This window comes from Shimia sp. (assembly GCF_022448905.1).
Lineage (GTDB): Bacteria > Pseudomonadota > Alphaproteobacteria > Rhodobacterales > Rhodobacteraceae > Shimia.
Map to the genome: position 1 here is coordinate 1 of NZ_JAKVCW010000003.1, position 56,085 is coordinate 56,085.

General features: G+C 59.2%; 54 protein-coding genes and 1 tRNA gene (1 of these 55 only partly in view). 39 read left to right on the top strand and 16 right to left on the bottom strand.

Going from position 1 to position 56,085, the window contains the following annotated elements; translation table 11 throughout:
* Window positions 1–97 precede the first annotated feature (97 nt).
* The 4 genes from MK208_RS03930 to MK208_RS03945 form a co-directional block, all read right to left on the bottom strand.
* Complete coding sequence (locus tag MK208_RS03930; protein WP_294114128.1) at window positions 98–253, bottom strand: hypothetical protein; 156 nt, start codon at window positions 251–253, stop codon at window positions 98–100.
* Between the two features lie 160 nt (window positions 254–413).
* Complete coding sequence (gene metG / locus MK208_RS03935) at window positions 414–2,129, bottom strand: methionine--tRNA ligase (RefSeq protein WP_294114131.1); 1,716 nt, start codon at window positions 2,127–2,129, stop codon at window positions 414–416.
* Between the two features lie 123 nt (window positions 2,130–2,252).
* Window positions 2,253–3,512 (bottom strand): MFS transporter, encoded by a 1,260-nt coding sequence (locus MK208_RS03940; RefSeq protein ID WP_294114132.1) that lies wholly within the window; start codon window positions 3,510–3,512, stop codon window positions 2,253–2,255.
* Window positions 3,513–3,584: 72 nt separating this feature from the next.
* On the bottom strand, window positions 3,585–4,322 hold the full coding sequence (locus MK208_RS03945; RefSeq protein WP_294114134.1) for an SDR family NAD(P)-dependent oxidoreductase: 738 nt from the start codon (window positions 4,320–4,322) through the stop codon (window positions 3,585–3,587).
* A 72-nt stretch (window positions 4,323–4,394) separates the two neighbouring features.
* Here MK208_RS03945 and MK208_RS03950 point away from each other — a divergent pair, with 72 nt between their 5' ends.
* A complete protein-coding gene (locus tag MK208_RS03950) occupies window positions 4,395–5,015 on the top strand; it encodes a TetR/AcrR family transcriptional regulator (RefSeq protein WP_294114137.1) in 621 nt (206 codons plus the stop codon).
* On the opposite strand, the gene MK208_RS03955 is transcribed toward MK208_RS03950, so the two are convergent.
* Window positions 4,986–5,603, bottom strand: coding sequence for a hypothetical protein (locus tag MK208_RS03955; RefSeq protein WP_294114139.1), 618 nt, complete (start codon window positions 5,601–5,603; stop codon window positions 4,986–4,988). The two genes, MK208_RS03950 and MK208_RS03955, sit on opposite strands and share 30 nt — an antisense overlap.
* A gap of 98 nt (window positions 5,604–5,701) precedes the next feature.
* Here MK208_RS03955 and speB point away from each other — a divergent pair, with 98 nt between their 5' ends.
* The 3 genes from speB to MK208_RS03970 all read left to right on the top strand — a co-directional run bounded on the left by speB (window position 5,702) and on the right by MK208_RS03970 (window position 8,361).
* Window positions 5,702–6,661 (top strand): agmatinase, encoded by a 960-nt coding sequence (gene speB / locus MK208_RS03960; RefSeq protein WP_294114141.1) that lies wholly within the window; start codon window positions 5,702–5,704, stop codon window positions 6,659–6,661.
* A 136-nt stretch (window positions 6,662–6,797) separates the two neighbouring features.
* Window positions 6,798–7,841: an aldo/keto reductase gene (locus MK208_RS03965; RefSeq protein WP_294114143.1), complete on the top strand. Its 1,044-nt coding sequence runs from the start codon at window positions 6,798–6,800 to the stop codon at window positions 7,839–7,841.
* 16 nt (window positions 7,842–7,857) lie between these two features.
* Complete coding sequence (locus MK208_RS03970) at window positions 7,858–8,361, top strand: hypothetical protein (protein WP_294114144.1); 504 nt, start codon at window positions 7,858–7,860, stop codon at window positions 8,359–8,361.
* 29 nt (window positions 8,362–8,390) lie between these two features.
* Here the strand turns inward: MK208_RS03970 and MK208_RS03975 are convergent, their stop codons facing one another.
* The 3 genes from MK208_RS03975 to MK208_RS03985 are packed head-to-tail and all read right to left on the bottom strand — an operon-like array spanning window position 8,391 to window position 11,509.
* Window positions 8,391–9,062: a TadE/TadG family type IV pilus assembly protein gene (locus tag MK208_RS03975; RefSeq protein ID WP_294114145.1), complete on the bottom strand. Its 672-nt coding sequence runs from the start codon at window positions 9,060–9,062 to the stop codon at window positions 8,391–8,393.
* Window positions 9,063–9,065: 3 nt separating this feature from the next.
* Entirely contained in the window at window positions 9,066–9,611 is a 546-nt protein-coding gene (locus tag MK208_RS03980; RefSeq protein WP_294114146.1) for a pilus assembly protein, read from the bottom strand.
* A complete protein-coding gene (locus MK208_RS03985) occupies window positions 9,608–11,509 on the bottom strand; it encodes a pilus assembly protein TadG-related protein (RefSeq protein WP_294114148.1) in 1,902 nt (633 codons plus the stop codon). Before MK208_RS03985 ends, MK208_RS03980 begins: the two co-directional genes overlap by 4 nt.
* A gap of 328 nt (window positions 11,510–11,837) precedes the next feature.
* Between MK208_RS03985 and MK208_RS03990 the strand changes: the two genes are divergently transcribed.
* The 18 genes from MK208_RS03990 (at window position 11,838) to ribD (ending at window position 29,014) form a co-directional block, all read left to right on the top strand.
* Window positions 11,838–13,268, top strand: a complete 1,431-nt coding sequence (locus tag MK208_RS03990) for a Glu/Leu/Phe/Val dehydrogenase (protein ID WP_294114150.1) — start codon at window positions 11,838–11,840, stop codon at window positions 13,266–13,268.
* Window positions 13,268–13,855 carry a DUF6151 family protein gene (locus MK208_RS03995; protein ID WP_294114152.1) on the top strand — a complete coding sequence of 196 codons (588 nt, stop codon included), beginning with the start codon at window positions 13,268–13,270 and terminating at the stop codon, window positions 13,853–13,855. The genes MK208_RS03990 and MK208_RS03995 overlap by 1 nt, the downstream gene beginning before the upstream one ends.
* A 104-nt stretch (window positions 13,856–13,959) precedes the next feature.
* Complete coding sequence (locus MK208_RS04000; RefSeq protein WP_294114154.1) at window positions 13,960–14,823, top strand: hypothetical protein; 864 nt, start codon at window positions 13,960–13,962, stop codon at window positions 14,821–14,823.
* A 149-nt stretch (window positions 14,824–14,972) separates the two neighbouring features.
* Entirely contained in the window at window positions 14,973–16,229 is a 1,257-nt protein-coding gene (locus tag MK208_RS04005) for a sarcosine oxidase subunit beta family protein (protein WP_294114157.1), read from the top strand.
* Window positions 16,230–16,239: 10 nt separating this feature from the next.
* Complete coding sequence (locus MK208_RS04010; RefSeq protein WP_294114159.1) at window positions 16,240–16,797, top strand: hypothetical protein; 558 nt, start codon at window positions 16,240–16,242, stop codon at window positions 16,795–16,797.
* Window positions 16,794–17,066, top strand: coding sequence for a sarcosine oxidase subunit delta (locus MK208_RS04015; RefSeq protein WP_294114161.1), 273 nt, complete (start codon window positions 16,794–16,796; stop codon window positions 17,064–17,066). The genes MK208_RS04010 and MK208_RS04015 overlap by 4 nt, the downstream gene beginning before the upstream one ends.
* On the top strand, window positions 17,063–19,993 hold the full coding sequence (locus tag MK208_RS04020; RefSeq protein ID WP_294114162.1) for a sarcosine oxidase subunit alpha family protein: 2,931 nt from the start codon (window positions 17,063–17,065) through the stop codon (window positions 19,991–19,993). Before MK208_RS04015 ends, MK208_RS04020 begins: the two co-directional genes overlap by 4 nt.
* Entirely contained in the window at window positions 19,986–20,531 is a 546-nt protein-coding gene (locus MK208_RS04025; protein ID WP_294114163.1) for a sarcosine oxidase subunit gamma, read from the top strand. The genes MK208_RS04020 and MK208_RS04025 overlap by 8 nt, the downstream gene beginning before the upstream one ends.
* Before the next feature lie 34 nt (window positions 20,532–20,565).
* On the top strand, window positions 20,566–20,904 hold the full coding sequence (locus MK208_RS04030) for a hypothetical protein (RefSeq protein ID WP_294114165.1): 339 nt from the start codon (window positions 20,566–20,568) through the stop codon (window positions 20,902–20,904).
* A gap of 15 nt (window positions 20,905–20,919) precedes the next feature.
* Window positions 20,920–22,887 (top strand): DNA primase, encoded by a 1,968-nt coding sequence (gene dnaG / locus MK208_RS04035; RefSeq protein WP_294114166.1) that lies wholly within the window; start codon window positions 20,920–20,922, stop codon window positions 22,885–22,887.
* A gap of 127 nt (window positions 22,888–23,014) precedes the next feature.
* A complete protein-coding gene (rpoD, locus tag MK208_RS04040) occupies window positions 23,015–25,006 on the top strand; it encodes an RNA polymerase sigma factor RpoD (RefSeq protein ID WP_294114168.1) in 1,992 nt (663 codons plus the stop codon).
* A 3-nt stretch (window positions 25,007–25,009) separates the two neighbouring features.
* A complete protein-coding gene (locus MK208_RS04045) occupies window positions 25,010–25,294 on the top strand; it encodes an HlyU family transcriptional regulator (RefSeq protein WP_294114170.1) in 285 nt (94 codons plus the stop codon).
* Between the two features lie 135 nt (window positions 25,295–25,429).
* The gene (locus MK208_RS04050) at window positions 25,430–25,855 is read left to right on the top strand and encodes a hypothetical protein (RefSeq protein ID WP_294114172.1); all 426 of its coding nucleotides are present in this window, start codon (window positions 25,430–25,432) and stop codon (window positions 25,853–25,855) included.
* 49 nt (window positions 25,856–25,904) lie between these two features.
* On the top strand, window positions 25,905–26,327 hold the full coding sequence (locus MK208_RS04055; protein WP_294114174.1) for a hypothetical protein: 423 nt from the start codon (window positions 25,905–25,907) through the stop codon (window positions 26,325–26,327).
* 22 nt (window positions 26,328–26,349) lie between these two features.
* Complete coding sequence (locus MK208_RS04060; protein ID WP_294114176.1) at window positions 26,350–26,775, top strand: hypothetical protein; 426 nt, start codon at window positions 26,350–26,352, stop codon at window positions 26,773–26,775.
* 13 nt (window positions 26,776–26,788) lie between these two features.
* Window positions 26,789–27,205 (top strand): secondary thiamine-phosphate synthase enzyme YjbQ, encoded by a 417-nt coding sequence (locus tag MK208_RS04065; RefSeq protein ID WP_294114178.1) that lies wholly within the window; start codon window positions 26,789–26,791, stop codon window positions 27,203–27,205.
* A 229-nt stretch (window positions 27,206–27,434) separates the two neighbouring features.
* Complete coding sequence (nrdR, locus tag MK208_RS04070) at window positions 27,435–27,902, top strand: transcriptional regulator NrdR (protein WP_294114180.1); 468 nt, start codon at window positions 27,435–27,437, stop codon at window positions 27,900–27,902.
* Between the two features lie 2 nt (window positions 27,903–27,904).
* Complete coding sequence (ribD, locus tag MK208_RS04075) at window positions 27,905–29,014, top strand: bifunctional diaminohydroxyphosphoribosylaminopyrimidine deaminase/5-amino-6-(5-phosphoribosylamino)uracil reductase RibD (RefSeq protein ID WP_366010450.1); 1,110 nt, start codon at window positions 27,905–27,907, stop codon at window positions 29,012–29,014.
* Window positions 29,015–29,017: 3 nt separating this feature from the next.
* On the opposite strand, the gene MK208_RS04080 is transcribed toward ribD, so the two are convergent.
* From MK208_RS04080 to MK208_RS04090, 3 genes are all read right to left on the bottom strand, one after another.
* Entirely contained in the window at window positions 29,018–31,021 is a 2,004-nt protein-coding gene (locus MK208_RS04080) for a capsular polysaccharide biosynthesis protein (RefSeq protein WP_294114557.1), read from the bottom strand.
* Window positions 31,022–31,026: 5 nt separating this feature from the next.
* The gene (locus MK208_RS04085; RefSeq protein ID WP_294114182.1) at window positions 31,027–32,136 is read right to left on the bottom strand and encodes a polysaccharide biosynthesis/export family protein; all 1,110 of its coding nucleotides are present in this window, start codon (window positions 32,134–32,136) and stop codon (window positions 31,027–31,029) included.
* Between the two features lie 133 nt (window positions 32,137–32,269).
* Entirely contained in the window at window positions 32,270–33,562 is a 1,293-nt protein-coding gene (locus tag MK208_RS04090; RefSeq protein ID WP_294114183.1) for a capsular biosynthesis protein, read from the bottom strand.
* A gap of 150 nt (window positions 33,563–33,712) precedes the next feature.
* Between MK208_RS04090 and MK208_RS04095 the strand changes: the two genes are divergently transcribed.
* Together MK208_RS04095 and sigZ are read left to right on the top strand one after the other, a co-directional pair.
* On the top strand, window positions 33,713–34,303 hold the full coding sequence (locus MK208_RS04095; RefSeq protein ID WP_294114184.1) for a riboflavin synthase: 591 nt from the start codon (window positions 33,713–33,715) through the stop codon (window positions 34,301–34,303).
* A gap of 240 nt (window positions 34,304–34,543) precedes the next feature.
* Window positions 34,544–35,089, top strand: a complete 546-nt coding sequence (gene sigZ / locus MK208_RS04100; RefSeq protein ID WP_294114186.1) for an RNA polymerase sigma factor SigZ — start codon at window positions 34,544–34,546, stop codon at window positions 35,087–35,089.
* A gap of 6 nt (window positions 35,090–35,095) precedes the next feature.
* Here sigZ and MK208_RS04105 read toward each other — a convergent pair whose 3' ends face one another.
* Window positions 35,096–36,343 carry a membrane dipeptidase gene (locus MK208_RS04105; protein WP_294114188.1) on the bottom strand — a complete coding sequence of 416 codons (1,248 nt, stop codon included), beginning with the start codon at window positions 36,341–36,343 and terminating at the stop codon, window positions 35,096–35,098.
* Window positions 36,344–36,491: 148 nt separating this feature from the next.
* On the opposite strand from MK208_RS04105, the gene MK208_RS04110 reads away from it, so the two are divergent.
* From MK208_RS04110 to MK208_RS04130, 5 genes are all read left to right on the top strand, one after another.
* On the top strand, window positions 36,492–37,208 hold the full coding sequence (locus MK208_RS04110; protein WP_294114190.1) for a glutathione S-transferase family protein: 717 nt from the start codon (window positions 36,492–36,494) through the stop codon (window positions 37,206–37,208).
* A gap of 239 nt (window positions 37,209–37,447) precedes the next feature.
* Window positions 37,448–38,569 (top strand): 3,4-dihydroxy-2-butanone-4-phosphate synthase, encoded by a 1,122-nt coding sequence (ribB, locus tag MK208_RS04115; RefSeq protein ID WP_294114191.1) that lies wholly within the window; start codon window positions 37,448–37,450, stop codon window positions 38,567–38,569.
* A 3-nt stretch (window positions 38,570–38,572) separates the two neighbouring features.
* Window positions 38,573–39,124 carry a 6,7-dimethyl-8-ribityllumazine synthase gene (locus MK208_RS04120; RefSeq protein ID WP_294114192.1) on the top strand — a complete coding sequence of 184 codons (552 nt, stop codon included), beginning with the start codon at window positions 38,573–38,575 and terminating at the stop codon, window positions 39,122–39,124.
* Window positions 39,121–39,591: a transcription antitermination factor NusB gene (gene nusB, locus MK208_RS04125; protein ID WP_294114194.1), complete on the top strand. Its 471-nt coding sequence runs from the start codon at window positions 39,121–39,123 to the stop codon at window positions 39,589–39,591. The genes MK208_RS04120 and nusB overlap by 4 nt, the downstream gene beginning before the upstream one ends.
* Before the next feature lie 160 nt (window positions 39,592–39,751).
* Window positions 39,752–40,081 (top strand): hypothetical protein, encoded by a 330-nt coding sequence (locus MK208_RS04130; RefSeq protein WP_294114196.1) that lies wholly within the window; start codon window positions 39,752–39,754, stop codon window positions 40,079–40,081.
* Between the two features lie 61 nt (window positions 40,082–40,142).
* Here the strand turns inward: MK208_RS04130 and MK208_RS04135 are convergent, their stop codons facing one another.
* Together MK208_RS04135 and MK208_RS04140 are read right to left on the bottom strand one after the other, a co-directional pair.
* On the bottom strand, window positions 40,143–40,562 hold the full coding sequence (locus MK208_RS04135) for an SRPBCC domain-containing protein (RefSeq protein WP_294114197.1): 420 nt from the start codon (window positions 40,560–40,562) through the stop codon (window positions 40,143–40,145).
* A complete protein-coding gene (locus tag MK208_RS04140) occupies window positions 40,555–40,899 on the bottom strand; it encodes a metalloregulator ArsR/SmtB family transcription factor (protein WP_294114198.1) in 345 nt (114 codons plus the stop codon). The genes MK208_RS04135 and MK208_RS04140 overlap by 8 nt, the downstream gene beginning before the upstream one ends.
* A gap of 191 nt (window positions 40,900–41,090) precedes the next feature.
* Here MK208_RS04140 and MK208_RS04145 point away from each other — a divergent pair, with 191 nt between their 5' ends.
* From MK208_RS04145 to MK208_RS04160, 4 genes are all read left to right on the top strand, one after another.
* The gene (locus MK208_RS04145) at window positions 41,091–41,987 is read left to right on the top strand and encodes a cation diffusion facilitator family transporter (protein ID WP_294114199.1); all 897 of its coding nucleotides are present in this window, start codon (window positions 41,091–41,093) and stop codon (window positions 41,985–41,987) included.
* A 245-nt stretch (window positions 41,988–42,232) separates the two neighbouring features.
* Window positions 42,233–42,895 carry an ATP-grasp domain-containing protein gene (locus MK208_RS04150; RefSeq protein ID WP_294114201.1) on the top strand — a complete coding sequence of 221 codons (663 nt, stop codon included), beginning with the start codon at window positions 42,233–42,235 and terminating at the stop codon, window positions 42,893–42,895.
* Between the two features lie 260 nt (window positions 42,896–43,155).
* On the top strand, window positions 43,156–43,629 hold the full coding sequence (locus MK208_RS04155; RefSeq protein WP_294114202.1) for an MmcB family DNA repair protein: 474 nt from the start codon (window positions 43,156–43,158) through the stop codon (window positions 43,627–43,629).
* Window positions 43,626–43,811: a hypothetical protein gene (locus MK208_RS04160; RefSeq protein WP_294114204.1), complete on the top strand. Its 186-nt coding sequence runs from the start codon at window positions 43,626–43,628 to the stop codon at window positions 43,809–43,811. The genes MK208_RS04155 and MK208_RS04160 overlap by 4 nt, the downstream gene beginning before the upstream one ends.
* A gap of 81 nt (window positions 43,812–43,892) precedes the next feature.
* Here MK208_RS04160 and MK208_RS04165 read toward each other — a convergent pair whose 3' ends face one another.
* On the bottom strand, window positions 43,893–44,081 hold the full coding sequence (locus tag MK208_RS04165) for a DUF6324 family protein (protein WP_294114205.1): 189 nt from the start codon (window positions 44,079–44,081) through the stop codon (window positions 43,893–43,895).
* A gap of 132 nt (window positions 44,082–44,213) precedes the next feature.
* Here MK208_RS04165 and MK208_RS04170 point away from each other — a divergent pair, with 132 nt between their 5' ends.
* The 3 genes from MK208_RS04170 (at window position 44,214) to MK208_RS04175 (ending at window position 44,820) form a co-directional block, all read left to right on the top strand.
* On the top strand, window positions 44,214–44,567 hold the full coding sequence (locus tag MK208_RS04170; RefSeq protein ID WP_366010457.1) for a GNAT family N-acetyltransferase: 354 nt from the start codon (window positions 44,214–44,216) through the stop codon (window positions 44,565–44,567).
* The gene (locus MK208_RS21060; RefSeq protein WP_366010459.1) at window positions 44,549–44,701 is read left to right on the top strand and encodes a hypothetical protein; all 153 of its coding nucleotides are present in this window, start codon (window positions 44,549–44,551) and stop codon (window positions 44,699–44,701) included. The genes MK208_RS04170 and MK208_RS21060 overlap by 19 nt, the downstream gene beginning before the upstream one ends.
* A 42-nt stretch (window positions 44,702–44,743) precedes the next feature.
* Window positions 44,744–44,820 (top strand) — tRNA-His (locus MK208_RS04175).
* Window positions 44,821–45,039: 219 nt separating this feature from the next.
* Here the strand turns inward: MK208_RS04175 and MK208_RS04180 are convergent.
* Entirely contained in the window at window positions 45,040–46,425 is a 1,386-nt protein-coding gene (locus MK208_RS04180) for a hypothetical protein (RefSeq protein WP_294114207.1), read from the bottom strand.
* Window positions 46,426–47,236: 811 nt separating this feature from the next.
* On the opposite strand from MK208_RS04180, the gene MK208_RS04185 reads away from it, so the two are divergent.
* The 3 genes in view from MK208_RS04185 to MK208_RS04195 are tightly spaced (at most 14 nt apart) and all read left to right on the top strand, a layout consistent with a single transcriptional unit that may run on beyond the window.
* Window positions 47,237–49,555, top strand: a complete 2,319-nt coding sequence (locus MK208_RS04185; RefSeq protein WP_294114209.1) for a FecR domain-containing protein — start codon at window positions 47,237–47,239, stop codon at window positions 49,553–49,555.
* A gap of 14 nt (window positions 49,556–49,569) precedes the next feature.
* On the top strand, window positions 49,570–54,447 hold the full coding sequence (locus MK208_RS04190) for a PKD domain-containing protein (protein WP_294114212.1): 4,878 nt from the start codon (window positions 49,570–49,572) through the stop codon (window positions 54,445–54,447).
* Window positions 54,447–56,085, top strand: partial view of an adenylate/guanylate cyclase domain-containing protein gene (locus MK208_RS04195; protein WP_294114214.1) — the 5' portion only. 92 nt of this gene lie beyond the right edge of the window; only the first 1,639 of its 1,731 coding nucleotides appear in the window; the start codon lies at window positions 54,447–54,449; the stop codon falls past the right edge of the window. The genes MK208_RS04190 and MK208_RS04195 overlap by 1 nt, the downstream gene beginning before the upstream one ends.

Genomic DNA, 56,085 nt, shown 5'->3' on the forward strand with positions numbered 1-56,085 from the left:
GAGACTTAAAATCTCTAGGCCGATTATGGCCGTGCCGGTTCGAGTCCGGCCGCGGGTACCAGTAACTATCTGATAGTTTGATGGAATTTTTGGTTGGTTAGGTCCGGGTTTCTCTGCCGGAAGCAATGCTGGCCACAATGAACCCCAGGATGAGCGCGACAAAGACGCTGATGCCCAACATCAGTAGGGACGCGGATACAACTGGAGGGAGCGCTTCAATAATGCTCCAGAATACGTTCAGGATGGCTTCCATGGATCGATCTCCTCTAAGTGCAATGCTTGGTGCACGTCTTCATCTTGACCAATGAGATAGCGTGAGTCGAGGGTTTCGACCTTGACCTTTGTCAGGGTGGTGGTTTTGGGGCCGAGATTGAAAGAAAACGGCGCGGCCGATTGACCGCGCTTTTTGGGGTTTAGCTCTCGCGTTTGCCTGCGAATTTCTCTTGCCACTCTTCGCGTTCATCGTCGCTTATCTTGCGGAAGGTGACATCCGGCACCGTGAAAGCGTGACCCGGTTGTAGCGTTTCCAGCGCGGCAGCCACATCGTCCGGCCAATTCGTGTCGTCAGACTGCATAGCTGCCATCAGGGTCGCAGAGGCATCCGGGATGAAAGGCGCTGAAATCACAGCGTAAATCCGGATCAGATTGAGAGCGAGGCGGATTTGCGCAGCGGCATTCTCCGGGTCTTCCTTGAAGGTGGACCATGGCGCTGCGGACTGCAGGTATTCGTTGCCAGCCACCCAGATTGCACGCAACTCCTGTGCCGATTTGCGGACTTCCATGGCGGTCATGTGCTCTTCGTAGGCGCGCATGCGGGTGGTCAGCTCAGCAATCAGCGCCTGTTCGGTTTCGCCCAGCTCGCCACCAGTTGGCACCTCTGCGCCAAATTTGGAGCGGCAGAACTTTGTGACACGGCTGACAAAGTTGCCAAGCACGTCGGCGAGGTCTTTGTTCACAGATTGCTGGAAGTTTTCCCAGGTGAACTCGCTGTCGGAGCTTTCCGGGGCATGGCTCAGGAGCCACCAGCGCCAGTAGTCGGACGGCAGGATTTCAAGTGCCTGGTCCATAAAGACGCCTCGGCCACGTGAGGTGGAAAATTGGCCGCCATCATAGTTCAAGTAGTTGAAAGATTTGATGTAATCCACCGCTTTCCAGGGTTCTTCAGAACCGAGGATTGTGGCCGGGAAGGACAGTGTGTGGAATGGGACGTTATCTTTGCCCATAAACTGGGTGTAGGTCACGTCGTCGGCACCTTTGTCAGTGCGCCACCAGCGCTCCCAGTCTGCGCCCTTGTCAGCCGCTACCCATTCTTGGGCGCAGGCGATGTATTCGATGGGGGCGTCAAACCAGACGTAGAAGACTTTGCCTTCCATGCCGGGCCAGTCTTCGCCGCCTTTCTTAACAGGCACACCCCAGTCCAGATCGCGGGTGATGCCGCGGTCTTGCAGGCCGTCGCCGTCGTTTAGCCATTTGTTGGCGATCGAGGTGGTCAGCACGGGCCAATCGGTCTTGCTGTCGATCCAGGCCTGCAATTTGTCGCGCATTTGCGACTGGCACAGGAACAGGTGTTTGGTCTCACGCTCTTCCAGATCGGTGGAGCCAGAGATGGTGGAATAGGGGTTGATCAGATCGGTGGGATCGAGCTGTTTGGTGCAGTTGTCACACTGATCGCCGCGCGCACTTTCAAAACCGCAGTTGGGGCAGGTGCCTTCGATGTAGCGGTCCGGGAGAAAACGGCCATCGGCGTTGGAATATACCATCTTTTCAGACACTTCACGGATCAGGCCCATGTCGGCTAAGCGGCCGGCGAAGTGTTGAGTCAGCGCGTGGTTTTCCGGGCTGGATGAGCGGCCGTAGTGGTCAAACGACAGGCGGAAGCCTTCGGCAATTTCCGACTGCACAGCGTGCATTTCAGCGCAGTAATCGGCAACATCTTTACCCGCTTTTGCGGCGGCCAGCTCAGCGGGCGTGCCGTGTTCATCGGTGGCGCAGAGGAACAGAACTTCGTGGCCGCGTGCGCGCATATAGCGGGCGAACAGATCGGCGGGCAGCTGGCTGCCAACGAGATTGCCGAGGTGTTTGATGCCGTTGATATACGGCAAGGCCGAGGTGATCAGATGGCGCGCCATGTGGGTGTCCCTTAACTGTTTCAAACCCCATTAGCCCAAAGAGTAGGCCAGTTCCACAGGCGAATTTCCACGTCGGTATCGCGTCTGTATCACCACTGTATCGCGGAGGTGCAAATCTGGCGGCTATTTGCCCTCGTTTGGAGGCGTTTCCTCTGTGCGATTGGGCTTCTCACGCTGACGTTTTGTGATGCGCCCCACCGTGAAAGAGGTGCGCGGGGCATAGACGTATCGGGTGCGGTGTTCTGCCGTTGGTCGCGCCAACATGCGGGTCAGGCCAAACACAATCAGAAGCGCGTGGCCAACTGCAATCATGATGAAAAGCGCGGGCGGGCCAAACCGTTCGATCAGGCCGGAGGCAAACAGCGGCGTGCCGATGGCGCCGACCGCAAAGAAGAACATGAGTGCGGCGGAGAGTTCAACGCGTTCTTCAGATGTGGCAAAGTCATTGGCGTGGGCGGCGGAGACCGAGTAGATCGGGAAAGACGTAAAGCCAAAGAAGGCCGCATTGAGCATGATCATTGTGGTGCTGCCAGCGCCCATGGCGACGGTTGTGCCGCAAGACACCACGGCGGCGGCGGAGAGCCAGATCAGTACCCAACGGCGGTCGAATTTGTCGGCGAGCCAACCAACCGGATATTGCGCGATGGCTCCGCCGAGCACAAAGGCGGCAAGGAACCACGCAATTTGACCAACCTGAAGCCCGACTTCGGTGCCATAGACCGGTCCCACCATGCGGAAGGAGGCGGAGCTAAGGGCCGCGACAATCACGCCAGCAACCGCCAACGGTGAGCGCGCGTAAGCCAAGCTGGGGCGCAAGCGCGGAGCGTTTGGCGTTTTGGGTTGCGGGGATGTGGTCAGAGTGATCGGCAAAAGAGCTGCGCAGCACAGTAGGGCGAGCAGGTTGTAAGACACATAGGACGCCGGTTCCAAAACGCTGATCACCAACTGGGCACCGAGGGAGGCGATCATGTCGACCACGCGATAGGTACCCATGGCGCGGCCACGGGTTTCGTTGGTCACTTTGGATTGCAGCCAGGCTTCGACCACAGTGAAACAGCCCGCCACGCAGAGACCGGAGGCCACTCGCATCAGCGCCCAGGCATAGGGGTCGACGATGATGAAGTGGCCAAGTAACCCAATCGCGCCCATGGCGGTGAAGGTGGCAAAGGCGCGGGAGTGACCGACGCTTCCCATCAGACGTGGTGACCACCAACAGCCAATGAAGAAGCCTAGAAAATGTGCTGAGCCCAACAGGCCGATCTGCTCTGTGGTGAAGTTCAGTGCGATGCCGGAGAGCGCATCCAATGGCCCCACGCCCCCGGAGCTGAGTTGTAAGAGTATGACCGAGAGGAATAGGGCCGAGAAAGTGATGATCATGCGCATGGGGGCAGCATGGCGGTTTGCGGCGTGATGACTAGTGGGAATTCGACTTGTGCGTGTCGTTTTTGCGCGTGGCTATCGCAAAATGCGTGCCGCCAAAGCTGGGCTGACCCGGTTGATGCCGCGCAGCAAGCGAGCTTTGCCGATCCAGGTTTCCGTCTTTTGATCCACCAGTCCACGTAGGATTTGTGTGGCAACTTTTTCCGGGCTGTCTTTGCCTGTGCCACGTCCCGCGGTCATGGGGGTGTCCACCAGCGCGGGTAGGACTTCGTTCACCAGCAGCTGCGGGATGGCATCGGCGCATTGATAGCGCAGAGCTCGCAAGTAGTGACGCAATCCCGCTTTGGTGGCGCAGTATGTGGGTGCGTCGCGCTTTGGCGCCAGAGCTAGCGACGAAGTGATGGCGGAAACAAAGGGTTTGGGGTGCTGTGCCAGAGTGGGCAGTAGAGCGCTTGTGAGATGCACAGGCGCTTGCAGATTAAGCGCAAGTTCCAACTCGGATTGACGAGGATGTTTGGCGAGGCCTTCCGGAATGTTTTGGGAAAATTGGACGCCAGCCGCGTGGATGATGCCGGAGATATGGTAGCTTTGGATCTGCGCCAGTAAGGCCTCACGCCCGTCGGCATGTGACAGATCTGCCGGAATTTTCTTCAACGTGTCAGAGGGTGCCCCTGTTAGGCGCTCAAGCGCCTCTGTGCTGCGACCGGTGGCAACAACCAAGGCACCAGCTTCGGTGAGGGCGTGGGTTAAGGCGCGGCCGATGCCACCTGTGGCGCCAGTGATCAGGATGCTGTGGTGAGCGAAGTAGGGCATGCTAAAGCCTTGTGTTGTTATATGTTTCCGTCAATATGTGAGTTATTACTCGTATTTTGGACTCGCTTTGCTATGACGATGAAGGTTTCCCTGCAACCGACTGCAAATCCACGCAAAAAGCCGCGTCAGGCGCGGGCGCAGGCCACTGTGGATGCGATTTTGCAGGCCTCGGCTCACATTTTGGTGGCGCAGGGTTTTGAAGGCTTCAATACCAATGCGGTGGCGGAGCGGGCGGGGGTATCCGTGGGCTCGCTGTATCAGTATTTCCCCAACAAGGAGGCGATCGTTTCTGAGATGGTGCGGGCCAAGCGGACGCGGTTGTTGAACGGGTTGCAGGCTGCGGAGGTGGCGCATCGAGACAGTGATCTGCGCGGGGCTTTGGCGGCGTTGGTGGCGGCCACCATTGCGCATCAGAAAGGCTGGCCGCAGTTGTCGCAAGCCTTGGACCGTGCAGCGGCTTTGGTGCCTTTGTCGGAAGAGGGCGCAGCGCTGACGGCTGCAATTTTGGATGTGTTGCGACGGGTGTTGCGACGTCACGGTATGGCGAATGTGGAGGTAGCGGCTTTGGATTTGCTAGCGCTGTGTCGCGGTATGATTGATGGTGCTTTGCTGCGGGGGGAAACGGACACGGATGCCTTGCAGGCGCGTGTCATGCGTGCGGCGTCAGGCTATCTCGGCATCACTGTCCCGTAGGCTCAGTTTGGGGGTATCGGGCAGGCCGCTGAGCTGCCAGCTTTGCGGCGGGGCGCTGCGGGCGCGCAGGCGGGTGAGGGACCAGGTGTCGCTGTCACCGCGGTGATCCGGTGCCATGTGCCAGCGGCTTTCGATGCCCTGTGCGCCGCCGTCTCCGGGGGTCAGGATAAGCCCCAAAGGTGCCATGCCACTGGCCTTGGCGCCGGTTTCGGCGGCGAGGTGCAGACGGCGTACCGGGGTGAGCGCGGGCGGGCCGGGCAGGTCGGCCACCACCAAGGGCACGGTTCCGGCGCGCAGAACCTCCTCCATGGTCCAGAGCACCTCTTCGGGGCGGCGCGGGCTGACAAAGGTCACGCTGCCGGGGTTGAGGAAGGGCGCCATGCCGGCGGGGTTGAGCGGGGCCGCGCCCCAATCCGGGGCAATCCAGAACAGCGGGCCTTTGGCCTGATGCGCCAGCCACAGCGCAAAGCTGTAGCGCGCCGGGCCGCAGGCTTCATGCAGGCGGGCCAGAGTTAGGGCCACCTCGGGCAAGGGGGTAAGGGCATCTGCTGGGCGGGAGGGCGCGCGTTTGAGGAGATGTGTGGCCATGGGGGTAGATTAGCACGTTCCTCTTTTGTTCTCAATATCGGGAATGCTTTACGGCGGGGCAAAAATCCGTCACCGTCGCAGCAAACAGGGAGATGATGATGGCAGGACATGGCTATGAGGGCGGGCGGCTGGATTTGCCGTTTGTGGGGATTTCGACCTTTGGCAAGCGGCCGTATCAGCCGGATTGGGCGGCGATTGAGGCCGATGTGGCGGTGATGGGCGCGCCGTTTGATTTTGGCACACAATGGCGCAGCGGGGCGCGGTTTGGGCCACGGGCGGTGCGCGAAGCCTCAACGCTATTCAGCTTTGGCCATGCCGGGGCCTATGACCATGAGGATGACGCCACCTATCTGCCCGGCGAGGTGCGGATTGTGGATATTGGGGATGCCGACATCGTGCATACCGACACGCTCAAAAGCCACGCCAATATCGAGGCCGGGGTGCGGGCGATGCTGAAGGCGGGGGCATTGCCGGTCACCATTGGTGGGGATCATTCGATCAACATCCCCTGCATCAACGCGTTTGACGATCAGGGGCCAATCCACATTTTGCAGATCGACGCGCATCTGGATTTTGTCGATGAGCGCCATGGGGTGCGCTTTGGTCATGGCAACCCGATGCGACGGGCGGCGGAGAAGGACTATGTCACCGGTCTGACGCAGGTGGGCATTCGCAACGTCAGTTCGACCGCCAAAGAAGGCTATGAAGATGCCCGGGCGATGGGCAGCGATATCCTCAGCGTGCGGCAGGCGCGCAAGCTGGGGGCAGAAGCGCTGGTCAACCGCATTCCGGAGGGCGCGCGGGTTTATGTGACAGTAGATATTGACGCGTTTTGCCCGTCGATAGCGCCGGGCACGGGAACGCCAAGCCATGGCGGGTTCCTGTATTACGACGTGTTAGAGATGATGCAGGCGCTGGCCAAGCGACACGCGGTGGTGGGCATCGACCTTGTCGAAGTGGCGCCGGACTATGATCCCACAGGCTCCACCGCCATTTTGGCGGCGCAGCTTTTGCTCAACACTCTGGGATTTATCTTCCACGCGCGAGGCGCGCGCTGATCCAAGTCTTCTCCTTCCAAAAATATCCCGGGGGAGACTTGGCGCAGCCAAGCGGGGGCTGGCCCCCGTGATCCGCTTGCGATCAACGCCACAGTCCCTAGGTTAGGCGCAATGATTTGCGACAGGATGAGCTTCCATGAAAATGAACCCTTTGGGCCGCACCGGCATCGAGGTGTCCGAGTTTTGCCTCGGCACCATGACTTTTGGCACGCAAACAGGTGAGGCGGAGGCGCATCAGCAGATTGATATGTCGCTGGACGCGGGCATCAATTTTGTCGATGCGGCGGAGATGTATCCGGTGAATCCGATCAGCCCGGAAACCCAGGGGCGTACCGAAGAAATCATCGGCACCTGGTTTGCCAAAACCGGGCGGCGTGAAGACATGGTGCTGGCGACGAAACATTCCGGTGCAGGGTTGGCGCATGTGCGGGACGGGGCGCTGATTTCGGCCAAGACCATTCCCGAAGCGATTGAAGGGTCTCTCAAGCGCTTACAGACCGAATACATCGATCTCTATCAGTTCCACTGGCCCAACCGCGGATCTTACATGTTCCGGCAAAACTGGGATTTCGATCCATCAGGGCAAAACAAGGCGGACACGCTGGCGCATATGGAAGAGGCGCTGGAGGTGTTGCAGAAAGAGGTTGATAAGGGGCGCATTCGGGCCTTTGGCCTGTCCAACGAAAGCACATGGGGCACAGCACAGTGGGTGCGGATGTCTGAGGTTAAAGGCGGTCCACGGGTGGCCTCGATCCAGAATGAATATTCCCTGTTGTGCCGGATGGCGGATACCGATTTGGCAGAACTTTGCGTCAATGAGGATGTTGGCATCCTGGCGTTTTCGCCGCTGGCCACTGGTCTGTTGACCGGCAAGTATCAGAATGGCGTGACGCCGGACGGGTCGCGAAAGGCGATCAATGGCGATCTTGGCGGGCGGGTGAGCCTTCGGGTATTTGATGCGGTGCAGGCCTATCTGGATATTGCCGACAAACACGGATTGGACTCGGTGCATATGGCGATGGCCTTCACGGTGCAGCGGCCGTTTATGTGTTCGTCGATCTTTGGCGCCACCACGGTGGATCAGCTAGAACGAATTTTGGCGGGGGCCGATTTGCGGCTCAGCGCAGAAGTGCTTAAAGACATCAGCGCCGCGCATCGCGCGCATCCGATGCCGTATTAACTCCGTCAGGACAGACATGACCACGCAAGACACTTCGGACCTCCCAGAGGTTCTGGCCACCATCACCGCTTCCCCCATGCGCCGCCTGTTTGGCATGGCAACGCTGTTCTTGCTGGGGGGCGTGTTGATCTACATCGCGCTGACCACGACGCCGGCATGGCATTGGCGGCTGTTCTTGCTGGTCATTGGCGGTTTGACGCTGTGGTTGGCCGAGGCGACGCGGCGGGCCACCGAGCACAGTATCGAGCTGACGCGCGACGGTATGCGCAGCACCTCCGGCGAAGAGATTGCCACGCTGGACGATATTGCCGCCATTCGGCGTGGTATGTTTGACCTCAAGCCATCCAATGGCTTTACCGTGCATCTCAAAAAGCCCCGGTCGCGCAGATGGCAACCGGGGCTTTGGTGGGCGTTTGGCCGTCGGGTGGGCATTGGCGGCGTCACGCCCGGGTCTGAAGCCAAATCCATGGCCCAGATCATTGAGGCGCTGCTGGTGGAACGGGGCCAAACCGAGGGGTAAAGGCTCCGCCTTGCAGCAACGCCCCGGTCTTAGCTGTTGCTCCAGGCCAATTGCGGCGCAAAGCGGGGGCGGGTGAACACAAAGGTGCTGATTTCCATGTTCAGCGGATTTGCGTCTGGGGAGAGAACGCGCTCGGTCATTGCATCACCATTTTGATCCAAAACAGGGTCGCCGTTCCCATCCAAGACGGGCGCGTCAACGTGCGTGCCATTCCATCCTGCCAGGATTGGCGGGGAGTACTGGGCCGATGTTTCAACAACAATCAAGCTTTCTCCGTGCACCAGTACGGGCAACTTGTCCTTCATCGCCTCAAACTCGGATGCGGTGATGCCGCTGCCGCCGTCATTGCTGTGAGACCAAGCCAAAACAAGCTCTCCAGACCCGTTACTTTGTTCGCTCCAGTAAACATGGCTCACAGTCAGGTCGTGACCGCTGCGCACCGTGGACATTTGCTCCAGGACCGCATGCGCGCCGTCGATGTAGTTTGCATCTACGGCCATCGTTTCACGAGACAGCATATCGGACACAGCAAAGGCCGCCTTCTCGGTTGTCGATTTGGCGCGATAGGCGTCAAAAATGTTCATCATGACGAACAGAGCAAACAGCAAGGTTGGGAAGATCAGCGCAGTTTCCACAGCGACGGAGCCAGTGGAATCTTTACGAAACGTCGCAAGAGCTTGGCGTGGGTTAAATATCGACATGGATCAACGAGGCTCCTGAACAAAGGTGTTTTCGACAACCAGGGCGTATTCCCCTTCGCTGTTACGAACCGCAACTGGCACAAACAATGCACCTGGGAAAATGGCCCGAACGGAAGCACAGGCGCGTAGATACATCAGCTCATTGGCCGCGCCATCGTCAAACCGCACCACGGGGTCAACGTCCGCGTCATCCTCGTGCAAAGAGCCACATGTGCTGGCTGCGGGGACCGCTTCCCAATTGCGTGGGTCGCGTTGGAACATCTGAAGGGACAGATTGTTTGTACAGTCAGGAATAACGCTGGCCTCATCACAAATCTGTTGGACGAGATCGTCATGTGACGGAACATTTCCGGTGGAGAGACGGATGTCACGCACAGCCACGTCCAGGGACCTTTCCAGGTAGGCGTAACGGAGTGACATCAAGCCAAGTTCCGCCGAGGCAAGAAACACACCGAGATAGAACGGCACCATGATGACAAAGTCGACCGTGACTGCACCGTCTTCCTTGCGGAGGATCGCGCGGGCTTTTTTGAGAACCGAATGGATCATTGGATCAACCTCAGCTGACGGATGGAAGTTGCAATGGCAGCGAAGGCGTCGCGGATTTCGAGCCCCTGCACATCGAAGTAGTGGCTGTCAGAGCTCGCGCAGTCCTGCAGCACCACGCGTGCGGCGTTTGGCGCCTCAAAGCCGATGGTGTAAACGATGATGCCGTTGTCTTTGGCGGCTTCACAGACACTGCGGGTGCGGGCGTCTTTGGTGCCATAGCCAACATCGTCAATGACCGGATAGTACCAGGCGCTGCGCGCAGCATCTTGGCCCATCAGTGGAGCGTAGAGCACATCGGCCACGTATTTTGGCGTGGTCCGCGCCCAAAGATCGGCATAAGAAATCACTTCGGCTTCGCCAGGCTCGCTTACGGTGATGGTCTTCTTGATTTTCTTATAGCGTTTACAGGTGCCGTTCTTGCGATAGGACTTACAAATGTCGCTGTTGACTTTTTCGGTCACCTCATAAGTGCCTTCACCGTAGGCGTGATTGCGGAACACACCATCATCTGGCCAGAAGTAAATTGGCTCATCCGTGATACCGTCGTTGTCGTCGTCTCCTTCGTCCTGGCCGAGATACAGGGAATAGAAATCTTCCTGCTCGTTGTACCAGACGTTGGAGTTGCCCAAGCGGTAGTTGTCGTTCACATAGTGTTGACGGGTGTTTTGGCCATCCGACATCAGAACTACGATTTTGAGGGACTCATTGCTGCCGTAGTCGTAAGGGCGTCCCTCAAAAACATTGGAAATTGAACCGCTGTCGCTGGCAGTGCTGTCGATCATGCTGGACACAACCGGTTGGAAGGCAGGGTCAAGAAGGGCGGTGCCCCATTTCATGCCGGTGTCGATCGAGGTGTTGCCGCTGCCGAACATGTTGTCAATGTAGGTCTTCAACGCGTCCGTGTCGTTTTGAATGAGCGTCAGCTCGCGAGAGCTCTCGGCGCGACAATCCGTGTAAGCGTTCACGTCAACATGGCCATTGCTGGGGCGGCGGTCATAGCTGCTGCTGCTCCAGGTGGCGTGCAGGGTTTGGTCGTACTCGCGATAGGGATCGATGAAGGCTTCGTTGTAGTCCGCTGCATGGAAGTTCAGACAGTTGGCCAGCGGGTTTTCACCGTTGGTCGTCAGAGCGTTCATCAACTCGTCCGGTGTGGCGACCTGCGCCGCGTAAGGCACAATGGAAATCGACATGGTGTCGTCTTCCGTGGTGTCATCCATGGTTTGGACAAACTCTTTGGCAGCCACTTTCAGATTGCTCAAGCGGCTGTTGTTGTTCATCGAACCGGAAACGTCGAGAACCAATGAAATTTCGATGTTGCCAATACGCTCTTCGGCGGTGCCGCTGGCGCCGATGGTCACACTGGTTCTTTCAGGCAGGCTGTTTTCTAGAGCCGTCACTTCCGCGGTGGTATAGCCACCTGCAATGTGATCTGGTTCGCCATCATAATCCGTGTCCATCGTTGGGGCAGGGGTTGAGGGGATCAGGGTTTTGAAGTCACGTCCAATTGTGCTGTAGACCAGATTGGACTCAATTTCTGCAGTTGCACTTACAGTCCGGTGATTGATCGATTGTGATACAGTCACCTCGTTAAGCGTATGAGCGACCCCCGCTTTGTCAAAGTAGTCTTCAACAACGTCTTGTGCTGGGCGGGTCTGGTCAAGATCTGCGGCAGCCAAAATGGCGCGGTCCAAAGTATGCTGGAGCTGTGTGCGGCGCATTTCCGCGAGCATGATATCAGCGCCGATGCCGCCGATCGTGATCATCATAATAATAAGAAAAACGCTGAAGCCAACCATGACACCGTCTTCTTCCTTGCGGAAACGGTGCGCGCCGAGCCGCCAAAGTGCTTTTGGCCGCGGCGTTACAGGTGGCCGGTGCGGTGCCTGAAACTGTTTCATTTTACATACCTCTCTGCGACGCACCCGTCATGGGACTCCCCGCCTCCAGACGGTCTGCGTCGCAAATCTTATTTCAATGGATTGGGGCGTAATTGGGGCAAAAGCTGGCAGTTCGTTAGGCAAAGATTAAGATTTTTGTCAATTATTGCAGTCGGTTGGAGACAGTTTGGCGCGTAGGGGGGCTTCTGTTTCCGTAGCGGCAACGACAGCAACTCAGAGTGTTGCGCATTTTCATCTGTTATCTTTGGTGGCGTTATGACCTTACTCATACTTAAGTCGGTAAGTGTGGCAGTGAGTCGCAGTGTGTTGCTTGTCTGGAGGAAAGTTGATGAGCGCTATTAAGGAACCGAGTTTTCGGGAAAGTGTTGACCTGATGTTCAATCGCGCGGTGGCGCTGATGGACTTGCCCCCGGGATTGGAGGAGAAGATCCGGGTGTGTAATGCGACTTACACCGTGCGTTTTGGTGTTCGTTTGCGCGGCCAGATCCAGACCTTTACCGGTTATCGCTCGGTTCACTCAGAACACATGGAGCCTGTGAAAGGTGGTATCCGCTTTGCCCCAAGTGTGAACCAAAACGAGGTCGAGGCGCTGGCGGCACTGATGACCTACAAATGTGCGCTGGTGGAAGCGCCGTTTGGCGGCTCTAAAGGCGGCCTTTGCATTGATCCACGCAAATATGATGAACATGAGCTGGAGCGCATCACCCGTCGGTTTGCCTATGAACTTGCCAAGCGTGACCTGATCCACCCGTCCCAGAACGTGCCTGCGCCTGACATGGGCACCGGCGAGCGTGAGATGGCCTGGATTGCGGACCAATATGCCCGCATGAACACCACGGATATCAACGCGCGCGCGTGTGTGACCGGCAAGCCGCTGAACTCCGGTGGTATCTCTGGACGTGTCGAAGCGACCGGGCGTGGCGTGCAATATGCGCTGCAGGAGTTCTTCCGCGACGCGCGCGATGTGGAGAAGGCGGGCCTTGATGGCACGCTGGATGGCAAACGTGTGATTGTGCAGGGTTTGGGAAACGTGGGCTACCACGCTGCAAAGTTCTTGTCGGATGAAGACGGCTGTAAGGTTGTTGGCATCATCGAACGTGATGGAGCGCTCTTCAATGAGGATGGCATCGATGTCGACGCGGTGCAGCAGTGGCTGGCCAAACACGGTGGTGTGTCTGGTTATCCGGATGCGACCTATACCCGCGAAGGCGGCAAGATACTGGAAGAAGCCTGTGACATCCTCATTCCAGCGGCGCTGGAAGGGGTGATCAACATGGAGAACGCCGCGCGCATTCAGGCACCGTTGATCATTGAGGCTGCAAACGGTCCTGTCACGGCTGGTGCAGATGAGATCCTGCGCAAGAAAGGCACTGTGATCATTCCGGATATGTATGCCAACGCCGGCGGTGTGACCGTGTCCTACTTCGAGTGGGTCAAAAACCTCAGCCACATCCGCTTTGGACGGATGCAGCGGCGTCAGGAAGAAAGCCGTCACCAGTTGGTGGTGGATGAACTAGAGAAGATCAGCGCCGCGCTGGGCACCCAGTACAGTCTGACTGACAGTTTCAAACAGAAGTACCTGCGCGGTGCCGGAGAGCTGGAGCTCGTGCGCTCTGGTCTTGATGACACCATGCGCATTGCGTATCAATCTATGCGAGATGTGTGGCACGACCGTGCCGATGTAGAGGATTTGCGCACAGCGGCCTACCTCGTGTCGATTGACAAGGTGGCGTCCAGCTACCGTGCAAAAGGGCTTTGATGGGTGATATCGCGATCAGCTGCCGCTGTGGGCAGTTTGGTGCAAAGCTAAAGAATGTGAGCCCGAAAACGGGCTCACATGTGCAGTGTTACTGTAAAGATTGTCAGGCGGGCGCAATAGCGCTGGGTGCGGAAGACACGTTGATGCCACGCAATGGGTCGGACATTTATCAGACCATTCCCGCCAATCTGGAACTCGTCAAAGGCCAGGAGCATCTGGCCTGTCTGCGCCTGTCACCTAAAGGCTTGATGCGGTGGTATGCGAGTTGTTGTGATACGCCGGTGTTCAACACGCTGGGCGGCACCAAATTGGCCTTTGTCGGCGTGTCGGTGCCTGCGATGCGGGTTGACGCGATTGAAAAGACCATCGGCAAGGTGATTGCCGTGGTGCACACCAAAGACGCGCCGTTTGGCACCGAGCCCCTCAAGGACTACGGGTTTAACAAGGCGGGCTTCAACGTTTTGGCGCGGCATTTTGGGGCGCTGATGCGCGGGCAGGTGAAGGACAATCCTCTGTTTCAAGACGGTGCGCCGCTGGTGGAGCCGCGTGTGTTGACCAAGGCCGAACGCAAGGCCGCGACGCCCTAAGTGTTGCGCATGAGAGGCATCCCGCGCTTTTCTCGTTTTGAGTGATCCTTGGAGAGGCTGGTCGCGTACGCTGTATGGACCAAACATTTCGAGGATTTTCTGTGATGCGTTTTTTGACAGTTGCCGCGATGAGTGTCGCGGCTGGTGCAGCATCTGCTCAAGCGCCTGAGGGCTGGATCTTCAGCCTTGATGGCGCCTACCTGAACCAAGACAGCAGCGATACCAACGGCGGCGGGAGTTTCTCGGCGGACCGTGTGTACAGCCGCGTCGGCGCGTTCAATCGCAATCCGGGCGGGATCAGCTACGGCGTGTCTGCGACTTTTGGCCAGGCAGACTATGATTTTGTGGGAATGCCTGCGCTTTGGGACAAGGTAGACGAGCGTTCGGTGACAGTCTCCTTGGCGGGACGCACGGAACGCGGAATGCGTTGGTTTGTGGCCCCATCTGTGCGCAGCCGTTATGCCTCTGGTGCGTCGGCAAGTGATGGCCGAAGTGCCGGATTGTTTGCCGGTGTCAGCTGGGAGGTGGGCGACAATCTGGTGATTGGTCCGGCGCTTGGGGCATTTGAGGGGCTTGGCGGCGATGACTATGACGCCTTTCCAGCGCTGTTGCTGGACTGGCAGTTCGCAAATCGATGGAGCTTGAGTACTGGTCCGACACTCGGTGCCAGTCAGGGGCCGGGTCTGTCGTTGCGGTATGACGTGAGTGACACCTGGGGGCTGACCCTGTCTGCCCGGCAAGAGACCAACCGCTTTGCGCTTGCAGGGGGCAACGTGGGGCAGGACAAGAGCGTGCCCGTGGTGATGAGCCTGTCCTACGACCCGAACCCGGGCATGAGTTTTGTAGTGTTTGCCGGCGCGGAAGTGGACGGCAGTTTAGCGGTGGAAAACGCAACTGGAGCAACCCTGTCCAAGCAGAGCTATAATACGGCTCCGCTATTGGGCGTGGCGTTTTCTCTATCGTTTTGAGGGCTTAAGAGAGCCTGATTGCAATTGTGCGTTTAGCGACGCATTCTGTCGCTAAGCGACCATCCTCGCGTGTGTTTTTTGCGCCTGATGTCAGGAGGTCGTGTCGGATTTGAAGACACGCCTAGAGTGGGCATTCAGGAGGCAAAGAGATGCGGTTTTCCGGCCTCAAGGTTTTGGCACAGGGACTGTCCGGCAATAAAGGCTGGACCGCGCATTGGCGCGATGCGCAACCGAAGCCGGAATATGATATGGTGATTATTGGCGGTGGCGGACACGGTCTGTCGACGGCTTATTACCTCGCCAAAAACCATGGGATGACCAATATTGCGGTGCTCGAGAAGGGCTATCTGGGTGGTGGCAATGTGGGGCGCAACACCACGATTGTGCGCGCCAATTACTTCCTTCAGGGCAACAGCGAGTTTTACTCCCATTCGATGAAGCTCTGGGAAGGGCTGGAGCAGGAGCTGAACTACAATGTGATGTTCTCCCAGCGGGGATTGATCAATCTGTTCCACAGCGATGGGCAGCGCGATGCCTTTGCGCGGCGTGGCAATATGATGATTAATCAGGGGGACGATGCGCAGCTGCTGAGCCGAGAGGGCGTGCGCAAGATGCTGCCTTATCTCGATTTTGAGCAGGGGCGGTTTCCGATCTATGGCGGGTTGTACCATCCGCGCGGTGGCACGGCCCGGCATGATGCGGTGGCCTGGGGCTATGCGCGCGGGGCGTCAGATCGGGGTGTTGATCTGGTGCAGAACTGCGAAGTGACCGGCATCGACATTGAGGGCGGGGTTGTGAAAGGCGTGCAGACCACGCGCGGTGCGATCCGGGCTAAGAAGGTTGGGATTATTGTGGCTGGGCGGTCTGGTCTGGTGGCAGGCATGGCAGAGCGGCGCCTGCCAATCGAGAGCCATGTGTTGCAGGCCTTTGTGACCGAAGGGCTGAAGCCAGTGATTGATCATGTGATCAGTTTTGGCATGGGGCATTTTTATATCAGCCAGTCGGACAAGGGCGGCTTGGTGTTTGGTGGGGATCTGGATTTCTACAGTTCTTATGCGCAGCGCGGGAACTTGCCCATGAAAGAGCACGTCATGGAAGCGGGCATGACGCTGATGCCGATGATTGGCAAAGCCAAGGTGCTGCGCTCTTGGGGCGGGATCATGGATATGACGCCGGATGGCAGCCCGATCATTGACAAGATGGAGGGCATCGACGGGCTCTACATTGATTGCGGTTGGAACTACGGCGGGTTCAAAGCGGTTCCGGCTTCGGGCTGGTGCATGGCACATTTGATGGCGACGGATCAGCATCACGACTATGCGGCGAAATTCCGGATGGATCGGTTCCGCACGGGTGTTAGCATCATGGATGAAGAGGGCACCGGCTCTCAGCACAATCTGCATTGAGGGGGCGGCGATGACGGGTGTTTTCAAGAGTGTGTTGTTGAGCGGTGCTTTGATGGCGGGGCCTGTGCTGGCCGAAGGACCGCCGGAAGGGTGCTATGTGCGGGATTACACTGATGCGCATCTCGCAGGCCAACCGGCGCAGGTGGTCGATTGGATGCAGCTGTGGATTTACAGCGATGAGAACCAGAACAAGCTGGCCAATATGCTGGTCGGGTTTACCAACCAAGGGCACGTTGCGGGCACTCAACATGCGGGGCAGGTGCTGGACCAGTTCCTGCTGTGTTTTGACAGCGGCGGGCGCAAGGGCTGCACCGTGGAATGCGATGGCGGCAATTTCTTTGTGACACGCGACAGTGGCGACGCGATGACGATTGAGACCAGCTATTTGATGGTGGGAGAAACCGACAGTTGTGGCGGGGCGGTGGATCTGGCGGAGGTGCCGGGCAAAGCGGTGAAATACAAGCTGTTCCGTGCGGATGCGCAGCGTTGTGAGGCGGCGCGGACTGTCTATGTTGTGTCTGATGCGACCGTTTTTGATGGTCCAAGCGGTGATGGGGAAAGCAAATGAGATTGACCTGTCCGCATTGTGGCGAACGTGATCGGCGCGAGTTTTACTATCAGGGGGACGCAGTGGCGTTGAACCGCCCTGATCCGGAGGCTAGCGACGTTGTGTGGGATGACTATCTGCACAACCGCGACAACCCGGCGGGCGTGACGCGGGACCTTTGGTATCACGAAGGCGGTTGCGGTGCTTGGATCGTGGTGACACGCAACACGCTGACCCATGAGGTGCTTGCAACCGAACTGGCGTCTGACGTGACGGAGGTCAGCGCATGAGAATCGCGGGCAAAGGCCAGGTGGACCGGGGCACGCCGGTTAGCTTCACTTTCGATGGCCACACGGTGCAAGGCTTCGTGGGGGATACCGTGGCCTCGGCCTTGCTGGCCAATGACATCAAGCTGGTGGCTCGGTCGTTTAAGTATCATCGGCCACGGGGCGTGATGGGCGCGGGCTCGGAAGAGGCCAATGCGCTGGTCACCGTTGGGCGCGGCGCACATCAGGAGCCCAATGTGCGGGCGACGACGCAGGAGGTTTATGACGGGCTGGAAGTGCGCAGCCAGAACCGGTGGCCCAGTCTGGATGTGGACCTGTTGGCGATCAATGATCTGGCGGCGCCGTTTCTTGGGGCGGGGTTTTATTACAAGACCTTCATGTGGCCCAAGGCCTTTTGGGAGCGGGTGTATGAGCCGATCATCCGCCGCTCCGCTGGTTTGGGGGCGCTGTCAGGGGAGCACAACGAAGGCATCTATGAAAAGGCATTTGCCTTCTGCGATGTCTTGGTGATTGGCGCGGGGCCGGCGGGTCTCATGGCGGCGTTGACGGCGGCGCGGGCTGGCGCGGACGTGCTTTTGGCGGACGAGGACAGCGTGCTGGGCGGGCGTCTGAATGGCGAGCGCGAAGAGATTGATGGCATTCCGGCTGCAGTATGGGCTGCGGATGTGGTGGACGAACTGGCAGCCATGCCCAACGTGCGCCTGATGTCGCGCACCACGGTCACTGGCGCGTATGATCAGGGCACCTTTGGTGCGCTGGAGCGGGTGAGCAATCACCTCAGCGGCGCAAACGGGCGACCTTTGGAATGTTTCTGGCGCATTGTGGCGAAGCACGCGATCCTCTGCGCGGGTGCCATTGAGCGGCCGATTGCATTTAAGAACAATGACCGACCCGGGATCATGGGCGCGGCGGCGGTGCGGACCTATCTGCATCGCTATGGCGTGGCGCCGGGGCGGGCGGTGACGGTGTTTACCAACAACGATGATGGCCATCGCACCGCGCGGGACTTGAAGGCTGCGGGCGTACATGTGACCGCCGTGTTGGACAGTCGGAAAGATGGGCCAGATGGGCAAGGCTATCCGGTGATCTACGGGGCCGAAGTTTGTGACACCGGAGGGCGCAAGGCGCTGGAGAGTGTGTCTTACCGAACGGTCAGCGGGGAAGAGAAGCTTGGCACCGATTGTCTGGCGGTTTCCGGCGGCTGGAACCCGACGGTGCATCTGACGTGCCACATGAACGGGCGTCCTGAGTGGCGCGAGGACATTCAGAGTTTTGGCCCGGTGGACGGTATGGTGCCGGGTTTGACCACGGCGGGGGCTGGCAACGGGACGTTTTCAACGATGGGCGCGATGCAAGAAGGCGCTGCGAAAGCAAAAGCGGCTGTCGAGGCGCTGGGCTTTGAGGTTGGGGATGTGGATCTGCCATCGGCGGAGGATGCGCCCTACAACATGGAACCGCTTTGGGCGGTGGCTGGTCGCGGGCGCGCGTGGTTGGATTTCCAGAACGATGTAACCGTCAAGGACGTGAAGCAGGCGGCGACCGAGAACTTCCGCTCGGTGGAGCATATGAAACGCTACTCCACACAGGGTATGGCGCCCGATCAGGGGAAGAATTCCAACATGGGCGCGTTGGCGGTTTTGGCGGATGCGACAGGGCGCGGGATCCCTGAGACCGGCACGACCACCTTCCGCCCGCCATTTGTGCCGGTGAGCATCGCCGCGCTGGGCGCAGGCGGGCAGGGTGTTGGCTTCGCGCCGGAGCGGTTCACCACCAGCCATGACGCCAGCGTCACCGATGGCGCGCCGATGATTGAAGCAGGGCTGTGGTATCGGCCAAGTTTCTACCCTAAGGCGGGCGAAACTAAGTGGCGGCAGAGCTGCGACCGTGAGGTGCAGATGGTGCGCAATGCGGTTGGTATCTGTGACGTGTCCACGCTGGGCAAGATCGACATTCAAGGCTCGGATGCGGGCGCGTTGTTGGACTTTGTCTACACCAATACCTTCAGCACGCTGAAAGTGGGTAAGGTGCGCTATGGCTTGATGTTGCGCGAAGACGGCACTGTCATGGACGACGGCACCACTGCGCGATTGGGCGAGGAACATTTCGTGATGACCACGACCACGGCAGCGGCGGGGCCGGTGATGCGGCACTTGGAGTATGTGTATCAGTGCCTGCGACCGGAGCTGGATGTCTCGATGGTGTCGGTGACCGAGCAATGGGCGCAGTTTGCGGTCGCGGGGCCGAAGTCGCGTGAGGTGCTGTCCGGCATTGTCGGTGAGGAGATCGACAACGAGAGCTTCTCGTTCATGGGCTGTGGCGAGGTCAGTGTTGGTGGGGTGCGGGGGCGGTTGTTCCGCATCTCGTTTAGCGGGGAACACGCCTATGAGATTGCGGTGCCCGCGCGCTATGGCGAGAGCCTGTACCAAGTGCTGGTGCAGAAGGCCGAGGCGCTGGGCGGTGGGGCGTATGGCATGGAGGCGCTAAATGTGCTGCGCATCGAGAAAGGTTTCATCACCCATTCCGAAATTCACGGGCGCACGACGGCTTTTGACATTGGTATGGAACGCATGGTGAGCACGAAGAAGGACTGCATTGGCAAAACCATGAGCGAGCGGCCGGGGCTGTCTGGGGCTGAGAGGGAGCAGCTGGTGGGCTTAAAGCCGGTGGGAGCGGTGAAACAACTGACTGCCGGGGCGCATTTGTTTGAGGTGGATGCGGAGCCGGTGCGGGAAAACGAACTGGGATACACCACCTCGGTTGGGTTCTCGCCAACCTTTGAGAGCTTCCTGGGATTGGCGTTCTTGCGCAATGGACGTGCGCGGCATGGTGAACAGGTGATGATGGTGGATCACTTGCGCGGTGTGACCGCGCGCTGTGAGGTCTGTGATCCGGTGTTCTTTGATCCAGAAGGAGGGCGGATGCGTGGTTGAGTTGCTTGCAAAGACGCCTTGTGAGGGGCTGTTGCCGATCTCCGTGGGCAACGTGTCATTGGCTGAAGATCTACCGGTGAGCCTGACGATGCTGACGGTGCACAAGGGGCGGCTTGAGGCTTGCTCCGAGTTGCTGAAATCCGCGCATGGCATGGCGATGCCAAAACCAAATCGCGCCACAGGCACAGCGGCTGCGCGGGCCATTTGGTTTGGGCGGGATCAAGCCATGCTGGTGGGGCCTGCGCCCAACTGGAGCCTCAAAAACGAGGCCGCTGTGGTGGACCAAAGCGATGCCTGGGCGGTTGTGAAGCTGGAAGGCGTCGGCGCAGAAGACGTGTTGGCGCGGCTTGTGCCTGTGAATGTGCGGACGGCGACTTTCAAGCGGGGGCATACGGCGCGCACCATGTTGGGGCATATGACTGTGTCGATCACACGGGTTGGGGAGCAGGCATTTCAGATCATGGCGTTCCGTTCCATGGCGAAGACGCTTGTTCACGATTTGCAAAGGGCCATGGAAAGCGTCGCCGCGCGCGGGTAGTCTCTTTGGGTCTAAAGTGATTCAGGAGGCCTTGATGGTCCGTTATACTCTCGTGGCGCTGATGCTGAGCAGCGCAGCAGCCTATGCCGCTGATGGCAAAGAAGACACCTGCAAATACCAGGGGCAGGTGATCAAGGCCATTCAGGACGCCCGGCTGGATCGTGTGAAAGCCAAAGACCTGGAAGAGTATCTGCTCGCCAATGAACCTACCTGGCCGGAGAACTACAACGCGGCAATCACGCATTTTGCGCCTGTGGTTTATGGTGCCAAAAAGCGTGACCTGAAAAAGATCGATCTGGGCGCACAAGTTGAGCAACAGTGTCTGGACAATTGGGACCAAATTCAGGAAATGCAGAAGTCCGCTTCAAACTGACCTGATCGGATTGCCATGTCCTTACCGCCCGGATTTCTAGATGAGCTTCGCAGCCGCACCTCCATTGTTGACGTGGTGGGGCGCAAAGTCATGTGGGACCCGCGCAAGTCCAATCAGGGCAAGGGGGACATGTGGTCACCATGCCCGTTTCACCATGAAAAAACTGCGTCTTTTCATGTGGATGACCGCAAGGGATATTACTACTGTTTTGGCTGTCACGCCAAAGGGGACGCGATCAAATTTGTGACCGAAACCGAGAATGTCGGTTTTATGGAGGCGGTGGAGATCTTGGCCGAAGAGGCCGGGATGACCATGCCCAAACGCGATCCGCAGGCGCAGCAGAAGGCGGATCGGCGCACGCAGTTGGCAGAAGTCATGGAAATGGCGGTGCAGCATTTCCGGCTGATGTTGAATGCCGGGGCAGGCGCGGAAGCACGGGCCTATCTGGACAAGCGCGGCATGGCGCAGGAAACGCGGGATCGGTTTGACATTGGTTTTGCACCGGATGGCTGGCAAGGCCTGTGGGACGCGCTGACCGGCAAAGGCGTAGCACCTGACTTGATCCTCGGCGCCGGATTGGCCAAACCGTCGAATAAGGGCGGAAAGCCCTATGATACCTTCCGTAACCGGATCATGTTCCCGATCCGAGATGCGCGCGGCAAGTGTATCGCCTTTGGTGGTCGCGCGATGGACCCCAATGACAATGCCAAATATCTCAACAGCCCCGAGACAGAGCTGTTTGACAAGGGGCGCAGTCTTTACAATCACGCCCCGGCGCGGGAGGCGGCGGGCAAAGGCCAGCCGTTGATTGTGGCCGAGGGCTACATGGATGTGATTGCACTCTGTGAGGCCGGGTTTGGCGCGTCGGTGGCCCCATTGGGTACGGCGGTCACGGAAAACCAGTTACAGTTGCTGTGGCGCATCTCGGACGAGCCGATCATCGCGCTGGATGGCGATAAAGCGGGCATACGCGCCGCGATGCGGGTGGTGGATTTGGCTCTGCCGCTGCTGGAGGCCGGAAAATCACTGCGCTTTGCAATTATGCCAGAGGGGCAGGACCCGGACGACCTGATTAAGGCCAAAGGTGCAGGGGCGGTGCAGAAGGTGCTTGATGCCGCGATGCCGATGGTGAACCTGCTGTGGCAACGTGAGATTGAGGGCAAGGTCTTTGACAGCCCGGAACGCCGCGCCGCACTCGACAAACTGCTCAAGCAAAAGATCAAACTGATCCAGGACCCGTCGATCCGCAGTCACTATGGCGAGGCGATCAAGGAACTGCGTTATGAGCTGTTTCGTCCGCAGCGGGGCGGTGGCGGTGGCTTCTCCGGTGGTCGGCGGGGCAAGTGGAATGCGCAGCCGACAGTTCAGGTGCACACCAAGACCTCGATGCTGGCCGCGAGCGAAGGCCCGGTGGAGATGCGGGTGCGCGAGGCGGTGGTTTTGGCGGTCGCTTTGGTCAATCCAGAACTGCTGGATGATTTCGAATATGAGATCGAAAGCATGGAGTGTCTCGATCAGGACAACGCCTATCTGCGCGACGTGCTGTTGCGCTATGCCAACACGCCGGACCCGCGCAGCAATGTGGAAATGGCTTTGGGGCCGGAGATGGTTGAAAACCTGCTACGCCAACCCCATGTCGCCATCACCCCCGCCGTACGCAAACCCGGCGACATGGCGCTTGCGCGCATGACGCTGACCGAGGAGCTCGCAAAGCTCAAAACCGTGCGGGGCTTGAGCGAAGAAATCGCCGAAGCGGAAGAAGATCTCATGAGCGTGGCTGATGAGGCGATGACCTGGCGTTTGGGCCAGGCCGCAGAGGCGCGAAACAAGGCTATGCAAAGCGGTCTCGACGATGAAGGCGGGGGCGAATTTGCTGTTGGCGACAATGGGGCGCCAATTGACAAGGATGAACGCGCAGCGTTGGATGCGCTGCGAGATATGATCGATTTTACAAGGGGCGGGAAGCCGCCACGCCGGAGTTAGAACTCTAAGGCGCAGCCTTGTAAGCAACACATGAAGAAAACGGGCGCGGTGGGGTTGCGAATCACCCTATTGCGGGGTTGATTCGGAGCCAGCGAATCACCTTCAGCCGAACTTGCAGGAGCACTTAATGGCCGCCAAGGACAACGACGACCAGAAGCCCGCCGATCAGGACGCCGAAATCTCGCTCGATATGAGTCAGGCCGCCGTCAAGAAAATGATCGCTGAGGCTCGCGAGAAGGGCTACATCACCTACGATCAGCTGAACCAGGTTCTGCCCCCAGATCAGGTGAGTTCTGAGCAAATCGAAGACGTGATGTCGATGCTGTCCGAGATGGGCATCAACATCATCGAAGACGAAGAAGCCGAGGAAGAAGAGGCCAAATCCACCGCGGTTGTGGACACGTCTTCTGCCAACCGTGGCGTTGCAATTGCCTCTGGCAACAACGAAAAACTCGATCGCACCGACGACCCTGTGCGCATGTACCTGCGCGAGATGGGCTCTGTTGAGCTTCTGAGCCGAGAAGGCGAAATTGCGATTGCCAAGCGCATCGAGGCTGGCCGCAACACCATGATCGCCGGTCTGTGCGAAAGCCCACTGACCTTCCAGGCGATCACCATCTGGCGCGATGAACTTCTGTCTGAAGACATTCTGCTGCGCGACGTGATCGATCTGGAAACCACTTTTGGCAACCAGATGGGTGAGGATGGTGAAGAAGAGGGCGGAGAAACTCCGGTGGCCGAAGCGGCCAATGTGACCTCTGCGCCGAAGAAGGAAGCCGAGCAAGAGCTTGATGCGGACGGCAACCCGATTGCCAAAGACGACGATGATGACGAAGACGAGCAGGCCAACATGTCCTTGGCTGCGATGGAAGCTGCGCTGAAGCCGCGGGTTCTGGAGACGCTCGACATCATCGCACGTGACTTTGCGATGCTCTCAGATATGCAGGACGCGCGTATCTCGGCGACACTGAACGAAGATGGCTCTTTCTCTGAAGGAGACGAGGCGACCTACCAGAAACTGCGCTCCGAGATTGTGGAGTTGGTGAACGAGCTTCACCTGCACAACAACCGTATCGAAGCGCTGATCGACCAGCTGTATGGCATCAACCGCCGTGTCATGCAGATCGACAGCTCTATGGTGAAGCTGGCTGACCAGGCCCGCATCAACCGCCGTGAGTTTATCGACGCGTACCGTGGTCGCGAGCTGGACCCGAACTGGCTCGACGATATGTCCGAGAAGTCCGGCCGTGGCTGGCAGATGTTCATGGAGCGCTCTGTCGACAAGGTCACCGAGCTGCGCAACGACATGGCGCAAGTGGGCCAGTATGTCGGTTTGGACATCCCGGAATTCCGCCGCATTGTGCAGCAGGTTCAGAAGGGTGAAAAAGAGGCACGTCAGGCCAAGAAAGAAATGGTTGAGGCCAACCTGCGTCTGGTGATTTCGATTGCCAAAAAGTACACCAATCGCGGCCTGCAATTCCTTGATCTTATTCAAGAAGGTAACATCGGCCTGATGAAGGCGGTGGATAAGTTTGAATACCGTCGCGGCTATAAGTTCTCGACCTATGCGACCTGGTGGATCCGTCAGGCCATCACCCGCTCGATTGCCGACCAAGCGCGCACGATCCGTATTCCGGTGCATATGATCGAAACGATCAACAAACTGGTGCGGACATCCCGCCAGATGCTGCATGAGATCGGCCGTGAGCCAACGCCGGAGGAACTGGCCGAGAAGCTGCAGATGCCTCTGGAGAAAGTGCGCAAGGTGATGAAAATCGCCAAAGAGCCGATCTCTCTGGAAACTCCGATTGGGGACGAAGAAGACAGTCAGCTGGGTGATTTCATCGAGGATAAGAATGCTGTGCTGCCTCTGGACAGCGCCATTCAGGAGAACCTCAAAGAGACCACCACCCGTGTGCTGGCTAGCCTCACTCCGCGTGAGGAGCGGGTTCTGCGGATGCGCTTTGGCATCGGCATGAACACGGACCACACCCTTGAGGAAGTGGGTCAGCAGTTCAGTGTGACGCGCGAACGTATTCGTCAAATTGAAGCGAAGGCGCTGCGCAAGCTGAAGCATCCAAGCCGCTCGCGCAAACTGCGCAGCTTCCTGGATCAGTAAGCCATGTCGTTTCTGAAGAAGCTTTTTGGCGGCGGCGGTGCAAAAGAAGCCGCTGCTGAAAAGACGGTTCAAGCGGTGGAATACAAAGGCTATCAGATCACGCCGTGTCCCATCCCGGATGGTGGTCAGTTCCGCATTTCCGCACGAATTGATGGTGTGGTGAATGGCGAGGCCCAAAGCCATACGTTGATCCGGGCCGATGTGCTGCGCGATCAGAGTGAGGCGGCGGAGGCCTCTGTTGGCAAGGCAAAGCAAATGATTGACCAGATGGGCGATCAGATTTTCTGAGCCAGTTAGGTTACTTCACTCGAAGACGAAAAAGTGAACAGGTCAGCAGCTTTGCTGGCCTTTTCTCTTGGATAGATTGCAGTTAGGCTGAACGTGCTCGCCACCATGGGCGGGTGCAAATTTCTGAGAATTTTGATGAAACATCTTTCTGCTTTGGCATTTCTGACGTTGGCAGCTTGCGCTAATGCGGGTGGCTTGGGGACGAGCGATTTTGCGACCGTTGGCAATATCCGTGTTAATCAAGTGTCGGCAGATGTGTTTGAGGTGATGTCGCGTCCGGGTGGCAACCCCATGGCGCAGTATTGGTGTGGTGCAGGCAACTATGCGGGGCAAGTGCTTGGTGCGCCTGCTGGTGCGCGCATCTACGTGGTTGGTGAGGCCGGGCGTGCTGTGACCTCCGATAGTCTGGATGCGGCCCAGTTTTCTTTGAAGCCTGCAGGTCAAGCAAGCGGCGCCACAGGACGCAAGGGGACCTACGGCCCTCGCATTGGCGAAGATGAGTTTGTGGCGGATGCGCGGCGTTACTGTCTTATAATTGGTGATCCTTTCGCGATTTTCTGAAACGGGCTTTAGTGATGGCCGGCTTATGGGCACGGCAATGGAGAGAAGCATGAAGAAGTGCACGGTTGGCTTTATGGCTGGTGCTTTGGCGTTGAGCGCCTGTATGTCGACAAGCTCTGGCGGTGGGTTCGTGTCTCGAAGTGGGGTGCGAGTGACCCCCGTAAATGCGGATGTGTTTGAAGTCGGTGTGCGGCCAAACGCCATTGAGGCTGAATTCTGGTGCGGCGCCGGGGATTACGCAAGCCGTCAGCTGGGTGCTCCGAACAGCGCCCGGGTTTATGTCGTTAGTGGGACCGGGGCTGGCACGGTAACGTCCAATCCTGAGACGGCCCAGTTCTCCTTAAAGCCGCCGCAAGCGGTTCAGGGGGCCGCCGGGCGCTCAGGTCGTTGGGGGCCGCGTCTGGGCTCCAGCAAGTCGGTGGGGGCTGCACGTCAAGACTGCAACATCGATCGCAACAACTTCTGGGCCTGACATAAGCCCCGGTGGAGGTCATATGAAACGGTTCGCTGGCAATTTGGTTGCTTCGGTCTCCGTGATGGTTTTGATCGGCTGTCAAACTGGGGGAAGTGCAGCGTTTTCGGCACGCAACGGTGTGCGGGTCAACCCGGTCAATGCCGATGTCTTTGAAGTGATCGCAAGGCCCAATGGGCGTAAGTCGGATTTCTGGTGTGGCGCGGGTTCTTATGCGAGCCAGCAGCTTGGCGCGCCCGACAATGCACTGGTCTATACCGTTGGTGGTGCCGGACGCGGTGTCACAATGAACAGTCCTGATGCGGCTCAGTTTTCCTTGAAACCTCCGGAGCAGGTGTCAGGTGCGACAGGGCGGGCCGGCAATTGGGGGCCAAGCGTTGGGCAAGCCAACAGCGTTGGTCGCGCGCGCAACAGTTGCGCGCCTCTGAAGAACAGCGACACCAGTTAACAGGCCCAACACAATGCAAACCGAGTTTCAAGTCGCCACGCGTGGTCCTGGGCTGTATGAGTTCACACGTGATATTACACGATGGGCGGCGCAAAGTGACCGTTCGGGATTGCTCACGCTGTTTGTGCGCCACACCTCGTGCAGTTTGCTCATTCAGGAAAATGCGGATCCGGAAGTGCAGACTGATTTGCAGAACTTCTTTCACCGCCTTGTGCCACCAACAACCGATCCGTCAATGAGCTATCTGACCCACACCTACGAAGGGCCGGATGATATGCCCGCACATATCAAAGCGGCGATGATGCCGGTCTCACTCTCCATTCCGGTCTCAAACGGACAGCTGGCGTTAGGAACTTGGCAGGGGATTTACCTGTTTGAACACAGGAATGCGCCGCACACGAGACGTGTGACAGCGCATTTAGGTGCATGAATGGAAAGACCGTTGGGCCTTTGAAGTTGATATAGGGCCGTGGCGGAAAATCTTCAGGGGGAAAGCCGGATGTGTTTTCCCAGTAGCGCTTATCTTGGGGTGGCTTTTTGCCTCTACCCAAAGGCTTGTAGCTCTCCTATAGTGCCTGTGGATAACTTGGGAAAATACCCAACCCACGCCGTAACTTATTGCGGCACAGGCAAAGAGCAGATGAAACAAGGGGAAGTCTATGCGCTGTCCGTTTTGCGGAAACATCGACACTCAGGTGAAAGATTCGCGGCCTGCGGAGGATCATGTCTCGATCCGTCGTCGCCGGTTTTGCCCCGCGTGTGGCGGGCGGTTCACAACCTACGAACGTGTGCAGCTGCGCGATCTGGTGGTGGTGAAATCCAACGGCCGTCGCGAAGACTTTGATCGTGACAAGCTGGAGCGCTCGATCCGTATTTCCATGCAGAAACGCCCGGTGGAGCCAGAGCGCATCGATCAGATGATCAGCGGCATCGTGCGGCGTTTGGAGAGCATGGGCGAGACAGATATCCCCTCCAAGACCATTGGCGAGATTGTCATGGAAGCCCTAGCGCGGATTGATACCGTGGCCTATGTGCGCTTCGCCAGCGTCTACAAGAACTTCCAAGCCGCCGACGACTTTGATAAATTTGTAAGCGAACTGCGTCCCGACCCATCTCCTGAGGAGTAAACGTGACTGATCGCCGTTACATGGCGTTGGCCCTTTCCTTGGGCCGGCGCGGTCAGGGTGTCTGCTGGCCAAACCCGGCCGTGGGTTGTGTCATTGTGAAAGACGGACGTGTTGTCGGGCGGGGCTGGACCCAGCCCGGTGGTCGGCCACATGCGGAGCCGGTGGCTTTGGCGCAGGCCGGTGCGGCCGCTCGTGGTGCCACGGCTTATGTGACGCTGGAGCCCTGTGCCCATCATGGGCAAACTCCGCCCTGTGCTGAAGCGTTGATCGCGGCGCAGGTGGCGCGTGTGGTGGTGGCTGTGGAAGACAGTGACGCGCGCGTGTCTGGGCGCGGGTTGGCGATGTTGCGCGAGGCGGGCATTGAAGTGACCACCGGCGTGCTTGCGTATGAAGCGGCACGGGATCTCCAGGGGTTCTTTCTAAAAACCGATCTTGGGCGTCCGTTTCTAACCTTGAAGCTGGCGACCACATTGGATGGTCGGATTGCGACGGCTACAGGCGAAAGCCGCTGGATCACCGGGCCGGAGTCGCGCCGCGCTGTGCACGGCATGCGCCTGCGGCACGATGCGGTGATGGTGGGTGGCGGCACAGCGCGGGCGGATGATCCGTCGCTGACTGTGCGCGACTTTGGCGAGGTGGCGCAGCCGGTGCGCGTGGTGGTGTCGCGGCGATTGGATCTGCCTTTGATGAGTGTCTTGGCGCAGACGGCCAAAGACGTGCCGGTCTGGATTATTCACGGCAGAGACGCGGATGCCTCCTTGCAACAAACGTGGCGAGACCTCGGGGCGACGTTGTTGCCATGCCCGCTTGAGGGCGTGCATTTGTCTGCGAAAGGCGTGCTGGAAGCGCTTGGTAAACAAGGGCTAACGCGGGTGTTTTGTGAAGGCGGCGGGGCGCTGGCGGCGTCTTTGCTGGCGGCGGACATGGTGGACGAGTTAATCACGTTCTCCGCAGGTGTTGTCATCGGGGCCGAAGGCCATCCGGCGATCGGCGCCATGGGCTTGGCGCGATTGGGGGAGGCGCCGCGGTTTGACCTGGTGTCACACCAGCGCATGGGTCAGGACGTGATGAGCGTCTGGCACCGCATTGAGGCGCAGCGCCATCCGCGTTGAGCCTCAGCGCCAGAGCGATTGATAACTGGCGAACCGGCCTTGCAGTTTTGACAACAGGCGGTTGCCCCAACCGGGGTGCGGGATGTATCCGGTGGCTAATCGTTCTAGGGCTACTTCGACAGGACAGGGCAGACCGGATACGGGGTCGCGATAACGCGGATAATCGATCAGTGCGGCATGTACGAGGCCTTCGAGACTTGGCTGCGCCGTGCGGCGCGCGGGAATGTCTCCGCGATCATCTGTTAGGCCCCAGCCCGCGTAGAATGGCGCGCCCAATGTGGTGACTTTGCAGCCGTGCAGCAGTGCTTCGAAGCCGGTAAGCGAGGTCATGGTCCAGACCTCTTCGACCTCTTTAAGAAGCGCGGCCATGTCGGCCTGATCTAGCACCATATCAGCTAGTGCTTCCGCATCTTCGCGTGAGATTTGCCCTTTGCGCAGGCCAGCTTCGACATCGGGGTGGGGCTTATAAAGAATGCGGGCGGTTGGGTTGGCGGCGCGGGCGGCTTTCAGCAGGGCGAGGTTGGTCGTGATGCCAGTGGTGCCGGTGAGGATGGAGGCGTCGTCCTCGACTTGGCCAGGCACCAGAATGCGGTGACCATCGGGTAGATCGAAGGAGGTGCCGCCAAGGTTATATTTGGTAATGCGATGTTTTTTCAACGCTTTAATAAGCCTCTCGGCACGCAGCTGTTGATCCGGGCGCAAGGTGGCGCGTTTTGTGATCAACCTCTCCAGTCTGCTTTCCTGTGTGGGATCGTAGTAGATACCGAGGTCATCACAGACCAAGGACAAAGGTGGGACCAGCTCCGCCCCAAGGCCGCGGGAGCGCAGGAAGCCGTCTTCGATCCGTGTTGCACGTTCCGGGCCGGGTTTGCTGGCCCAGACCATGGCTGGGCGGGAGGAGTGCTTCTTGTCGAAGGTCAGGGCTTTGTACCGGCCAAAGAACTTTTGCAGCGGTTTGCGCTTCCATAGGCGCATGCCGAAAGCGTTCCAGCCGTGGCGATCTTCGCGCCATGCGCGGGATTGGGCGGCGAGCTGTTCAAGGCTGTCTTCGAGTTCACAGAGCTTGTCGCGGCAAGGATCATACCATGTTGGGTAGAGGATCATCGCGGCGGCAAAAAGCTGTGCGCGGGTCAGGCGACGTTGGCGGTGGTAGAGCGGGAACTCGTCCTGTGTAAGCTCCCAGCCGGCGTAGAATGGTTGGCCAAAAATGCGCGGTTTGTGACCGGCGAGAATGGCTTCGAAGCCAAGTTGTGAGGAGACCGTGTAGACGGCAATGGCGCCGTCGAGCAGTATCCAGGGGCTGATGGGATCGGTGTAGAGCGCGACGTTGTCGCGGGTGTCTTTTTCACTGTAGTAACCCGCGCGGGCGCCGTTCTGGGTTTCTGGGTGGGTCTTGATCAAGATGCGCGCGCCAGGGTTCTCCTCCTGCGCCATGACCAGCATCTCTTGGAAGCGCAGATCATTGGCTCCAGAGGCGGTAACGGCCGCATCATCGCGGGTTTGGTCGATCACCAGCACATAGCCTGGATCGGGGGCAGGCAGGTCCGGATCAACCGCGGCGTACTTGGTGAGGTGGTTTTCCTTGAGCCGTTCAATGGCGCCACGGGCGCGGTTCAAAAGGACCGAGTCGTCCAGCGGTTCGTGCTTGAGAAGGCGTTCTAGATCAGAGGGTTGGTTGGGATCAAAATGCGGACAGGTGCCATCGATCATCAGGCCGATAGGGGGCTCTTTGCCGGTGCGTCCGGGGAAGAGGGAACGCAGGAAGGCGTCTTCGACATAAAGCTGCGATGCGCCGGTTTTTTCCGCCATGGCGTGGCCGCGATGGGCGGTGGGGCTGTTGCCCCAGATCGCGATCAGGTCCTCAGACGTGGTGCGGCCGAAACGCAGCTCATACCCTGCGAGCGACAGAATGCGGCGCAGGCGTTTCTGGAAAAAGAAACCGCCGTTGAATGCAAAAAGCCGCCGGGGATTGGTGTTCCCGGCGGCTTCTTCGGTTGTTGGGTTAATCAAGATCAGCCACCTGTGCTAATACCGCCCACTTCCAAGAGCGTGTCGGCCGATGTCAAAGTGCCGGTGATGGCTGAAATGGTTTTGTTCCAGGTGGTGATCGGCGCTTCGGTCACGTAAAGCGTGTCGCCGTCGCGGACGATGAAGTCACGGGCGGTGAACATGCCGTTTGGCTTGGTCAGGTTCAGTACGTAGACCATACGCTGTGCGCCATCGAGGTCTTTACGGCCCAAGACATTGTTAGCGACCACGTCTGCTTCGTTGCGGAAGATGAACACGCCGGTTGGGTCACTGGAGGTGGCAACCAAGCCGCCAACCTGGGCAATGGCCTCAATCGCGGAGAGGTCTTTGGTGAAGAAGTTCACGCGACTCTGGGTGCCCGTGGCGCCAAGCGCGGTGAAGGCGCGGGTGTCTTCTTCGACCAGAATGCGGTCACCGCCGCGCAGGGCAATGTCGAGTTCTGGGTTGTCATAAAGATCCTGGAACCAGATCTGGCCGGTTTCCCTGCCGCGCAGAACGGTGATCTGGGCGATCTCCGGCACGATGGTCACGCCGCCAGCTTGTGCCAGCATGGTGGAGAGCGTGCGGGTTGGGCGCTCGATAGGGTAGACGCCTTGTGCACCCACGGTGCCCACTAGCGAGACAGTGGAGCCGTCGCCAGCCGCGCGGCGGACTTCGACCTGTGGATCGGGTGTCTGCTCTTCGAGTTTGGCGGAAATGATGCGGCGGATGCCTTCGGGCGTGTTGCCTGCTGCGCGGATGCGGCCGGCGTAGGGCACAAAGATAAAGCCTGCGCCGTCGACCTGAACTTCCTCAAGCACCGCAGCCACTTGGCCTTCTGGACCCAACAGCGGCTTGTCGACGTTTTCCCAGATTGTGAGGGCCAAGATGTCGCCGGGACGAATCGTATCGGAGCCAAGTTGGCCGGCGTTTTTGAAGCTGTCGGAGAAACCAAGCGCGGGCACAACGGCGGTGGCGCGTGACACCCGGTCGTTCACTTCAACAATAAAGGCATCGCCTTCTTTCTGCACGGAACCCGCGTAGATTTCGCTTTTGTTGGGGCCGGAGCGCGGCACAAGGTTACATGCGGCAACGGTGCTCGCCAGAGTCAACACTACGGCGCACTTCCCCCATCGGGATGCAAAGGATTTCACTGCTCGGTCTCCTCGACCTGATTATTCTGCCTCAGTTTTTTGAGACAACTTACAGAAATCCTAACTAAAAATCCAGCGCTAGACCTTGTGGTCGCTATTTCACCAGACGCAACTGTTGCCTTGGTGCCGCTGTGCCAGCTGCCAGCGCCTGATACGGATCGAGGTCTGACAGCATCATGTCCACCACCTGGCGCATCAAACGACGGCGGCCACGGGCGGAGTAAAAGCCGCCTGGAACCTGACTGGTTTCAAGCAGATAGCGGCGATAAGTCTTATACGCGCGGTTGTCGGGCCGCATGGCGGCGGCGAAGAATTCCGGCAAAGGCTGCGTGCTGACAAACTCGGGCTGGTTGAACACCGCGTCGCCAAAGGCCTTGATCGGAATGCCACGCCAGAGCACCTGTTGTGCGGCGGTGGAGTTCACGGTCACGGCAGTGCGGGTGTCATTCAGGAGTTGGGCAAGCTTGCCGCCGCGCACGTAGTGCACGCGTTTGGACACGCCGAACTGCGCGGACAGCCTGCGGATTTCTTTGCGCAAGGGCACGCGGCCGTCCTCAAGCGGATGGGCTTTGAACACCAGATGGTGATGCTGCGGCGCGCTGTCGGCGAAGTTCTCAATCACCAGCGACAGGAAGTCGGACATCGTGTCAAATGGCGAGTGCTTCTGAAAGCTGCTGTCGTGTTCGAGTTGCAGCAGCGCGAGATGATACGGGAAGCCGCCGTAACGGATGCGCAGCGTGGCGATGCGGCGTTCGATGGCGTGGAGCGGCATCAGCAGAAGCCGTTGCAAATACAGCTGAAATTCAAGTGTGACCGACAAGGATCGGTGCGGTTTGAAATTGCGGAACTTACGGTTGGTGAACATCACAAACCAGTGGTAGAGCGCGCCATAGAAGACGTGGTGGCGCATGTCGCCCCAATGGCCCGGTGGCATCGGGGTTTCCATATCGGAGCCTTCCAGCGCTTTCTCCATCTGCGCGATGTCCATGTTCATCAGGCGCGAGTTGCCATTGGAGCCGCCGCGCTCATAGGTCACCCAATAGGGACGCAGGTAGCCTTCCTCAAAGACATGCACGCGGATGCCCGACGCTTTGGAGATCTCCACCGCCTGCGCATGGATCGGGCGCACGTCACCATAGAGCACAATGTCGGTAACGCCTTTGTCGGTCAGGATATTTTTGTAAGTCTCGGGCCAGGCCTCGGGCGTGTCCAGATAAGGAATGAAGCTTTTCTGGTGCGGCCAGAAGGCGCGGTCCCCGGCGTTGAACCCGACCCGCCAGACCGTGGCGCCAGAGCGGCGCAACATGCGTGCCAGCGCTGCAAAAAACGGCCCGTGGGGGCCTTGCAGGAACAGGAACACTTTGTTGTCGCCGGACGGAATTGTCATAACGGTCAAACCTATACGCCTTCTCTTAAGGGGATGTTAGCCCAGCGGCGTGGCAAAAATATGGTCATGACTTGCCGCGGCTTGGGCGGCTTGTCTTGGGGCGGTTCGGGCTGTAGGTCTTAGGCCGATCACAGCTATGGAGCGCGGCCCGTGTTTACCGGAATTATCACTGATGTTGGCGAAATTGTTGCCCTGGAGCAGCGCGGCGACCTGAAGGCGCGCATCAAGACCGCCTATGACACCAAAGGTATTGAGCTGGGCGCGTCGATTGCCAGCGATGGGGTGTGTCTCACCGTAATTGCCTTGGGCGATGACTGGTATGATGTTGAAATTTCAGCGGAAACCGTGTCCAAAACCAATCTTGGCGATTGGCGTGAAGGGCGGCCTGTGAACTTGGAACGTGCGCTGAAGGTGGGCGACGAGTTGGGTGGCCATATCGTGTCCGGCCATGTGGACGGCGTGGCCGAGATTGTCGCGATGAAAGACGAGGGCGACAGCACACGGTTTACTTTCAAAGCCCCGGAAAGCCTGGCAAAATTCATTGCGTCCAAAGGCTCTGTGGCGCTGAATGGCACGTCTTTGACGGTGAATGAGGTCGATGGCTGCGACTTTGGCGTGAACATCATTCCGCATACCAAAGAGGTCACCACCTGGGGTCATGCCAAAGTCGGCGACAAGATCAACCTCGAGATCGACACGCTGGCGCGCTATGTGGCGCGGCTGGCGGAGATGGGGTCTTAAGCCAACGCGCGCTGTGCGCAACACGTCGGTATTCCATCTGTATCGCGGCTGTTTTGCGGAGGTGCGATTTTTGCGCCTGTTGCATCGGTGATTGGCATTAAGATTTTGAAGGCTGGGGGCCAGCCCCCAGACCCCCGGGATATTTTGGGAATGAGAATGTTGGGCCGTGCATTGAGAGGCGGGCCTTGCAGTCTGTCATCCAACGTCCCAGTCTTGGGGGAGCAACGCGGGACAGGTGAGATGCAGTTGGATCAGATTTGGCAGGACTACAGCGGCGCCTTACGGGGCTTTCTGCGCAAGCGGGTGGCCAACGAGGCGGATGTGGAGGATTTGCTGCAGGAGATCCTGATCAAGACCCATGCACATTTGTCCGACGTTCGTGATCCGGCGGCGCTGCGCGCTTGGTTGTTTCAGGTGGCGCGCAATGCGACGGTGGATTTTTACCGCACGCGAGGCAAGGCGCAGGCCATCGATGCAGATGACCTTTGGTATGGGCACGCCGAAGAGGCGAGTGCGTTGCGTGACTTGGAAGGCTGCGTCGGCGTATTCCTCTCCGCCTTGCCAGATAAGGATGCCGCGTTGCTGCGGGCTGTGGACCTGGAGGGGCGGCGTCAAAAAGAGGTCGCTGCCGAAATGGGGGTGGCCTACAGCACGCTCAAATCTCGCGTGAAGGCCGCGCGAGAGAAGATGGCGGATCAGTATCGCGCTTGCTGCGCGATGGAACTGGGCGCGCAGGGAGAGATCCTTGACTACGCCCCCAGAGAAAAGCGCTGTGGCGGGTGTTGAGCCAGATCAGCGGTTGAAGAATTTGCCTTCCAACTCCTGACGCAGGCGCAGGCGTTCGGGGTATTCCTGTAGGAATTGCTCCGGCGGTTTGCCTTCCCAGACTTGGGCAAAGACGCGCATTTTGTTGCCGCCGTAGATTTTGGCGAGGTCTTCGTTGCTGTAGCCGCGTGCCCAGAGATCATCAGTGATGGCGGCGAGGATTTTTGCGAGTTCGCCGTTGCCGGTGGCGCCTTTGTTAAAGGCGTCAATCATATAGCCGCCGTCGTTGTACATATCGGCGTTGGCTGTGGCGAAGTCGACCACCAATTGGGTGGAGAACATGTCATCGGTGGCGATGCCGACGTGGTCCACGCCCACGAGTTTCACATAGTAGTCGATCATGTCTGCGGCCTGCGCAGGGGAGATGTTTTCCGGCCAGATGCCGTCCATCATCCACTCCGTAAATGTGGGGGAGATATAGCCGCCGGATTTGGCCGCACGCAGGGCTTCGTCATCGGGAATGGTGCGGTAGCAGCCTTGTGGCGTGGCGTTGGGCTCGTTTTTGTAGAGGCCGGCCGGAACCGAGTGGGTGTAAACATAAGGCACGCCGGGGTAGGTGGCATCCACATAGTCCATGGCGTCATTGGCGGTTTTGGAACCGGTGTGGCTGAGATCGAGCAGGATGCCAAAGCGCACCATTTCGTCGATCACCTTTTTGCCCCAGGGCGTGAGGCCAATGTCGCGGCCGTTTTGGGCGGCCAGTTGACCCGAGCCGGTGCGGAAGATGTCGTTGTAAGCCAGGATCATGGATTTGACGCCGATGTCCTTGAGCGCGGCCATCTTTTTCAGATCACCGTTAAGGATGGTGGCGGTCTGGCTGTTCCAGATCACCGCGGTTTTGCCTTGCAGATGCGCGGCCTCAATGTCGCGGGTTTCGTTCACGATCAGGTAGTTTTCCGGCTGCTGCGCCATGGCCGCGCGGAAGTGGTAGTGCTGCTCCAGAAAGGTCTCCCAGGACATGTCGGCGGCGGCGAGGGTCATTTCATGGCCGGTGATACCGTTGTCGCGCGCCCGCTGGAAGTAGGTGTGCAGTTGTTCATATTCGGTCCAGCCGGTGCCGTAGGGGCTGGCCAACATGCCAAGCACAATGGTGTCTTTCACAAACTGCGTGGCCTCCGGGCTGGCCTCCCAGGTCTTGCTTTCTTCACTGCCAAAGGCCGGCAGGGCCAGACAGGCGGCGGTCAGGGCGGCAAAAGACACAGTTCGCAAGGACATGGGGCTCTCCAAAAAATACATGAAATTTGAACGCAGTATGTGGAAGGGTCGCAAAAAAACCAAGGCTGATGGAAAAAGTTTGAGAAATCTGTCGTCTTTTTCCCGTCTCGCGCGTCTTCAGGTCAAAGAGATCAAAAGGACACAGACAATGATCAAGATTGTGAGCTTCAAAATCTGCCCGTTTGTGCAACGGGTGACTGCGCTTCTGGAGGCCAAAGGGCTGGACTATCAGGTCGCGTACATCTCGCTGTCTGACAAGCCGCAGTGGTTTCTGGACATGTCACCCAACGGGCAAGTGCCGGTGATGGTAACCGAAAGTGGTGTGGCGCTGTTTGAGAGTGAGGCCATCATTGAGTATATCGAAGAGGCTTATGCGCCTCTAGAGGCGGATGTCTCACTGGAGCAGAAAGCTTTGAACCGCGCATGGAGCTATCTGGCGGCGAAAAACTACCTTGTGCAATGTGGCACCATGCGCAGCCGCGATGCAGAGACCTTGGCGGAGAAATCGGCCAAGCTGGGCACGGCGTTTGACAAGATCGAAGCAGCGCTTGGCGACGGACCGTTTTTTGGCGGTGAGCAAATTGGGGTGGTAGATATTGCTTGGCTGGTGCTTTTGCACCGAGCACAGATCATCAAGGACCACACTGGATATGATTTCCTGGACGGCCGTCCAAAAACCCAGGCCTGGCAGGCGGCGATCATGGCCACTGGGCTGGCGCAGAAAGCGGTTTCCGAGGACTTTGAAGAAGCCTTCACCAAGTTCTATCTGGCGGATGTGACCTACCTTGGGCGCGGGATGAAAGACGAGCCACCACAAGTGGCCGCCGCAGGGGGCTGCGGAACAGCAACCTCAGGGTGCTGCTAAGTCTTCTCCTTCCCCAAATATCCCGGGGATGAATTGGCATGGCCAAGAAGGGGCAGCGCCCCTTGTCAGGCTCAGCGACAGCTGAGCCTGCGTGCTTCCTGAAAAGGGAGCGCTAACACCCGCGTGTTTGCGCATCCGCGCACAATGCCGTTGCGTTTTTGAGCGTCGGGGCGTCGTGGCTGCACTGGCAATCGCGTCCCGCATGGGCTATCTGAGCCGCAACCAAGCGGAGAGACCTTATGTCCTTTGAAAAGCCCGGACCCGTTGAGCAGAGCCTGCGCGACGCGATCAGCCCAATTAAAGAGATCATTGCCGACGCCAAAGCGGGCAAGATGTATATCCTAGTGGACCATGAAGATCGCGAAAACGAAGGCGATCTGATCATTCCAGCCGAGTTTGCCGATGCGGATGCAATCAACTTCATGGCGACGCACGGGCGTGGCTTGATCTGTCTGCCAATGACAGCCGAGCGCATTGACCGTCTGGGCCTGCCGATGATGGCGGTGAACAACTCGTCCCGTCACGAAACCGCCTTCACCGTGTCGATTGAAGCCCGTGAAGGGGTGAGCACCGGGATTTCTGCCGGCGACCGCGCGCTGACCATTGCCACGGCGATCAACGAGCAGAACACCATGGCGGCGATTGCCACGCCGGGTCACGTGTTCCCGCTGCGCGCCAAACGTGGCGGCGTGTTGGTGCGGGCCGGTCATACCGAAGCTTCCGTGGACATTTCCCGTCTGGCGGGCTGTCACCCAAGTGCTGTGATCTGTGAGATCATGAATGAAGACGGCACAATGTCGCGTCTGCCGGAGTTGGTGGAATTTGCCAAGAAGCACGACATGAAGATCGGCACGATCAGCGATCTGATTGCCTATCGCTCGCGTAACGACAATGAGGTGGTGGAAACCTCGCGCGAAACTGTGACGTCTGAGTATGGCGGCGATTGGGAGATGCGCATTTTCACCGATCAGATTCACGGCATTGAGCATGTCGTGATGATCAAAGGCGACATCACCACGCCGGAGCCGGTTTTGGCGCGGACCCACGCGCTGCACGAAGCGAGCGATGTATTGGGCTTGGGGCCGAAGTCAGTGAACGAGCTACCTGCGGCGATGCGCAAGATTGCAGACGAGGGCCGGGGCGTTGTCTGCCTGTTCCGCGAGGTGCGTCACAGCCTGTATGCCGAAGAGGACGAAGGTCCGCGCACGGTGAAGCGCACCGGTCTGGGGGCGCAGATCCTGTCCAATCTAGGCTGCAGCGAGCTGATCCTGCTGACAGACAGCCCGCAAACAAAATATCTTGGTCTGGACGCCTATGGGCTGTCCATTGTGGGCACACGCCCGATCCTGACGGAGGAATAAGTCATGGCTGGCGCTGAAAAACACTACATCATGCCGCGTGCGGAATTTGACAAGCCGGTGAAGCTGGCGATTGTGATGTCGCCTTATTACAAGGACATCGCCGACAATATGTTGGCCGGTGCCGTGGCCGAGATCGAAGCTGTGGGCGGCACCTATGAGGTGGTTGAAGTGCCTGGTGCGCTGGAAATCCCGACGGCGATTGGCATCGCCGAGCGCATGAGCAACTTTGATGGCTATGTGGCCTTGGGCTGTGTCATTCGCGGTGAGACCACCCACTATGAAACTGTGTGCAACGACAGCTCGCGTGCGATCCAGCTCTTGGGCCTACAAGGCCTGTGCATTGGCAACGGCATCCTGACCGTGGAAAACCGCCCTCAGGCCGAAGTGCGCGCTGATCCCAAAGATCAAAACAAAGGGGGCGGCGCGGCGGCTGCGGCCTTGCATCTTGTGGCGTTGAGCCGTAAGTGGGGCGCTCAGCGCAAGGGAGTCGGCTTTATGCCCGCTTCTGAGGAAATCAAGATCGCTGGTGAACTCAAGGACAATCCGACGGCATGACCCTATCCGGTAACCAGAAACGCAAGATGAAATCCGCTTCCCGCCTTTATGCGGTGCAGGCGCTCTTTCAGATGGAGCACTCCGGCCAGACCGTGGATCAGGTGCGGGTGGAGTTTCTGGATCACCGCTTTGGTGCCGAGGTGGATGATGGCACTGACATGATCGAAGGCGATGTGGATCACTTCCGCAAGACCATCGAAGATGCGGTGAACTATCAGGCGCCGATCGACCAGATGACCGACCGTGCCTTGGTGGCGAAATGGCCAATTGACCGGATCGACCCAACCTTGCGGGCGCTGTTCCGTGCTGCGGGTGCCGAGCTGTTGCAAAGCGATGTGCCAGCCAAAGTGGCGATCACCGAATATGTGGCGATTGCCAATGCCTTCTTCCCGGACGGCAAAGAGGGCAAGTTTGTGAACGCGGTGCTGGATCACATGGCGCGCGAAGCCAAGCCAGAGGCGTTTTAAGGCGGTTTATTCTCCGTTAACTTTGCTAAGTCACTGTGACGCGCAATCGGAAGGTTGCGCGTTTTTTGTGCTTTGGTCGCGGTGCGGCCAATCTGTCGCGCAGCTGTGACTTGCCGTTTTGAAACGACTGTCGTTTAATGGTGTGTGAGGAGGCACTGCCATGCCAAAGCTGATTTCACTCTATATCCGTCAGGTGGCGATCGGGTTCGCCATTTCCGCCGCTTTTGTGGCGATGCTGCTGTATTTCAACGTGGCCAATCTCTGGCATCTGGTGAGCAGTAGCTCTGAAGGTGTTCTGGCGGTGATTGTCATGTGGGTGCTGAACGGCATTGTCTTTGCCGGGGTGCAGTTTGGCATCGCGATCATGCGCATGAAAGATGACAGCCAGCCTGGTGGTGGCAAGCGCAGCGCGCTGCCGGTGATGCTGGCGGAGCCGGTGCCGGTCAAGATTGACCGCCGCACCCCGCAACAGCGTCAGATCCGCCGCTGATCGGCAGTCGATTTTGTGTAAGCTTCAAGCGCCCCAATGCGGGGCGCCTTTTTGTTTGGGGTCACTCCATGTCGTGCAGATTGGACAGGAAGCCGTGCCAGCCTTTGTCCAGCGCCATGACAAGGCCAAATCCGTCTACGTTGGTGGGCAGTCCGGAGTGGATCAACGTCAGGCGTGTGCCGCCGGGGGCCTCCGTAAGTTCCCACTCGACAGTGCTCATGCTGCCGTTCATCGGGCCAACGGTGAAATCCCACTTCATGTAGTCGTGCGGGCGGGCTTCGACCACTTTGCCCCAACACATGCGGTCGCCGTCTTTTTGGGAGCGCAGGGTGTAGTCTTCGCCCTCTAAAAGGTCCTTCTCGGAAGGGTGGAACCATTCGTTGAGCAGGTTGGCTTTGGTCAAAAACTCCCAAACGCGGGCTTTGGGGGCGGCGAGAAAGACCGATTTGCGAATGGTGGTGTCCTGGGAAAGTTCAGCCATTGTTGTGTCCAGTGTCATCTGTCGTTTCCTTTTCAATTGCGGTTTTCAATGCATCGAGACGGTCGTCCCAGAATTGGTCGAACCAGCCCATCCACTCCAACGCAGGTTTGAGCGCCAATGCGTTGAGAGAATTGACCTTTTCCCGACCGCGTGGGGCGACGGTGATCAGCCCGCCGTCACTGAGCACCACAAGATGCTTCTTCACAGCGGCGCGGGTCATGGCAAAGTTGTCGGCCACCTCGGCGATGGTCATGGGCTCCTGTCCCAACAGGCGCAGGATGTCGCGACGGGTTGGGTCGCCAAGGGCGCGGAAGACGGGTTGTAAGGCGTCGGGCATAGCTGTCTCGCTTAAGTGATACCATTTGGTATCTCAACATATATGATACCTTTTGGTACTGAGTCAAGTGATCTGCTGTTTTGGGGGGAAGGGTGTCGCATATGCCGCCTCGCGGGTTGTGCGACACCTCAAAGACGGGCAACACTGCGGGAGACGTTTAAGATCCAAATAATGCAGGTAATTTCAGGCTCGTGGCACGTAGTTTTTCCTCTCAGGCACTGGCAACGGGCAGCATTCTTGTGGCGCTCGCTGTTCTGTGCATGAAAATCTTTGCCTGGCGTCTCACCGGATCGGTGGCGCTTTATTCCGATGCGATGGAATCGTTTGTGAATGTGGCTGGAGCCGTGTTGGCCTGGGGGGCGATTTGGATCGCGGAGCGGCCTGCGGACAAGGGGCACCCCTTTGGGCATCACAAGGCTGAGAATTTCTCCGCGATTGCCGAAGGCTCACTCATTGTGGTGGCGGCTGTGCTGATCCTGCAGGAGGCTGTGATGGCGCTTGGTGCGTCGACCCAGCCGGAGATCGGTGCGGTTGGTTTGGCGGTGAGCGGTGTTGCTTTGGTGATGAACTTCGTTTGGGCGCGGGTCTTGATTGGGGCCGGGCAACAGCGGCGCTCACCCGCTTTGGAGGCCAACGGACGTCACTTGATGTCAGACGTTTGGACCACCGCAGGCGTCTTGGTGGGGCTTTTGCTGGTTGCTGTGACCGGGTGGCACATCTTGGACTCGGTATTGGCGGCGGTGGTGGCGCTCAACATTCTGCGAGAGGGTTGGAAGGTTGTCGTCTCCTCCGCGGGCGATCTGATGGATTCATCGGTGGCGTCTGAGGAACGAGAGGTGATCGAGGCCGCCGTGAGAGGGGCATCCCAAGGGGCTTTACAGATTCATGACCTGAGAACACGGCGCGCTGGTCGGGTGGTGTTCATTGAGTTTCATCTGGTGGTCGACGGGCAGATGACCGTGCATCGCGCGCATGAGATCTGTGATGCCATTGAAGACAGCATTCGGGCGCAAATTCCCGAGGCGCGCACCACCATTCACGTGGAGCCGGACGATATGCTGGAGGCAAGTGGGCTGGAGCCGGAGTGAGTAGGGGCTTTGCGTGCACGAACCAAGCAATAGCTGCATTTTGGTTTGAAACTGTGTGCTGCGGTTGACGCTGGGTTGTGTCCTTCTATCGTACGAGCACGTTGGAAATACAGGTGAATGGCATGCAATGGTTGCTGCAAGATTTTGAAGACACACGGAAACTTGGGGATGCGCTCACGTCTTTGGGGCGAGATGTCAGTTGGCACAAAATTATCCCTTTTGTCGGTGACCTGACGCCTCAGCCAATGATTAAAGATCCGAAAGCTGTGGTGTTGTTTGGGGCCTACAGCATGTGGAAGTATGCGGAAACGGATCAGCTAGAGCCTGGGGTGTTTCGAATTGCGCCGTTTCTAGAACAGTCTGTTTGGCATCCATACTTACTCAATGGCACGGATGCCCATGTGATGTCGTTTGGCGAATGCGCAAGCTGCTTTTCGGGGGACAGCAAGATGTGGTTCTTGCGTCCGGTAGAAGACAGCAAGGAAGTTCCAGGCCGCGTTATGGCGGCTCAAGACATTGCGGACTTGTCAGCGCGCGTTTCGGCGTTGCCTGAAGGGGAGCTACCGATCGGTTCCTTGCGGGCGGACACGTTGGTCATGTTGACGGAACCGCAAGCCATTGACGAGGAGTGGCGCCTTTGGGTGGTCGAGGACCGCGTTGTCACCTACTCGCGCTACAAGCAGGCGGGGCAGGTTGGGTATGTGCATGACATACCAGAGGACGCCCTTAGATTTGGACAGGAGATGGCGCAGCTTAACAGTGGTTATGCGCCCGCCTATGTCATTGACATCTGCCGGGCAAAGGCTGGTCTGCGTATCATCGAGACAAATGGCATCAACGCCGCCGGATTTTATGCGGCGGAATTGGAACCTTTGATCCATGCAATTGAACGTTTGTGTGAGGCGTAAAGTGGCGGGCCCGCAAACGCAGCCGTGTGGTTATCTCATTCCCGAGGACCTGTATATACAGGTGGGCGCCAGGTAACCAGGCCAGGACCAGGACAGAGCCAGCTCCCTCGGAATTGCTTAAGGCCACCGGAATGCAACCGTATCACGAGAAGGGCAGCACCCGCCGACCCTCTATCTAGGCGCAGCGCAGGGAGGGCGCAAGGGGCAGGGGGCGCAAATCGCCTCTTGAATTTTGTTCCCTAAATGTTCACGCTGCTGCTATGGAAGACACGTCCCTCATCACCTTGCAGCCCGGCCAATTGCTCGCCCGCGGGGTCAGCCGCCACCTGCGCAGCCATGGCTATGTCTCGATGGAGGAGTTTGTGCCGGCGCGGGGCCTTCGGGTGGATGTGATGGCGCTGGGTCCTAAAGGCGAGCTTTGGGTGATTGAATGCAAATCCAGCCGGGCCGATTTTCAGGCGGACAACAAATGGCAGGGCTATCTGGAGTGGTGTGACCGCTATTTCTGGGCGGTGGACACGGAGTTTCCGACCGATTTGTTGCCCGAAGGCACGGGGCTGATCTTTGCGGACGCCTATGATGCGGAGATCATCCGCATGGCGCCGGAGGACAAGCTGGCCCCGGCGCGGCGCAAAAAGATGATCCAGAAATTCGCCACCGACGCGGCGCGGCGTTTGCAGCGCTATCGCGATCCCAAGCTGTCGCCGATGCCCAATGAGGAGGACAGCCTATGATGGTCAAGTTTTACTATCCGGATGGCGATTGGTGTTACCGCGCGATCCAAACCGTACACGCGGTGTTTCGCAACGCGGAGGGCAAACTGATTGCGCGCGCTGAAAAAGGCGACCGTAACGGGTATTATGAGTTTGAGATCACCGGGTTTGAACTCAAAGGGCCAGGGGAAATCCTCACCTGACCCTGAGCATTCATAGCCCCCAAATATCCCGGGGAGGAGGTGCAGGTTGCTGCAGCGGAGGGGCTGGCCCCTCCTGAATATTTATTTCGCCATCTGGCGCGCGGTGGCGGCAGCGGCGCGGATCTCTTCGGCAATTTCTTCCGCCTCTTCCGGGTCAAAATCCATCGGGATTTCGATGCCGCCGCCCTCGATGTAAATTCGCACAAACCCCTGATCTGTGGGACCGATTTGCAGGTTGGCTTCGATGTCGCTTTCGGTGTTGATGCCCATGACTGTCTCCTGGCGGATGTGTGGCCCCAAGGGGCACGTTCTCATATCTTGGGAATTCGGGTATCGTGATCGCGGCCCAAAGGCAAGAATACCGCAGCTTTGAGCCTGTCTAGAACGGACGAGGGAACGACTATGATTGACGATATCACGCTGCGTCCCTTTGCGGAGGCGGATCTGGATTGGCTGGTGGAAGCCCATGCCACGCTCTATGCGGAGGACGAGGGCTTTGACGACAGTTTTGGTCCCCTGGTTGAGACCATTCTGCGGCGGTTTTTGCTGGACCATGATGATGTGCGCGAGCGCGGCTGGGTTGCGGCGCATGACGGGCACCGGTTGGGCAGTATTTTCTGTGTAGAAAGTCCGCAGCCAAGTTGGGCCAAACTGCGTCTGTTTTTGGTGCTGCCGCAGGCGCGGGGATTCGGCTTGGGGCAGCTCTGTTGGACACCTGTTTGGGGTTTGCGCGGGGCGTGGGCTATGATGGGGTGACGCTCTGGACCCACAAGAGTCACGCCGCAGCCTGTGCGCTTTATGAAAAAAACGGCTTTGCGCTTGAGGCGGAGAAGCCCGTGACAAGCTTTGGGAGCAGCCAGATCGAACAAACCTACAAAATTACATTTTAGGTGCTTGCATCCCCCGAACGGGGACGGTAAACCGCCCTTGTTGCCGCCTTAGCTCAGTTGGTTAGAGCACTGGTTTGTGGAACCAGGGGTCCTCCGTTCGAGCCGGAGAGGCGGTACCACCCCCCCTCAACTTGATTGTCCATCGTGACGTCAGGCCGCGCTGCCATCCTGCCTGCGTGCGCTCTTTTGTCGTGATGTGATGAATATTGTGGGGCGATTGCAGGAGGACAGATCCCGCAACCGCCCCGGACGTTGACGCACCAATGGGGATGTGAGCGCGTCAACGGATGTCGACGGGGGGATGACCCATCAACGGGGAGTGTGCTTTGGCAGACGGGTTAGGCCGTCACGCAATAGCCCCGCGCGCGGTAGGCCTCCGCAATGCGGAAGCAGACACCCCGAAAGGTTACTTCGCGGGTCAGTACGGCCTGATCCGGCACGGCGCCGTCGCGCAGGAACGCGGGAGAGGCGAGCACTATGGCGTGCAGCGCTTCACCGGATGTTCCGTAGCCGAAGTAGTCGGCAACCGCGTCTTCGATGTCGAACGGGATTTGGACAAACTCCGGGTGTTGGGCCAGCATGGTTTTGAGGAACTCGGTCCAGATGTTGCCTTGAACGCTGAAGATCTGGTCGGTGTCGCTCACGGTCCGCGGGGCAAAAGCCGCGGCGGAACTATTTATGCCGGGCACCATATGCAGGGCGTTGACGGGCTTGGTTGCCTCAGGCGCTTGCTTGGTGCTGTGCAGGTCACTCAACGTGGCAAGCCTCAGGTCGAGACACTCCAGCACCCTGTCCATATGGCAGGCCAGCGCGCAGTCCCCTTCCGGCCAGTCATCCCCTTCGCCTGCCATATGCAGGCCAACAGCATCGCCGGTGTCCGGATCGATCCAGCAGGCGCCGCTGTCTCCGGGCAGGCTGAGCGCCGCTTGCGGCGCGGCGAGGTCTTGCGGGATCAGGCGGAAGCCGTCGATCTCCACCGTCTTGCGGCGGCCGTTGGGGAGAGTGTGTACCACTTTGTAGGTGCCAATGCCGTCAACCCGCGCGCGGGTCAGACCGGTGGTGCGGCCGTATTTGCACAGAATGCGGCCAAGCGCAGCCGGCGCCACGCCGGTCAGTGGCAGATTGAGTTGTTTCAAGGTGGGATGCCAAGGGGTCGCACCGGAGAGGGGGGCAAAAGCAGCATCGCCGTGGCGCGACAGCATGGATTTTTTCAACCGCGCAATCGGCAGGGCGGCGGTGCTATGTCCATAGACCAGATCACTGTCGGCCCCTTCAGGGGAGGACAGCACGTGCCAGTTGGACAGGATGCCGGGTTTACCGGTGGCGCGGTCCATGGCAATGGCGCCAATGGTGCCCGCTTTGGCGCCGCGGCGCTGGCAAGGGCTGCCAGACAGAAGCGTGGTGGCGCCTGTGTTTTGACTGTCGCCCTGGTCGCGGTGCACCTTGTAAGTGCTGGCGACAACATCCACCGGAAATCCGTTGATAAGGCGTACGATGCGTGTGGCCGGATCGAGCTCGTCTTCGGGCAGTTTGGCGTCCACATGCACCCGCAGGCAGACTTTGGTGGTGGCCAGACCACCAATCCGCTTGAAGCCGATGTCATAGCCGGTCACATCCGCGCGGTTGCAATACATGTCGCGCAGAGCCTCAAGTGCGGCCTCACGGGCATCCATGGCGGCGGTTTGGGCGGCGGTTGTGCTCTCTGTTGGGCTTGGGCGGGACATGGGACCCTCCTCGTTTGTTTTCCTTGAGCAGAATTTGCCAAACCCACCGTTATTTTTGCGTGATTTGCGTTTTGCGCTTTGTTTTGCTGGTGTTTTTGTAAGGATTTGGAGGCGCCATGCCAGAATCGGCGCGTCGAAATCACATGTTTTCAATTGGGGATGTGCGGAGTCTTTAGCGATTGCAGAGCCGTTTGTGTGACGCCGGAGTGAGTTTTAGTGGACAAGGGTGAACTGTCGGATGCAGCCGAATGCAGGGATAAGTGGAAAGTCACGTGATTGGAGGTTTTGCAGTTTGTAGTAAGCATGTGTCTGGCCGTGTCGACTGTGCGGCGGGTTGCGCTTGGCAGATACGCCGATGCCTGATTTGAGCCCGTGCGGTAAAGGTTCCATTTTGGGTTGAGTTCACGCCAGCGAGACAGACGGGATGTCGGTAGTTGGATGCGTCTGAAAACAAGGGGGGCGAGCTCTGCTTGCCGAAGGCGCGCCCACCGAACTGTGGCCTTTGAAGGCAGATTTTGGCGGGGGCAACTGCGTTGCTCAACAGGCCCGGCTATAGTTTCGTGCCAAATCTCCATTGGAGAAATGGTCCAAAGCGCGTATTCTGTTTCTCAATTGAGGGGAATGCTGCAAGTTTTGGCGCCTTTGTTTCCAACAAGGCGCCAATAGATGTGCCACACGGCAAAATTCTTGCGCGGCGTTCCAAGCTGTAGAACGATTAGACGACCTATTAACCATAATTTCTTTTCACGGCCCTTTTGGGAGTGCAGGCATGTGTGTTCCTGCGGACGACCAAAACCCTAGGAAGACAATTGTGCGTTGGTTTGGCCTGCTGGCCGCCTGCGTGGTGGGAACTCTCGCGCCAGTGGTATCGGCAGACGTGGACCCGTTGGAGGTGCCCTACACCGAAGTGGCCTATAGCGGCGACGAGACCCTGCGCGATTTTGTGGGGCGGCATCTCAACGATCCTGACCTTTGGCCAACGGTTTTACAGATCAACAAGTTGGCCTCACCGGCGGACCTAGTGCCGGGGGCGGTGTTGCAGATGCCGGTGGCGCAAGTGGCGGCAGCCGATGCGGCGTTGGCTGAGGCTTTGGTCGCTATCCAGAAGGCCACCTCAGAAGGCGCTCGGCTGTTTGCGCCGCAGGAGATTGGCGCCGCGATAGCAGATCGTGACGCAGCGGTTGGTGCGCGCGGGGAAGGGGCCTGGCGCAAGGTGGTGCGGTTTGCTGGGGCGGCGACGGGGCACGCGACCGAGGCGTTTGAAATTGCGCTGGCGCAACGGGACCGCGCGGCGGAGGCGTTGATCACAGATATTCATGGGCGTGTGGAGGGGCGGGAGCCTGCGGAGGCGGCCTGGTCGGATCGAGACCTGAACGATGTGCTGATAGAATTTGAGAAAGTGCGCACGCTGACCAACTCGACCACACAGGTGACGTTTCGCGATCTGAGCCGGCTGCGTCTGAACCCCAATTCCAATGCCACCATTCAACGGATGCGCTCTGATCCTCTCACCGGCAAAGAGGTCACCAAAGTGTCGCTGGCCAACGGCGATTTCTATGCGCTGCTCAATCAGCTGTCGGATCGTGACAGCTTTGAGATTGACGTGCCGGGCATTCAGACCACCACCGACAGCGATGATTTCTGGATCAAGAAAGAGGCCGATAAGGCGCTGTTTGTGAACTACGACACAGCGTCGCTCGACATTGAAGCCGACGCCACCAAAGTGTCTCTTGGCCAAGACGAGGGGGTGGTGATCACGGAAGACGGCGTGGCCACGCGGGCGCAAGTGCTGGAGTGGCCGTTGTTAAGTGCGCCGATGGACCGCGCGGATGTCTATGGCGCGGGTGTGCAACTGGCGTGGCAGGAGTATCCCGAGGCCAGCGGCTATTGGTTTGAGGTCGCGGGGGATCCGGCGTTCAACCAGATGATTGCCACCGAATGGGGTGTGAAAGACCTGAGTTTTAACGTGGCTGGCCTGGCGCCCGGTGCCCATTATTGGCGTGTCGCGGCGCTGGACGGGCTTGGGTTGCCTGGCAAATGGAGCGAAGTGCGCCAGTTTGAGTTGCGCCAGGACAGCACACCACCGTTTTTGACGCTGTTGGCGCCGTCGGACGGCGTGTTGGTTGAGGTGCCAGACGTTGCGGTGCTGGGCGCGTCTGAGGCGGGGGTGGCGCTTACGGTGAACGGTATCGCCGTGGATGTGGCGGCGGATGGGGGATTTGAGACCACGCTGAAGCTGATCCCCGGGGCCAATCAGATTGTGCTGGTGGCAACCGATCCGGCGGGCAATGTCTCTGAAAAACGCGGACAGTTGCGCTATGTGCCCCGCGTGGCAACGACGATGACGCTGAACCCGGATTTGGCGCGGGACAGCGACGGCCATTTGGTGAGCCGCAATGCCGAGATGACGGTTGTGGCCGCCACTTCTGCCAAGCCAGGCCAAGAGGTGGTCTTGCGGGATGTCGCTGGGGCAGAGGCCGGACGCACACGCATTTCGGCAGGTGGGGTTTTGGCGATCACGGTGCCGGTCGGTTCGGAGCCGCGGGCGTTCAGCGTGGAGGTTTTGTCCGAAGGTGGCGTGTCCACCGGAACGTTGGCGTTTGCTGTGGTGCGGGACAGCGCCGCGCCGGAGCTGGTGCTGGATGTGCCGCCACCGCGGGCCACCACGGACAAAGCCATCGACTTGACGGGCACCCTTGGGGATGCGGTCACGTTGGAGCTCAACGGCGCCAAGCAGGACATCTTTGATGGCAGCTTTGCGATGCAGGCGGCACTCACCGAAGGGCAAAACCTGTTGGAGCTGCGCGCGGTGGATGCGGCGGGCAATGTTGGGGTTCTTGTGGTGGAAACGCTTTTGGACCTCAGCCCACCGGAGATTTTGGATGCAGGCATGGCCCGGCCACAAGGCGTAGACGAGCCGGTTGAGATTGTGGTTACGGCGCAGGATGTGAGCGGGTTGCGTCAGGCGGCGCCGTACCTGGTTGAGGTTGGGGACGCAGAGTTTGAGGGCTACCTACGCTGTGACAGTGCCCGAGGCATTTGCCGGGCAAGCCTGCCGGCGACACCGGGAGAGATGCGTCTGATCGAGGTGGTGGTGCAGGACTACGCTGGCAATGAGGTGATCCGATGAAGAGGAGCGCGCGCATGACTTGGCTGAAACTGATGGTGGCAGTTTTGTCGGCTTGGGGGCTTTGGCAGGCACAGGCCAAAGCGCAGGATGTGGCGTCGCCAGCGGAACACGGCCAATTGGTTATGTACGGCTCCGCTGCACCGACGCGGGAGGGTGATATCGATCATCGTGAGGTGATATTCTTTAGCGTTCCGAGTGAATTACGCGACAGAGTTTATGTGCGCGTGTTTGATCCGGAAATGCGGGGGGAGCATGATTTTCGCTATGGCGGCGGGGGCAATTCCCGCACGGTCTATCGGGTCTACGGCGGTGACGGCGCGCGCAGTGGGGTGCCCATGCCGGTGCCGGTTGCGGATGGCGAGACGCCCTCCAAGGTGACCCGTGATGCGGTTTTGGCAGCGCGTGCTGGCGAGGTCTTGCGGGAAGTCGAGTTTGGGTCCGAGGCAGAAACCGATCAGCAGTGGGTCTCGCTGGGAAGTGTGCGCGCGCGGCAAGGTGAGGTGATTGGCGACCGTGCTTGGTTCCGGTTGGAGGTGCTCGGCGCTGACGGTGATGACGGCAACGGGTTCAACGTGGATGTGAGCCTGCTGCGGGATGCGCATCGGCGGCCTGAGGGGCTGGAGATGATTGCCTATCAGCCGACCATTCGCTGGCCCGGGTCTGGACCGGGCACCCGCGTGGAGTTTCTGGCCACCGCTGGGGACCTGACGGTGCAGAACTTTGACGGGGCGCGGGGCGATTTGCGGCTGAACCGGATGTATTCGGACTATGCGCTGCGCGCCTCGGGGCAGAATGTCTGGGCCAGTGAAGTTGTGCGTGCCGAAGAGCTGACGGGAGAGGATATTCTGTCGCTGACCCTTCAGGGTGGGTTTGAAACGCCCAATGATGTGACGCTGAGCCTGTTTGATGCGGACGGACAAGCGGTGCCGATGCTGATGCCATCTCGTTTGGCGCCAGTGCCTGCGCGGCCAGAGGCGCTGCCACGGGCGCGGGAGCTGGCGGATTGTTCTAGCGTGGCGTTTGATGGCAGCTTGGCGGATGGCGATCCGCTGCTGGCCTACCGCTGGGATTACCGCGATGGCGCCAGCTCAGAAGAGCCGGTGATTGTTTACAGTTACGGCGCACCGGGGCGGTATGATGCGCGGTTGCGGGTGCGCTTGCCGGGCACACGGGCGGCGCGCGGGGCGGAGGCCGAGGTGCCGGTGCATGTGCGGGTGGCGCCTCGGGCTGTGGCGGGCAGCGCGATCACGGTAGCGCCGGGCGATGTGGTGCCGTTTTCTGGCGCGGGCTCGTTGCCGTCTGACAGCCCGATCACGCGTTATTTGTGGAGCTTTGGCGACGGAGCGGCAGCCGACACGGTGGAGGCCAGCCACGTTTACACCGAGCCGGGTGACTATCGCGCGGTTTTGCGGGTGAGCGATGACGCGGTGCATCCCTGCAACTTTGGCGTGGCGACCCGTTTGGTGATGGTGAATTTCCCACCGGTGGCTGAGGCGGGCACGGATGTGAACACCATTGTGGGGCGCGCGGTCACGCTGGACGGGGCGGCGAGCTATGACGTGGATGGGGCCATCACCGGCTATGTTTGGGACTTGGGGGATGGCACAGAGCGCGATGGCAGCCGTGTAACGCATGTGTATCAGCAGCCCGGGATCTATCAGGTGGGCCTATCTGTGCGCGATGACAGCGGCGTGGCCAATGCGACAAGCACGGACCGTTTGACCATTCGTGTAAATGCGCCGCCTGTGCCCGCGATCGACGGGCCGGAGGCGCCGGTGGCCGTTGGGGAGGCGGTGATTCTGGATGGTAGCCGCTCCAGCGATGCAGATGGGGTGATCCTGTCGCACCTCTGGGACTTCGGCGATGGGGCCATGGGCGAGGGGCCGGTTGCGGAATACGCTTGGGCGACCCCCGGTGTCTACGAGGTAACCCTCACCGTGATTGATGACAGCGGCACGCAATCGGCCACCCAGCGCACCCGGTTTGAGGTGGTTGTGAACACGCGGCCGGTGGCGGAGGCCGGGCCGGATCAGTTTGTCACCGCGTCAGAGGTGCAGTTTGACGGCAGCGGGTCGCGTGACATTGACGGGCAGATTGCGCGGTACGTTTGGGAGTTTGGCGATGGGCGCACCGCAGAAGGTTTAAGTCCGCTTCATTTCTATGAAATTCCAGGGGTTTACGAGGTGGACTTAACGGTCACGGACGACAGTGGGGCGCCTCAGAGCAGCCATCGGGACACGATGCAAGTTGTGGTCAACAGTCGACCCATTGCCGACGCAGGGCCTGCGCTGACCGTCGCGCCGGACGAGGAGTTTGTGCTCGACGGTGGCGCGTCGGTGGATCCGGATGGCACGGTGGCGCAGTATCTTTGGCTGTTTGAGGATGGCAGCACGCAAGATGGCGTGCGGGTGGCGCAGCGCTTTGAAACGCCGGGGCTGCATCGGGTGCGCTTGAAAGTGACCGATGATTTTGTCGGTGGCGGCGCGGTGGATGAGAGCGAGGTGTTGATCACCGTCAATGCGTCGCCGGTTGCGCAGGCGGGGCCGGATCTGCGCGTGGCGCCAGATGACACGGTGCGGTTTGATGCGCGCTCAAGCTTTGACAAAGACGGGCTGCTGGCTGGCTACCGCTGGGAGTTTGACGATTTGCAGGCCCCGTTGGAGGCCGCAGTGGTGGAGCGCGCTTGGCCGGTGGCGGGCGTGTACAACGCCCGGCTTGTGGTGCGGGATGGCAGCGGCGTGGCCAATTCCACCGCGCAGGACAGCGTGACCATCCATGTGAACCACCGTCCCGAAGCAGAGGCGGGTCCGGCGATTGATACGGATCGGTTGTTGGTCACGTTGGATGCTGGTGGCAGCAGCGATGCGGATGGCGACGCGCTGATGTATCTCTGGGATTTTGGCGACGGGTCGGCGCCGGTGATTGGCAAGACGGTCAGCCATGTATTCCCCAAAGCGGGCAGCTACCCAGTCACATTGCGGGTGGATGATGGCACCGGCCTGAGCAATGCGCGGGATGTGGATGCCACCACGGTGATCATCAACGCCGCGCCGGTGGCGGATGCGGGAGGCAACAAAGATGTGTGTTCTGGCCAGTCGATCATCTTTGATGCCTCGGCCAGCGCGGATGAGGATGGCGACCTGTTAAAGTACCTCTGGGACTTTGGCGATGGCACGTTGTCTGAGGTGATCAATCCAACCAAAACCTACGAAATGCCAGGCACTTACCCGGTCACTCTTCAAGTGGAAGATGAGAGCGGCAGCACGCGTGGGTCGGATCTGGACCGCATCGCGGTGATTGTGCGCGAGGGGCCAATTGCCAATGCGGGGCCGGACATGACGGTCTGTGTCAATCAAGAGGTGCGCATGGATGGCAGTGGCTCCACAGATGCCGATGGGTCTGTCAACGGGTTTGAATGGACCTTTGGTGATGGCAGTCGGGCCAGCGGGGCGACGCCAATCAAGAGCTTTGAGCGGGCGGGCGATTATGCGGTCACGCTCACGATCACTGGCGATGCGGTTGGGGAATGCAGCCCGCTGGACACCGATACAGTCAATGTGAAGGTCTTGCCCGCGCGCAGCCAGCGCATTGACGCGGTGGAGCGTGCGCCGGTGAACAATGCCGTGGCCTTTGCCGCTGTTTTGGGCGACGCGGCCGGTACGGGCGAGCCGGTGCGGTATGACTGGATCTTTTCGGATGGCGGCACAGCCGAAGGCGCGGAAGTGTCTTATGCGTTTGCCGAACCGGGAGCCTATTTGGCGACGCTGACCACAACGCTTGAAGGTGGCACGCAGGACTGCGGGCAATTGGTCACGCACCACAAGATCCTCATCAACGCCGCGCCGACGCCAGAGGTGGACGCACCCGCTCAGGTGGCGGCGGGCGTTTTGACGCGGTTTGACGCCACTGGCGCGGTGGACAACGACGGGGTGATCACCCGCTACCTTTGGGATTTTGGCGACGGTCAAACGGCGGAGGGCGTGTCGGTGGTGCATCGCTATGAAACGCCGGGTGTCTATGCCTTGTCGCTGGAAGTCACCGATGATGCGGGTGTGGCCAATAGCAGCGCCTCTTGGACCCGCGAGATGCAGGTGAATCCAGCGCCGCTGACCGGCGTCGATGTGGCCGGGGCATTATGCGCGGGTGATGACAAAGCCTGGGAACTGTCGGTGGGTCCTGGGGTGGCGGTGGCCTGGGATTTTGGTGACGGGGGCACGGGCAAAGGCGCGGCGGTGACCCATCGCTACGCTACGCCGGGGCTGTATCCGGTCACGGTGTCTACGGATGATGGCAAAGGATTGGAAAACTCCAGCCAGTTGGAGCAGGTCTATGCACGGGTGAACGCGCCGCCAACCGCCGATGCGGGACCGGACAGGGTGGTCTGTCCGGGCGAAGAGGTCTCGTTTCGAGCTGGAGCGTATGATCGGGATGGCAAGATTACCGATCTGCTGTGGCGCTTCTCAGACGGGGTGGAGTTGGCGGGCGCAGAGGTCAGCCGCCGGTTTGATACCGCGGGGCCTGTGACCGCAACCTTGATTGTGACGGATGACAGCGGTGCCAGCTGTGCCGTGGGGCAGGACACGGCGGAGATATTGGTGAATGCCGCGCCGGTGATCAGCGCGGGCCAAGACCGGGAAACCCCGGTGGGGGCGGCGCATGACGTGCTGCGCTTTGATGTGAGTGATGTCAGCGACCCGGATGGCCATGGCGTAGAGGTCAGCTGGCAATTTGGCGACGGGGCAGGCGGCTATGGCGCAGTGACCCGCCATGCCTACGGCGCGCCAGGCACGTATACGGCCACGGTGACTGCGCGCGACAGCACCGGATTGGCCTGTGGTGTGTCTACCGACAGCGTGCAGGTATTGGCCGTGGCCCGGGGTGAGGGCAATTGATGCGGTTTCCGCTGCCGCTCAAGTTCTTTCTATTCGCCGCGTTGATCGCCGTGGTGCCTTTGGCGCTGGTGGGCAACAACCTGGTGCAGATTGCCCGCGAAGAGCTCAAAAGCGCGGTGAATGAAGATCTCACCAGCGTGGCAGGGCAATTGCGCAGCGAGTTTGACAGCCTGTATCAGGGCCGTTGGCTGGCACCGTTGATGGTGATCCGCTCTGGTGTGGACAATCCTGAGCTGGACGTCGCGCTAAAGGTGGCGCTGTTGACGGAGGGCATGGCGCAATTGCCGGATGTGGTGTCCTTGCAGCTGAGCGTGGAAGGCTCCGACATTCCGGTGCTGGTGAGCAATGAAGATTTTGCTGCACAGCTGGCAGAGGTTGGCCTTGACCCGGTGCAGACGCTCTCCATTAGCAATGAGTTGCTGGCGAATATTGAGGGCACCGGACAGTTTGGGCGACCACTGATCAGCCAATTGCCGGACACAGGGGACTGGCTGGCGACTTTGGCTTTGCCGATGGAAAGCATCATTGCCGGGCGCAAGTTCACGTTGGGCGCACGTATCAACCTGAACACCTTGCAGCGCAGTGTGTTGCGCCATCCGTTTACCGCGCGGGGTGAGATCACCATTGTGGATCATGCTGGACGGGCCGTGCTGGTAGAGGCCCCGGAGGTTTTGGCCGACCGGGCGATCGTGGCTTCTGCCATGCCGCTGATTGTGGCAGGCGCGCGGGCAGATGCGTTGGAGGCCTATGCGCGGCCAGATGGCACAGCGATGTTGGGGGCTTATGCCTTTCCGGATTGGTTTCCTTTTGCGGTGATTGCCGAGCTGAGCGAAGAGACGGCCTATGCCGTGGTCACTCAGATGATGCAGCGGATTTTGATTGTCGGCAGTCTGGGCTTTGCCGCGGCCTCGATTGGGGCGCTGATCTTCTCGCGTCGCCTGAAACGTCCGATCTTGAAAATTGGCCGGGTGGCGGATGCTGTGGGCGAGGGCGATTTCTCACAACGGGTGGACGGCGTGCGCTCGCGCGACGAAATTGGCGATCTGGCGGGGCGGATCAACGTGATGGCCGGGCAATTGGGCGAGCGGCTGGAGCTTATGAAATTCGTCAGCCATGAGACGGTGACGGCCATACAGAACCGGGATGGCGACCGGATGCGGCGGGGCGGCGAGCGGCGCGAGGTGACCATGCTGTTCTCAGATATTCGCGGCTACACGGCGTTTTCCGAAACCGTGCCGCCCGAAGAGGTGATTGAGGTGCTCAACCGCTATTTTGAAATCCAGTCAGAGATTGTCGAGCGCCATGGCGGCGATATCGACAAGTTTGTCGGGGATGAGCTGATGGCGATGTTTGTGGGTGAGGACAAAGAGGATCGCGCCGTGCGCTGCGGCGTGGAAATCAAAGAGGCGTTGGCGGCGTCTTTTGGGGCTCAAAGCGCGCGCGAACTGGCCGTGGGCGTGGGCATCGCCTCAGGCGACGTGGTGCTTGGGGCGATGGGGGCGCGCGACCGGATGGACTATACGGTGCTGGGCTCAACCGTGAACTTGGCAGCGCGGCTCTGCGCTAAAGCGGGCCCTTGGCAGGTGCTGGTGGATCGAGACACCAGTGATCTGGTCGATGAAGGCATAACCCTAAAAG

Bases quoted from the DNA above. Each gene is read 5' to 3' on its own strand.
- MK208_RS04005 (WP_294114157.1), top strand. From the start codon at position 14,973: ATGCGGTTTTCCGGCCTCAAGGTTTTGGCACAGGGACTGTCCGGCAAT.
- MK208_RS04165 (WP_294114205.1), bottom strand. From the start codon at position 44,081: ATGGGCATCAACACCGAAAGCGACATCGAAGCCAACCTGCAAATCGGT.
- nusB (WP_294114194.1), top strand. From the start codon at position 39,121: ATGACCCTATCCGGTAACCAGAAACGCAAGATGAAATCCGCTTCCCGC.
- MK208_RS03965 (WP_294114143.1), top strand. From the start codon at position 6,798: ATGAAAATGAACCCTTTGGGCCGCACCGGCATCGAGGTGTCCGAGTTT.
- MK208_RS03930 (WP_294114128.1), bottom strand. From the start codon at position 253: ATGGAAGCCATCCTGAACGTATTCTGGAGCATTATTGAAGCGCTCCCT.
- MK208_RS04090 (WP_294114183.1), bottom strand. From the start codon at position 33,562: ATGACAATTCCGTCCGGCGACAACAAAGTGTTCCTGTTCCTGCAAGGC.
- MK208_RS04020 (WP_294114162.1), top strand. From the start codon at position 17,063: ATGAGAATCGCGGGCAAAGGCCAGGTGGACCGGGGCACGCCGGTTAGC.
- MK208_RS04060 (WP_294114176.1), top strand. From the start codon at position 26,350: ATGAAACGGTTCGCTGGCAATTTGGTTGCTTCGGTCTCCGTGATGGTT.
- MK208_RS04015 (WP_294114161.1), top strand. From the start codon at position 16,794: ATGAGATTGACCTGTCCGCATTGTGGCGAACGTGATCGGCGCGAGTTT.
- MK208_RS04045 (WP_294114170.1), top strand. From the start codon at position 25,010: ATGTCGTTTCTGAAGAAGCTTTTTGGCGGCGGCGGTGCAAAAGAAGCC.
- MK208_RS04140 (WP_294114198.1), bottom strand. From the start codon at position 40,899: ATGCCCGACGCCTTACAACCCGTCTTCCGCGCCCTTGGCGACCCAACC.
- MK208_RS04135 (WP_294114197.1), bottom strand. From the start codon at position 40,562: ATGGCTGAACTTTCCCAGGACACCACCATTCGCAAATCGGTCTTTCTC.
- MK208_RS04190 (WP_294114212.1), top strand. From the start codon at position 49,570: ATGACTTGGCTGAAACTGATGGTGGCAGTTTTGTCGGCTTGGGGGCTT.
- MK208_RS04180 (WP_294114207.1), bottom strand. From the start codon at position 46,425: ATGTCCCGCCCAAGCCCAACAGAGAGCACAACCGCCGCCCAAACCGCC.
- rpoD (WP_294114168.1), top strand. From the start codon at position 23,015: ATGGCCGCCAAGGACAACGACGACCAGAAGCCCGCCGATCAGGACGCC.
- MK208_RS03995 (WP_294114152.1), top strand. From the start codon at position 13,268: ATGGGTGATATCGCGATCAGCTGCCGCTGTGGGCAGTTTGGTGCAAAG.
- MK208_RS03950 (WP_294114137.1), top strand. From the start codon at position 4,395: ATGACGATGAAGGTTTCCCTGCAACCGACTGCAAATCCACGCAAAAAG.
- MK208_RS04010 (WP_294114159.1), top strand. From the start codon at position 16,240: ATGACGGGTGTTTTCAAGAGTGTGTTGTTGAGCGGTGCTTTGATGGCG.
- MK208_RS04065 (WP_294114178.1), top strand. From the start codon at position 26,789: ATGCAAACCGAGTTTCAAGTCGCCACGCGTGGTCCTGGGCTGTATGAG.
- sigZ (WP_294114186.1), top strand. From the start codon at position 34,544: ATGCAGTTGGATCAGATTTGGCAGGACTACAGCGGCGCCTTACGGGGC.
- speB (WP_294114141.1), top strand. From the start codon at position 5,702: ATGGCAGGACATGGCTATGAGGGCGGGCGGCTGGATTTGCCGTTTGTG.
- MK208_RS04120 (WP_294114192.1), top strand. From the start codon at position 38,573: ATGGCTGGCGCTGAAAAACACTACATCATGCCGCGTGCGGAATTTGAC.
- MK208_RS04050 (WP_294114172.1), top strand. From the start codon at position 25,430: ATGAAACATCTTTCTGCTTTGGCATTTCTGACGTTGGCAGCTTGCGCT.
- MK208_RS04110 (WP_294114190.1), top strand. From the start codon at position 36,492: ATGATCAAGATTGTGAGCTTCAAAATCTGCCCGTTTGTGCAACGGGTG.
- MK208_RS04130 (WP_294114196.1), top strand. From the start codon at position 39,752: ATGCCAAAGCTGATTTCACTCTATATCCGTCAGGTGGCGATCGGGTTC.
- MK208_RS04105 (WP_294114188.1), bottom strand. From the start codon at position 36,343: ATGTCCTTGCGAACTGTGTCTTTTGCCGCCCTGACCGCCGCCTGTCTG.
- nrdR (WP_294114180.1), top strand. From the start codon at position 27,435: ATGCGCTGTCCGTTTTGCGGAAACATCGACACTCAGGTGAAAGATTCG.
- MK208_RS04030 (WP_294114165.1), top strand. From the start codon at position 20,566: ATGGTCCGTTATACTCTCGTGGCGCTGATGCTGAGCAGCGCAGCAGCC.
- MK208_RS03945 (WP_294114134.1), bottom strand. From the start codon at position 4,322: ATGCCCTACTTCGCTCACCACAGCATCCTGATCACTGGCGCCACAGGT.
- metG (WP_294114131.1), bottom strand. From the start codon at position 2,129: ATGGCGCGCCATCTGATCACCTCGGCCTTGCCGTATATCAACGGCATC.
- ribB (WP_294114191.1), top strand. From the start codon at position 37,448: ATGTCCTTTGAAAAGCCCGGACCCGTTGAGCAGAGCCTGCGCGACGCG.
- MK208_RS04055 (WP_294114174.1), top strand. From the start codon at position 25,905: ATGAAGAAGTGCACGGTTGGCTTTATGGCTGGTGCTTTGGCGTTGAGC.
- MK208_RS03990 (WP_294114150.1), top strand. From the start codon at position 11,838: ATGAGCGCTATTAAGGAACCGAGTTTTCGGGAAAGTGTTGACCTGATG.
- MK208_RS04155 (WP_294114202.1), top strand. From the start codon at position 43,156: ATGGAAGACACGTCCCTCATCACCTTGCAGCCCGGCCAATTGCTCGCC.
- MK208_RS04160 (WP_294114204.1), top strand. From the start codon at position 43,626: ATGATGGTCAAGTTTTACTATCCGGATGGCGATTGGTGTTACCGCGCG.
- MK208_RS04000 (WP_294114154.1), top strand. From the start codon at position 13,960: ATGCGTTTTTTGACAGTTGCCGCGATGAGTGTCGCGGCTGGTGCAGCA.
- MK208_RS03970 (WP_294114144.1), top strand. From the start codon at position 7,858: ATGACCACGCAAGACACTTCGGACCTCCCAGAGGTTCTGGCCACCATC.
- MK208_RS03955 (WP_294114139.1), bottom strand. From the start codon at position 5,603: ATGGCCACACATCTCCTCAAACGCGCGCCCTCCCGCCCAGCAGATGCC.
- MK208_RS03985 (WP_294114148.1), bottom strand. From the start codon at position 11,509: ATGAAACAGTTTCAGGCACCGCACCGGCCACCTGTAACGCCGCGGCCA.
- MK208_RS03975 (WP_294114145.1), bottom strand. From the start codon at position 9,062: ATGTCGATATTTAACCCACGCCAAGCTCTTGCGACGTTTCGTAAAGAT.
- MK208_RS03980 (WP_294114146.1), bottom strand. From the start codon at position 9,611: ATGATCCATTCGGTTCTCAAAAAAGCCCGCGCGATCCTCCGCAAGGAA.
- MK208_RS03940 (WP_294114132.1), bottom strand. From the start codon at position 3,512: ATGCGCATGATCATCACTTTCTCGGCCCTATTCCTCTCGGTCATACTC.
- dnaG (WP_294114166.1), top strand. From the start codon at position 20,920: ATGTCCTTACCGCCCGGATTTCTAGATGAGCTTCGCAGCCGCACCTCC.
- MK208_RS04150 (WP_294114201.1), top strand. From the start codon at position 42,233: ATGATTAAAGATCCGAAAGCTGTGGTGTTGTTTGGGGCCTACAGCATG.
- MK208_RS04170 (WP_366010457.1), top strand. From the start codon at position 44,214: ATGATTGACGATATCACGCTGCGTCCCTTTGCGGAGGCGGATCTGGAT.